Origin of the sequence: Spirillospora sp. NPDC052242 (assembly GCF_040679555.1) — a bacterium.
Taxonomy (GTDB): domain Bacteria; phylum Actinomycetota; class Actinomycetes; order Streptosporangiales; family Streptosporangiaceae; genus Spirillospora.
In genome coordinates this window covers 1-57,671 of sequence record NZ_JBFAUZ010000025.1, presented here as the reverse complement: position 1 = coordinate 57,671, position 57,671 = coordinate 1, and the positions used below count along the sequence as shown (strand labels likewise).

At 73.0% G+C, this 57,671-nt stretch carries 54 protein-coding genes; 45 read left to right on the top strand and 9 right to left on the bottom strand.

The features are described 5' to 3' along the window. The first annotated feature begins 93 nt into the window (after positions 1-93). The 16 genes from AB0L25_RS21355 to AB0L25_RS21280 all read left to right on the top strand — a co-directional run bounded on the left by AB0L25_RS21355 (position 94) and on the right by AB0L25_RS21280 (position 16,817). The gene (locus AB0L25_RS21355; protein ID WP_500174373.1) at positions 94-1,011 is read left to right on the top strand and encodes a phosphatidylinositol mannoside acyltransferase; all 918 of its coding nucleotides are present in this window, start codon (positions 94-96) and stop codon (positions 1,009-1,011) included. Continuing rightward, positions 1,008-2,171 (top strand): glycosyltransferase family 4 protein, encoded by a 1,164-nt coding sequence (locus AB0L25_RS21350; protein ID WP_500174372.1) that lies wholly within the window; start codon positions 1,008-1,010, stop codon positions 2,169-2,171. Before AB0L25_RS21355 ends, AB0L25_RS21350 begins: the two co-directional genes overlap by 4 nt. 11 nt (positions 2,172-2,182) lie before the next feature. After that, positions 2,183-2,722, top strand: a complete 540-nt coding sequence (locus tag AB0L25_RS21345) for a hypothetical protein (protein WP_500174371.1) — start codon at positions 2,183-2,185, stop codon at positions 2,720-2,722. A gap of 108 nt (positions 2,723-2,830) precedes the next feature. After that, a complete protein-coding gene (locus AB0L25_RS21340; RefSeq protein ID WP_500174370.1) occupies positions 2,831-3,874 on the top strand; it encodes a DUF3048 domain-containing protein in 1,044 nt (347 codons plus the stop codon). Between the two features lie 184 nt (positions 3,875-4,058). Further along, positions 4,059-4,976, top strand: coding sequence for a pyridoxal 5'-phosphate synthase lyase subunit PdxS (gene pdxS, locus AB0L25_RS21335; protein ID WP_500174369.1), 918 nt, complete (start codon positions 4,059-4,061; stop codon positions 4,974-4,976). Between the two features lie 162 nt (positions 4,977-5,138). Beyond that, a complete protein-coding gene (locus AB0L25_RS21330) occupies positions 5,139-5,801 on the top strand; it encodes a DUF6928 family protein (protein WP_500174368.1) in 663 nt (220 codons plus the stop codon). Between the two features lie 111 nt (positions 5,802-5,912). Further along, positions 5,913-6,533 (top strand): pyridoxal 5'-phosphate synthase glutaminase subunit PdxT, encoded by a 621-nt coding sequence (gene pdxT, locus AB0L25_RS21325; protein WP_500174367.1) that lies wholly within the window; start codon positions 5,913-5,915, stop codon positions 6,531-6,533. Between the two features lies 1 nt (position 6,534). Continuing rightward, entirely contained in the window at positions 6,535-7,287 is a 753-nt protein-coding gene (locus AB0L25_RS21320) for a YebC/PmpR family DNA-binding transcriptional regulator (protein WP_500174366.1), read from the top strand. Positions 7,288-7,488: 201 nt separating this feature from the next. Beyond that, positions 7,489-8,064 carry a crossover junction endodeoxyribonuclease RuvC gene (gene ruvC / locus AB0L25_RS21315; protein ID WP_500174365.1) on the top strand — a complete coding sequence of 192 codons (576 nt, stop codon included), beginning with the start codon at positions 7,489-7,491 and terminating at the stop codon, positions 8,062-8,064. Further along, entirely contained in the window at positions 8,061-8,666 is a 606-nt protein-coding gene (ruvA, locus tag AB0L25_RS21310) for a Holliday junction branch migration protein RuvA (protein WP_500174364.1), read from the top strand. The genes ruvC and ruvA overlap by 4 nt, the downstream gene beginning before the upstream one ends. Then, positions 8,663-9,727, top strand: a complete 1,065-nt coding sequence (gene ruvB / locus AB0L25_RS21305) for a Holliday junction branch migration DNA helicase RuvB (RefSeq protein WP_500174363.1) — start codon at positions 8,663-8,665, stop codon at positions 9,725-9,727. Before ruvA ends, ruvB begins: the two co-directional genes overlap by 4 nt. A 178-nt stretch (positions 9,728-9,905) precedes the next feature. Beyond that, a complete protein-coding gene (yajC, locus tag AB0L25_RS21300; protein ID WP_500174362.1) occupies positions 9,906-10,379 on the top strand; it encodes a preprotein translocase subunit YajC in 474 nt (157 codons plus the stop codon). 43 nt (positions 10,380-10,422) lie between these two features. After that, positions 10,423-12,291: a protein translocase subunit SecD gene (secD, locus tag AB0L25_RS21295; RefSeq protein WP_500174361.1), complete on the top strand. Its 1,869-nt coding sequence runs from the start codon at positions 10,423-10,425 to the stop codon at positions 12,289-12,291. A gap of 3 nt (positions 12,292-12,294) precedes the next feature. Further along, positions 12,295-13,488, top strand: coding sequence for a protein translocase subunit SecF (secF, locus tag AB0L25_RS21290; RefSeq protein WP_500174360.1), 1,194 nt, complete (start codon positions 12,295-12,297; stop codon positions 13,486-13,488). Between the two features lie 74 nt (positions 13,489-13,562). After that, positions 13,563-14,090 carry an adenine phosphoribosyltransferase gene (locus tag AB0L25_RS21285; RefSeq protein ID WP_192761937.1) on the top strand — a complete coding sequence of 176 codons (528 nt, stop codon included), beginning with the start codon at positions 13,563-13,565 and terminating at the stop codon, positions 14,088-14,090. A 552-nt stretch (positions 14,091-14,642) separates the two neighbouring features. Next, the gene (locus AB0L25_RS21280) at positions 14,643-16,817 is read left to right on the top strand and encodes a RelA/SpoT family protein (RefSeq protein WP_500174439.1); all 2,175 of its coding nucleotides are present in this window, start codon (positions 14,643-14,645) and stop codon (positions 16,815-16,817) included. A gap of 54 nt (positions 16,818-16,871) precedes the next feature. Here AB0L25_RS21280 and aspS read toward each other — a convergent pair whose 3' ends face one another. From aspS to AB0L25_RS21265, 3 genes are read right to left on the bottom strand one after another with little or no spacing between them, the layout of a single operon-like run. Continuing rightward, positions 16,872-18,632, bottom strand: coding sequence for an aspartate--tRNA ligase (aspS, locus tag AB0L25_RS21275; protein ID WP_500174359.1), 1,761 nt, complete (start codon positions 18,630-18,632; stop codon positions 16,872-16,874). Then, positions 18,629-19,897: a histidine--tRNA ligase gene (gene hisS / locus AB0L25_RS21270; protein ID WP_500174358.1), complete on the bottom strand. Its 1,269-nt coding sequence runs from the start codon at positions 19,895-19,897 to the stop codon at positions 18,629-18,631. The genes aspS and hisS overlap by 4 nt, the downstream gene beginning before the upstream one ends. Positions 19,898-19,911: 14 nt before the next feature. Continuing rightward, entirely contained in the window at positions 19,912-20,607 is a 696-nt protein-coding gene (locus AB0L25_RS21265; protein ID WP_500174357.1) for an MBL fold metallo-hydrolase, read from the bottom strand. A gap of 221 nt (positions 20,608-20,828) precedes the next feature. Between AB0L25_RS21265 and AB0L25_RS21260 the strand changes: the two genes are divergently transcribed. After that, positions 20,829-21,599 carry a peptidylprolyl isomerase gene (locus AB0L25_RS21260; RefSeq protein WP_500174356.1) on the top strand — a complete coding sequence of 257 codons (771 nt, stop codon included), beginning with the start codon at positions 20,829-20,831 and terminating at the stop codon, positions 21,597-21,599. Between the two features lie 83 nt (positions 21,600-21,682). Further along, positions 21,683-22,918 carry a DUF349 domain-containing protein gene (locus AB0L25_RS21255; protein ID WP_500174355.1) on the top strand — a complete coding sequence of 412 codons (1,236 nt, stop codon included), beginning with the start codon at positions 21,683-21,685 and terminating at the stop codon, positions 22,916-22,918. An 80-nt stretch (positions 22,919-22,998) separates the two neighbouring features. Here AB0L25_RS21255 and AB0L25_RS21250 read toward each other — a convergent pair whose 3' ends face one another. From AB0L25_RS21250 to AB0L25_RS21240, 3 genes are all read right to left on the bottom strand, one after another. Continuing rightward, entirely contained in the window at positions 22,999-23,757 is a 759-nt protein-coding gene (locus tag AB0L25_RS21250; RefSeq protein ID WP_500174354.1) for a DUF305 domain-containing protein, read from the bottom strand. Beyond that, a complete protein-coding gene (locus AB0L25_RS21245) occupies positions 23,754-24,425 on the bottom strand; it encodes a thioredoxin-like domain-containing protein (protein WP_500174353.1) in 672 nt (223 codons plus the stop codon). The genes AB0L25_RS21250 and AB0L25_RS21245 overlap by 4 nt, the downstream gene beginning before the upstream one ends. A gap of 105 nt (positions 24,426-24,530) precedes the next feature. Further along, a complete protein-coding gene (locus tag AB0L25_RS21240) occupies positions 24,531-25,064 on the bottom strand; it encodes a hypothetical protein (RefSeq protein WP_500174352.1) in 534 nt (177 codons plus the stop codon). A gap of 284 nt (positions 25,065-25,348) precedes the next feature. On the opposite strand from AB0L25_RS21240, the gene AB0L25_RS21235 reads away from it, so the two are divergent. From AB0L25_RS21235 to AB0L25_RS21155, 17 genes are all read left to right on the top strand, one after another. Continuing rightward, the gene (locus AB0L25_RS21235; protein ID WP_500174438.1) at positions 25,349-26,677 is read left to right on the top strand and encodes a replication-associated recombination protein A; all 1,329 of its coding nucleotides are present in this window, start codon (positions 25,349-25,351) and stop codon (positions 26,675-26,677) included. Between the two features lie 190 nt (positions 26,678-26,867). Further along, the gene (locus AB0L25_RS21230; RefSeq protein WP_026404181.1) at positions 26,868-27,299 is read left to right on the top strand and encodes a DUF948 domain-containing protein; all 432 of its coding nucleotides are present in this window, start codon (positions 26,868-26,870) and stop codon (positions 27,297-27,299) included. Continuing rightward, on the top strand, positions 27,296-27,616 hold the full coding sequence (locus AB0L25_RS21225; RefSeq protein ID WP_500174351.1) for a hypothetical protein: 321 nt from the start codon (positions 27,296-27,298) through the stop codon (positions 27,614-27,616). The genes AB0L25_RS21230 and AB0L25_RS21225 overlap by 4 nt, the downstream gene beginning before the upstream one ends. 1 nt (position 27,617) lies before the next feature. After that, positions 27,618-30,287, top strand: coding sequence for an alanine--tRNA ligase (gene alaS / locus AB0L25_RS21220; RefSeq protein ID WP_500174350.1), 2,670 nt, complete (start codon positions 27,618-27,620; stop codon positions 30,285-30,287). A gap of 73 nt (positions 30,288-30,360) precedes the next feature. Further along, on the top strand, positions 30,361-30,819 hold the full coding sequence (gene ruvX, locus AB0L25_RS21215; RefSeq protein WP_500174349.1) for a Holliday junction resolvase RuvX: 459 nt from the start codon (positions 30,361-30,363) through the stop codon (positions 30,817-30,819). Next, complete coding sequence (gene mltG, locus AB0L25_RS21210) at positions 30,816-31,970, top strand: endolytic transglycosylase MltG (protein ID WP_500174348.1); 1,155 nt, start codon at positions 30,816-30,818, stop codon at positions 31,968-31,970. The genes ruvX and mltG overlap by 4 nt, the downstream gene beginning before the upstream one ends. A 73-nt stretch (positions 31,971-32,043) precedes the next feature. Beyond that, entirely contained in the window at positions 32,044-32,898 is an 855-nt protein-coding gene (locus tag AB0L25_RS21205; RefSeq protein ID WP_500174347.1) for a shikimate dehydrogenase, read from the top strand. 471 nt (positions 32,899-33,369) lie between these two features. After that, entirely contained in the window at positions 33,370-33,918 is a 549-nt protein-coding gene (infC, locus tag AB0L25_RS21200) for a translation initiation factor IF-3 (RefSeq protein WP_199747850.1), read from the top strand. A gap of 299 nt (positions 33,919-34,217) precedes the next feature. Next, complete coding sequence (gene rpmI, locus AB0L25_RS21195; protein WP_026404187.1) at positions 34,218-34,412, top strand: 50S ribosomal protein L35; 195 nt, start codon at positions 34,218-34,220, stop codon at positions 34,410-34,412. A 70-nt stretch (positions 34,413-34,482) separates the two neighbouring features. After that, positions 34,483-34,857, top strand: coding sequence for a 50S ribosomal protein L20 (gene rplT / locus AB0L25_RS21190; RefSeq protein WP_026404188.1), 375 nt, complete (start codon positions 34,483-34,485; stop codon positions 34,855-34,857). A 34-nt stretch (positions 34,858-34,891) separates the two neighbouring features. Beyond that, positions 34,892-35,707 (top strand): TrmH family RNA methyltransferase, encoded by an 816-nt coding sequence (locus tag AB0L25_RS21185; protein WP_500174346.1) that lies wholly within the window; start codon positions 34,892-34,894, stop codon positions 35,705-35,707. Positions 35,708-35,946: 239 nt separating this feature from the next. Continuing rightward, complete coding sequence (locus AB0L25_RS21180; RefSeq protein WP_500174345.1) at positions 35,947-36,390, top strand: STAS domain-containing protein; 444 nt, start codon at positions 35,947-35,949, stop codon at positions 36,388-36,390. Between the two features lie 212 nt (positions 36,391-36,602). Further along, positions 36,603-37,679 (top strand): sensor histidine kinase, encoded by a 1,077-nt coding sequence (locus AB0L25_RS21175; protein WP_500174344.1) that lies wholly within the window; start codon positions 36,603-36,605, stop codon positions 37,677-37,679. A 143-nt stretch (positions 37,680-37,822) separates the two neighbouring features. After that, a complete protein-coding gene (gene pheS / locus AB0L25_RS21170; RefSeq protein ID WP_500174343.1) occupies positions 37,823-38,932 on the top strand; it encodes a phenylalanine--tRNA ligase subunit alpha in 1,110 nt (369 codons plus the stop codon). Beyond that, positions 38,932-41,412 (top strand): phenylalanine--tRNA ligase subunit beta, encoded by a 2,481-nt coding sequence (pheT, locus tag AB0L25_RS21165; protein WP_500174342.1) that lies wholly within the window; start codon positions 38,932-38,934, stop codon positions 41,410-41,412. Before pheS ends, pheT begins: the two co-directional genes overlap by 1 nt. Before the next feature lie 363 nt (positions 41,413-41,775). Further along, positions 41,776-43,395: an ABC-F family ATP-binding cassette domain-containing protein gene (locus AB0L25_RS21160; RefSeq protein ID WP_500174341.1), complete on the top strand. Its 1,620-nt coding sequence runs from the start codon at positions 41,776-41,778 to the stop codon at positions 43,393-43,395. Between the two features lie 73 nt (positions 43,396-43,468). Then, positions 43,469-44,203 carry a DUF7873 family protein gene (locus AB0L25_RS21155; protein ID WP_500174340.1) on the top strand — a complete coding sequence of 245 codons (735 nt, stop codon included), beginning with the start codon at positions 43,469-43,471 and terminating at the stop codon, positions 44,201-44,203. Positions 44,204-44,628: 425 nt separating this feature from the next. Here AB0L25_RS21155 and AB0L25_RS21150 read toward each other — a convergent pair whose 3' ends face one another. The 3 genes from AB0L25_RS21150 to AB0L25_RS21140 are packed head-to-tail and all read right to left on the bottom strand — an operon-like array spanning position 44,629 to position 46,972. Next, positions 44,629-45,468, bottom strand: a complete 840-nt coding sequence (locus tag AB0L25_RS21150) for an ABC transporter permease (RefSeq protein ID WP_500174339.1) — start codon at positions 45,466-45,468, stop codon at positions 44,629-44,631. Beyond that, complete coding sequence (locus AB0L25_RS21145) at positions 45,465-46,487, bottom strand: ABC transporter ATP-binding protein (protein ID WP_500174338.1); 1,023 nt, start codon at positions 46,485-46,487, stop codon at positions 45,465-45,467. The genes AB0L25_RS21150 and AB0L25_RS21145 overlap by 4 nt, the downstream gene beginning before the upstream one ends. Continuing rightward, positions 46,484-46,972, bottom strand: a complete 489-nt coding sequence (locus tag AB0L25_RS21140; RefSeq protein WP_500174337.1) for a MarR family winged helix-turn-helix transcriptional regulator — start codon at positions 46,970-46,972, stop codon at positions 46,484-46,486. The genes AB0L25_RS21145 and AB0L25_RS21140 overlap by 4 nt, the downstream gene beginning before the upstream one ends. A gap of 167 nt (positions 46,973-47,139) precedes the next feature. Here AB0L25_RS21140 and argC point away from each other — a divergent pair, with 167 nt between their 5' ends. The 10 genes from argC (at position 47,140) to tyrS (ending at position 57,024) form a co-directional block, all read left to right on the top strand. After that, positions 47,140-48,168, top strand: coding sequence for an N-acetyl-gamma-glutamyl-phosphate reductase (argC, locus tag AB0L25_RS21135; RefSeq protein WP_500174336.1), 1,029 nt, complete (start codon positions 47,140-47,142; stop codon positions 48,166-48,168). Continuing rightward, positions 48,165-49,322, top strand: a complete 1,158-nt coding sequence (gene argJ / locus AB0L25_RS21130) for a bifunctional glutamate N-acetyltransferase/amino-acid acetyltransferase ArgJ (RefSeq protein ID WP_500174335.1) — start codon at positions 48,165-48,167, stop codon at positions 49,320-49,322. Before argC ends, argJ begins: the two co-directional genes overlap by 4 nt. 23 nt (positions 49,323-49,345) lie before the next feature. After that, on the top strand, positions 49,346-50,263 hold the full coding sequence (gene argB / locus AB0L25_RS21125; RefSeq protein ID WP_500174437.1) for an acetylglutamate kinase: 918 nt from the start codon (positions 49,346-49,348) through the stop codon (positions 50,261-50,263). Beyond that, positions 50,260-51,510, top strand: coding sequence for an acetylornithine transaminase (locus AB0L25_RS21120; RefSeq protein WP_500174334.1), 1,251 nt, complete (start codon positions 50,260-50,262; stop codon positions 51,508-51,510). The genes argB and AB0L25_RS21120 overlap by 4 nt, the downstream gene beginning before the upstream one ends. A gap of 3 nt (positions 51,511-51,513) precedes the next feature. Further along, a complete protein-coding gene (argF, locus tag AB0L25_RS21115) occupies positions 51,514-52,431 on the top strand; it encodes an ornithine carbamoyltransferase (protein ID WP_500174333.1) in 918 nt (305 codons plus the stop codon). 8 nt (positions 52,432-52,439) lie between these two features. Next, positions 52,440-52,943, top strand: a complete 504-nt coding sequence (locus tag AB0L25_RS21110; protein WP_500174436.1) for an arginine repressor — start codon at positions 52,440-52,442, stop codon at positions 52,941-52,943. 170 nt (positions 52,944-53,113) lie between these two features. Beyond that, entirely contained in the window at positions 53,114-54,532 is a 1,419-nt protein-coding gene (argH, locus tag AB0L25_RS21105) for an argininosuccinate lyase (RefSeq protein ID WP_500174332.1), read from the top strand. Between the two features lie 110 nt (positions 54,533-54,642). Next, the gene (locus AB0L25_RS21100) at positions 54,643-55,275 is read left to right on the top strand and encodes a DNA-3-methyladenine glycosylase (RefSeq protein WP_500174331.1); all 633 of its coding nucleotides are present in this window, start codon (positions 54,643-54,645) and stop codon (positions 55,273-55,275) included. Then, entirely contained in the window at positions 55,272-55,676 is a 405-nt protein-coding gene (locus AB0L25_RS21095; RefSeq protein ID WP_500174330.1) for a hypothetical protein, read from the top strand. Before AB0L25_RS21100 ends, AB0L25_RS21095 begins: the two co-directional genes overlap by 4 nt. Before the next feature lie 70 nt (positions 55,677-55,746). Continuing rightward, entirely contained in the window at positions 55,747-57,024 is a 1,278-nt protein-coding gene (tyrS, locus tag AB0L25_RS21090; protein ID WP_500174329.1) for a tyrosine--tRNA ligase, read from the top strand. The last annotated feature ends 647 nt before the right edge of the window (positions 57,025-57,671 follow it).

Below are 57,671 nucleotides of genomic sequence, written 5' to 3'. Positions count from 1 at the left end.
GACCGCCGCCGACCGGCCGGACGACGCCCCCCGGCGCGGCGGCGACGGCCCCGGCGCGCGGGCCGCCGCGAACGCCGGCGCGGAGCGGCGACGATGAAGGTCCCGTACCGCGACGAGGCGGCGGACGCCGCCTACGCGATCGGCTGGACGGTCGTCCGCAAGATGCCCGAGCGGGCGGCGCGGCTGGCGTTCACCGCCATCGCCGACCGCACCTGGCACCGGTACGGCGCCGGGGTGCGGCAGCTCGAGCGGAACCTGTGCCGCGTCCTCGGCAAGGACGCCGTCGACGACGAGGTCCGCGTCCTCAGCAAGAAGGTCATGCGGTCCTACTTCCGCTACTGGCTGGAGGTCTTCCGGCTCCCCGAGTACGACCGGGAGCGGATCGTCGGGAAGATGCGCGTCACCGGCGAGAAGAAGATCTTCGCGAACCTCGAGGCGGGACGGGGCGTGATCCTCGCCCTCCCGCACATGGGCAACTACGAGCACGCCGGCGCCTGGCTCGTCCACCAGGGGCACCCCTTCACGACCGTCGCCGAACGGCTCAGGCCCGAGTCGCTGTTCGACCGGTTCGTCGAGTTCCGGGAGGGGCTCGGCATGGAGGTCCTCGCGCACAAGGGCGCCTCCGCCTACGGCCGGATGGCGCGGCGGCTGCGCGAAGGACGCCCGGTCTGCCTCGTCGTCGACCGCGACCTCACCGACAGCGGCGTGGACGTCGAGTTCTTCGGCGCGACCGCCCGCATGCCCGCCGTGTCCGCCGCCCTCGCGATCCAGACCGGCGCCGCGCTGATCCCCGTCACGCTGTGGTACGAAGGGGAGTACTGGGCGGCGCGCGTGCACGAGGAGATCCCCGTGCCCGCCGAGGGCGCCAGACAGGAGAAGATCCGCGCCATGACCCAGGAGCTCGCGGGCGTCTTCGAGGAGGGCATCGCCGCCCACCCCGAAGACTGGCACATGCTGCAGAAGGTGTGGCTGGACGACCTGCCGGGGAGCCCGGCGGAGGCACCCCGATGAGGGTCGGCATCGTCTGCCCCTACACCTGGAACGTCCCGGGCGGCGTCCAGCGGCACATCGCCGACCTCGCCGAGGCGCTGATCGCCCTCGGCCACACCGTCTCGGTGATCACCCCGGCCGACGACGACGCCGACCTGCCCCCGTACGCGGTCCCGGCCGGGCGCGCCGTCCCCGTCCCCTACAACGGCTCGGTCGCGCGGCTGGCGTTCGGGTTCCTGTCGTCCGGCCGCGTCCGGCGGTGGATCCACGACGGCGGCTTCGACGTCCTGCACGTGCACGAACCGGCCGCCCCCTCGCTCGGGCTGCTGGCCTGCTGGGCGGCGGACGGCCCGATCGTCGGCACGTTCCACGCGTCCTACGAGAAGTCCCGCGTGGTGTCGGTCACCGCCCCGATCCTGCAGAGCGCACTGGAGAAGATCACCGGGCGGATCGCGGTGTCGGAGGCGGCCCGCACCACGCTCGTCGAGCACCTCGGCGGCGACGCCGTCCTCATCCCCAACGGGGTCGCCACCGAGCGGTACGCGATGGCCGACCCGCTGCCCGGCTGGCCCGGCCGCGCCGACGGCTCCGGGGACGGCTCCGGCGAGCAGGCGATCGGCTTCCTCGGCCGCATGGACGAGCCCCGCAAGGGCCTGCCGGTGCTGCTGCGCGCCTTCGAGATCCTCGGCCGCGCCCGCCCCCGCCTGCGGCTGCTGATCGCCGGGCCGGGCGACGCCGACGACGTCCTGTCCCGCGTCTCCCCGGAACTGCGCGACCGGGTCGTCCTGCTCGGCATGGTCAGCGAGGAGGACAAGGTCCGCGCCTACCACTCGGTGGACGTCTTCGTCGCGCCGAACACCGGCGGGGAGAGCTTCGGGATCGTCCTCGCCGAGGCGATGGCGGCGGGCGCCCCCATCCTCGCCAGCGACATCGAGGCGTTCGACCGGGTGCTGCGCGGCGGCCGCGCCGGGGCGCTGTTCCCCACCGGCGACCACGAGGCCCTCGCCGCGGCGGCCGCCGACCTGCTCGACGATCCGGCCCGCCGCAAGCAGCTGTCCGCGGAGGCCCGCGCCGCCGTCCGCGACTACGACTGGTCGGCCGTCGCCCGCGACGTGCTGAGGGTGTACGAGACCGTCTCCCTCGGCCACGCCGGCGTCGTCGAGTCCGGGCCCGGGGCCTAGGGGAGCGTCGGATGCCCGACTGGATCATCGACGTCCTGTTCTGGATCGCCGTCGCGTTCCTGCTCGCCGTGTACGTGTCCTGGCGCGCGACCCGCCTCGACCGGCTGCACGTCCGCGTCGAGACGGCCCGCGCCGCGCTCGACGCCGCGCTCGTCCGGCGGGCGGCCGCCGCCCTCGAGCTCGCGGCGTCCCGGCTGCTGGACCCCGCGACCAGCCTGGTCCTCGCCACCGCCGCGCACGAGGCCCGCACCGCCGACGCCGAGCACCGCGAGTTCGCCGAGAGCGACCTGTCGCGGGCGCTGCGCGCCGTCGTCGACCAGCCCGGCTTCGTCGACGCCCTCACCGGCCGCGGCGACGGGGACGGCAGGGCGGTGCTGGAGGAACTGTCCTCCTCCGCCGCGAAGGTCGCCTACGCCCGCCGCTTCTACAACGACGCGGTCTCGCAGGCCCGCATCGCGCGCCGCAAGCTCCTGATCCGGGCGCTGCGGCTCGCCGGGCGGGCCCCGCTGCCCGGCTTCTTCGAGATCGACGACGACCCGCCCGGCATCTGACCGGGGACGCACCGGCCGGACGACCGGACGTCCGGACGCGCCGCCCGGACGGGGCACGGCGCGCGCTTCGCTACCCTCTGGCGCAGATCTCGCGAAGGAGGGGTCAGCGTGCGCACTTCCCGAGGCGGCACCGCCGCCGGCCGGACGGCCGCGGGGATCGGGGCGCTCGTCGCGGCCGCCGCGCTCGCCGCGTGCTCCGGCGGGGACGGGGGCCGGCGGGCCGAACCGCCGAGCGCGCCGGGCGGCCGGGACGGCGCCGGGACGTCCGCGAGCCCCGGCCTGCCGTACCACCCGTTCGACGGCGGCACCGACGGCCCGCGCGGCCCGGTCCTCGCCGTGAAGATCGCGAACACCGAGGCGGCGCTGCCGCAGTCCGGCGTCCGGGACGCCGACATCGTCTACGTCGGGCAGGTCGAGGGCGGCGAGACCCGGCTGATGACGGTGTATTCGTCGAAGCTGCCCGAACGCGTCGGGCCCGTCCGCAGCGCCCGGATCTCCGACCTGTCGATCCTGGCGCAGTTCGGGCGGCCCGCGTTCGCCTTCTCCGGCGTCCAGAGCAAGATGAAGAAGGACGTCCGGCAGGCGCCCTCCTACGACGTCTCCCAGGAGAACGGCGGATCCGCCTACTTCCGGGCGGGACCGAAACCGATTCCGTACAACCTCTACGCCGACCCGCGCGACCTGCTGAAACTCGCTCCCGAGGCCACCGGTCCGCGCGACATCGGCTTCCGCTTCGGGCCGGCCCCGGCAGGCGGCGAGCCGACGAAGTCGTTCACCGCGCAGTGGCCCTCGGCGACCATGGGCTTCACCTGGTCGGCCGAGGAGAAGCGCTGGCTCGCGAGCTTCGACGGCCGTCCCGACGTCGCCGCCGAGGGCGGCAGGCTCGGCGGCGCCACGATCGTCGTCCAGTACGCGAAGACGACGCGCTCGAAGTTCCACGACTCCCTCGGCCACTACACGCCGCTGATCCGGACGACCGGTACCGGTCGCGCGCTCGTCCTGCGCGACGGCAAGGGGTACGACGCCCGCTGGTCACGGCCGTCCGAAGGGCAGGGGACGACCTTCACCACCGCGGACGGGAAGCCGATGACGTTCGCGCCCGGCCAGGTCTGGGTCGTGCTGGTCAACGAGGGCGGCCCCGTCATCCCCTGAGGACGCGCCCGTTCGCCGGGGCCGCGCCGCTCGACGGAAGGCCCGGAAACGCGCGTCCGGCCACGGATCCGACGACCTGTAAACCGGACGTCCCTCGCGTTGACGGTCTGCCGGGTCCAGAGGCGGCACAAGCAGGCAATATCATGGAAAGCGACTAGTCGTTCGCTCACGTGAGGATTTGCCCGTGTCCACTTCCAGCCCCGCTTCCCAGAACACCGCGCCGGAGACCGGGACCGCCCGGGTCAAGCGCGGCATGGCGGAGATGCTCAAGGGCGGCGTGATCATGGACGTCGTCACGCCCGAGCAGGCGAAGATCGCCGAAGACGCCGGCGCCGTCGCCGTGATGGCCCTCGAGCGGGTCCCCGCCGACATCCGCGCCGAGGGCGGCATCTCCCGGATGAGCGACCCGGACATGATCGACGGGATCATCAGCGCCGTGTCGATCCCGGTCATGGCCAAGGCCCGCATCGGCCACTTCGTCGAGGCGCAGGTGCTGCAGGCGCTCGGCGTCGACTACATCGACGAGTCCGAGGTGCTCACCCCCGCCGACTACGAGAACCACATCGACAAGTTCGCGTTCACCGTCCCGTTCGTGTGCGGCGCGACCAACCTCGGCGAGGCGCTGCGCCGCATCACCGAGGGCGCCGCGATGATCCGCTCCAAGGGCGAGGCGGGCACCGGCGACGTCTCCAACGCCACCACCCACATGCGCCAGATCCGGCAGCAGATCCGCAGGCTGCAGACCCTGCCCGAGGACGAGCTGTACGTGGCGGCCAAGGAGCTGCAGGCGCCCTACGAGCTGGTCAAGGAGGTCGCGCAGGCCGGGAAGCTGCCCGTCGTGCTGTTCACCGCCGGGGGCATCGCCACGCCCGCCGACGCCGCCATGATGATGCAGCTCGGCGCCGAGGGCGTCTTCGTCGGGTCCGGGATCTTCAAGTCCGGCAACCCCGCCCAGCGCGCCGAGGCGATCGTGAAGGCCACCACCTTCCACGACGACCCCGAGGTCATCGCCAAGGTCTCCCGCGGCCTCGGCGACGCGATGGTCGGCATCAACGTCGCGTCCCTCGGCGAGGACCAGAAGTTCGCCGGCCGCGGCTGGTGACCCGCTGACCCGCTGACCGGCCCGGAGGCGATCGCCGCACGGCGATCGCCTCCGGCCCCTCCACAGCGCGTCATTCCGGGGTTACGCTTGCGGCGCGGCCGGTGCGGGACCGGGCGCACGGCGCGATCCCGCGGGCGGTGCCCGGCCGCGGGAGGGGAGAGCATGGCTTGGTCGGTCGCGCTGGCCTGTGCGAGCGCCGGGGAACCCGCCGACGTCTTCCGCCCCGGCCTGGAACCCGATCCGGACGCCGCCGCGCGCATCGCCCGCGGCCTGCACCCGGCGGGCGCCCTCACCGCGACCGGCGACACCGTCCTCGACTTCGCCCTCTGGCCCTACGAGGACGAACTGTTCGTCGGGGCCTTCGGCGCCGCCCGCGCCGAGCGGGCGCTGCTGGTGTGCGACCGCCGGCTGTTCCGCCTCGACGACGATGCCCGCCGCGTCGCCGACGCCACCGCCGCCGCGCTGCCCGGCGCCCGCTGCGGCGTGCTCGTCCTGCACAGCGTCGTCCGCGGCTGCTGGTTCCGCTGGTACGAGGACGCCGAGCTGCGCCGGGACGTCTTCCTCACCGCCGACGACGGCGTCATCGTCGACCAGGGCGCCCGGCTCCCCGCCGAGCGCCCGTTCTGGCACGCCCTCGACGCCGGCGCCCCGGACGTCCCGCTGCCGTTCGACCCCGAGGAGTTCGGGCTCGCGCTCGCCGCCGCCCACATGTTCGGCCGCGGCATCGCCGACCGCGGCAAGGACGGCTTCCTGCCCCTGGAACTGCCCCTGCGCCGCTTCAAGCTCGGCGCCCGCGACCGCGCCGGAACCGGCGACGCCCGGTGACGCGGAGGGCCCGCGCCGGGAAGACGCGCGCCTGACCGGGGCGTTGGACAAAGCGTCCAGACGACGGAACGTCTAGGGTTGGTCCGTCCGCATCCCCCGGAAGGTTCATTTGTGACTGCCGTACCGACCATCGGCGTCCTGGCCCTGCAGGGCGACGTGCGCGAGCACGCACGCGCCCTCGAACAGGCCGGGGCCCGAACCCTGAACGTGCGCCGCGCCGCGGAGCTGGAGCGGGTCGACGGACTCGTCCTGCCCGGCGGGGAGTCCACCGCCATCTGGCGGCTGGCCCGCGCGTTCGACCTGCTGGAGCCGCTCCGCAAGCGGATCGAGGCGGGCATGCCCGCCTACGGCTCCTGCGCCGGCATGATCATGCTGGCCGACCGCATCCGCGACGGCGCGGCCGGCCAGGAGACCATCGGCGGGATCGACATGACCGTGCGGCGCAACGCCTTCGGCCGGCAGGTCGACTCGTTCGAGTCCGACGTGCCGCTGGCCGGGATGGGCGACACGCCGTACCACGCCGTATTCATCCGCGCCCCCTGGGTGGAGTCCACCGGCGACGCCGTCGAGATCATCGGCCGCGCCGAGGGCGGTCCGAACGCCGGTAGGATCGTCGCCGTCCGCCAGGGCCGGCTGATGGCCACCGCGTTCCACCCGGAGCTGACGGGCGACTTCCGCGTGCACCACTACTTCGCCGATCTGGTGCGCCGGGCGATGGTTGAGGAGGATTGAGATGTCCGGCCATTCCAAATGGGCGACGACCAAGCACAAGAAGGCGGCCCTCGACGCCAAGCGGGGCAAGCTCTTCGCGAAGCTGATCAAGAACATCGAGGTGGCGGCCCGCACGGGCGGCGGCGACCCCGACGCCAACCCCACCCTGTACGACGCCATCTACAAGGCGAAGAAGAACTCGGTCCCCAACGACAACATCGAGCGCGCGCGCAAGCGCGGCGCCGGTGAGGAGGCCGGGGGCGCCGACTGGCAGAACATCACCTACGAGGGCTACGCGCCCGGCGGCGTCGCGGTGCTCATCGAGTGCCTCACCGACAACCGCAACCGCGCCGCCTCCGAGGTCCGCGTCGCGCTGACCCGCAACGGCGGCTCCCTCGCCGACCCGGGCTCGGTGTCGTACATGTTCAACCGCAAGGGCGTCGTGATCGTCCCGAAGAACGGCACCAGCGAGGACGACGTGATGATGGCCGTCCTCGACGCCGGCGCCGAGGAGGTCAACGAGCTCGACGAGGAGAACTTCGAGGTCGTCAGCGAGGCCGGTGACCTCGTCGCCGTCCGCACCGCCCTCCAGGAGGCCGGGATCGACTACGAGTCGGCGGAGAGCAAGTTCCTGCCGAGCGTCACGGTCCCCCTCGACGAGGAGAACGCGAAGAAGGTCTTCCGCCTGCTCGACGCCCTCGAGGACAGCGACGACGTCCAGGACGTCTACGCGAACTTCGACGTCCCCGACGACGTCCTCGCCGCCTTGGACTAGTTCCGAGGAGCGGCGCCCGCAGCCTGATCGCGGTGCTCCCGGACGCCGCCGCGCACCCGACCGCGCGGCGGCGTTCGCGCGTCCCCTCGGGAGCGGCCCCGCGGGCGTGCCCGTCCGGTGACACACGCGGGCGGGCGCTGCGCGATGTCGGCGCGGATTGGTAGCGTTGGCGGCCCGAACAGATGATCGAGAGGGGCGGCCGTGCGGGTGATGGGGGTGGACCCCGGGCTCACCCGGTGCGGGGTCGGCGTCGTCGACGGCGCCCCGGGCAGGCCGCTCCGGCTGGTGCACGTGTCGGTCGTCCGCACCGGCCCCGACGAGGACCACGCTTTGCGGCTGCTCGGCGTCGAGCGGGGCATCGAGGCCCTCATGGACGAGCTGCGCCCCGAGGCCGTCGCCGTGGAGCGGGTGTTCTCGCAGCACAACGTGCGGACCGTCATGGGCACCGCGCAGGCCGCCGGCATCGCGATGCTCGCCGCCGCGCGCCGCGGCCTGCCGGTCGCCCTGCACACCCCCAGCGAGGCCAAGGCGGCCGTCACCGGCAACGGCCGCGCCGACAAGGCGCAGGTGACGAAGATGGTGACGCGGCTGCTCGCGCTCGACGCGGCGCCGAAGCCCGCCGACGCGGCCGACGCGCTCGCCCTCGCCATCTGCCACGTGTGGCGCGGCGGGGCGGCGCGGCAGCCCGCGCACGCGTACCGGTCGCGGATCGAGGAGGCGGCCCGGGCCGAACGCGAACGGCTCGCCGCCCGCAGAACAGGAGGGACCGTCCAGTGATCGCCTTCGTCAGCGGCGAGGTGGCCGCCGCCGGACCCGACGGCGCGGTGATCGACGTGCACGGCGTCGGCTTCGCGGTGCAGTGCACCCCCGCCACGCTGGCCGGGCTGCGCGTCGGCGACAAGGCCCGGGTGCCCACGTCGCTGGTCGTCCGGGAGGACTCCCTGACCCTCTTCGGGTTCGCCGACGACGACGAGCGGGCGGTGTTCGAGCTGCTGCAGACCGCGAGCGGCGTCGGTCCCCGGCTCGCGCTGGCGATGCTGGCGGTGCACACCCCGAACGCGCTCCGCCGGGCCGTCGCCGCCGAGGACCTCACCGCCCTCACCAAGGTGCCCGGCATCGGGAAGAAGGGCGCGCAGCGCATCGTGCTCGAACTGAAGGACCGCCTCGGCGGCCCGGTCGGCGACGGCGCCGACGACGTCCGGGCGCCCGTCCGGGCCGAACCGTGGCGGGAGCAGGTGCAGATGGGCCTGATCAACCTCGGCTGGTCGGCCAAGGACGCCGACGCGGCCGTGGACGCGGTCGCCGCCGACCTCGACGGCGCGGAGACGCCGCCCGTCGCGACCCTGCTGAAGTCGGCCCTGAAGAAGCTGAGCAAGTGAGCGAGGACGAGCGGCTCGTCTCGGCGGCCGCCGACGGGTCCGAGGAGCAGGTCATCGAGGCCGCGCTGCGGCCGAAGAAGCTCGGCGACTTCGTCGGGCAGGAACGGGTCCGCGAGCAGCTCGCGCTGGTGCTGCACGGCGCGCTCGGGCGCGGCCGGACGCCCGACCACGTGCTGCTGTCCGGCGGGCCCGGCCTCGGCAAGACCACCCTCGCGATGATCATCGCGGCGGAGCTGGGGCAGCCGCTGCGGATCTCCTCCGGCCCCGCCATCGAGCGGGCCGGCGACCTGGCGGCCGTCCTGTCGACGCTGGCGGAGGGCGAGGTCCTGTTCATCGACGAGATCCACCGGCTGGCGCGGCCCGCCGAGGAGATGCTCTACATGGCGATGGAGGACTTCCGCGTCGACGTCGTGGTCGGCAAGGGGCCCGGCGCGACCGCGATCCCCCTCGACATCGCCCCGTTCACCCTGGTGGGGGCCACGACCCGCGCCGGGATGCTGCCGGGCCCCCTGCGCGACCGGTTCGGGTTCACCGCCCACATGGACTTCTACGAGCCCGCCGAACTGGAGATCATCGTCCGGCGCTCGGCGGGCCTGTTGGGCGTGGAGATCACCGATGAGGCCGCCGCGGAGGTCGCCGGGCGCGCCCGCGGCACGCCCCGCATCGCGAACCGGCTGCTGCGCCGCGTCCGCGACTACGCCGAGGTGCGCGGCGACGGCACCGTCACCCGGGAATCGGCGCGGACGGCGCTGTCGTTGTACGAGGTGGACGAACGAGGTCTCGACCGGCTCGACCGCGCCGTGCTCGGATCCCTGCTGCGCAAGTTCGGCGGCGGCCCCGTGGGGTTGTCGACGCTGGCCGTCGCGGTGGGGGAGGAGCCGGAGACGGTCGAGGTGGTCGCGGAGCCGTTCCTGGTGAGGCAGGGTCTGCTGGCCCGGACGCCGCGCGGCCGGGTAGCGACCGGCGCCGCGTGGGCGCATCTCGGGCTGACCCCGCCGCCGACGGCGCCGCTGGCCGGGACCCTGTTCGACCTGGACGACGACGCCGATCGGCCGCAATAGTGATCATCGGGTAACGGGTTGGGAACTTCCCGGCAGCACCGATCGTCACGTCGTTGCCGGGGCCTGGCGTAATCTCTAGACTCCGGGACCTGGTTCACCGTCTTCCAGCCGACGGTTCCAATGATGTGGACGATCCGGTCACGGGCTGGGCAATCGACACCGGAAGGATGCCCCAGTAATGGGCGGCGACATGATCATCGCGGCGGAGTCGGGCGGCAGCGGGGCTTTCAACCTCCTGCTCCTGCTGGCCATTCCGCTGGTCTTCTACTTTCTCCTCATCCGGCCGCAGAACAAGCGGCGCAAGGAGCAGCTGCAGATGGAGAGCAATCTGCAGCCGGGCACGCGCGTGATGACGACCAGCGGCATGCGCGCCACCGTGCTGTCGGTGGACGACGACGGCGTGCTGCTGGAGATCGCGCCCGGCGTCGAGGTGAGCTTCGTCAAGCAGGCCGTCATGCGGGTCCTCCAGGACGACGACGCCAAGGGCGCCGGCGCCGAGGAGCTCGAACTGGACGAGGACGACGACGCCGACGACGCCGAGCGCGACGGCGACGCGGTCGACCTCACCAAGGACGACGCCGACGACGCCGGCACCGACGACGAGGCCGAGGCGAAGGCCGGTGCGAAGGCCGGGCGGAAGTCCTCCGACTGACGCCCCCTCCAGCACCGAATCGAGACGGGAAGTAAGACGACAAGTGGCTCCCCCTAGAAACGTCCCCAAGCCGGGACGCACCCTCCTCGCGCTCTTCGCGATCCTGGTGATCCTGGCAGGAACGGCGGTTCTGCAGGGGGCCACGACCCCCAAGCTCGGGCTCGACCTCGCGGGCGGGACGACCGTGACGCTGTCGGCGAAGACGCCGAACGGCGAGACCCCGCCCACCGAGCAGATGGACCAGGCCGTCAAGATCATGACCCAGCGGGTCAACGGCCTGGGCGTCTCGGACGCCGAGGTGCAGAAGCAGGGCGGCGACAACATCGTCGTCAACGTCCCGGGGGCGGGCCAGAACCGCGTCGTCAACATGATCGGCACGACCGCGAAACTGCAGTTCCGGCAGGTGTTCGCGGCCGCGGACGGACGTCCGGCGACGGGGGCCTCCCCGTCGCCGTCGCCGTCCGCGAGCGGAGGCGAACGCGCCGACCGAGGAAACGGGGATCGCGGCGACCAGGACGGGGAGGCGAGCCCGTCGCCCTCTGCCTCGGCGTCCGCCGGCACGCCGACGCCCTCGTCCTCGCCCTCCTCCTCCGCGGCGCCGCGCGGCCGCGCCGCGTCCGGGGCGCTGACCGCGCCCACCCCCGCGAAGACCGCCTCCCCGTCGCCGTCCGGGTCCGCCGGGACGTCCGCGTCGCCCGAACCGTCCGCGTCGCCCGAGGGCTCCGGCTCGTCCGGTGCGACGGACCCGTCGGCCCTCTACCCGGGCGTCCAGGACCAGGCCGTCGTCAAGCAGTTCGAGCAGCTCGACTGCTACAACGGCGACCGCCGCGCCCCCGGCTCCAACGATCCCAACCGGCAGTGGGTCGTCGCCTGCGACGAGGACGCCGAGAACGGCCAGGTCACCAAGTACATCCTCGGCCCCGTCCGGGTGCTCGGCGAGAACGTCGACGGCGCCGAGGCGGTCCCGCCGAACGCCCAGCAGGGGCAGCCCAGCTGGTCGGTCTCCCTCGACTTCGACGGCAAGGGCGCCGACCAGTTCGGGCAGGTCACCACCGAGGCCTACGGCGCCTACCAGCAGGACCCCACCTCCGCGCAGGCGCAGATCGCGATCGTCCTGGACGGCCAGGTCGTCTCCGCGCCCGCCATCAACCAGGGCCCGATCACCGGCGGCACCGCCAGCATCGACGGCCCGCCCGAGAGCTTCGACCAGCAGTACGCCACCGACCTCGCCAACGTGCTCAAGTACGGGGCGCTGCCGCTGGAGTTCGAGCAGAGCTCCATCGACGAGGTCTCGTCCACGCTCGGCTCCGACCAGCTCACCGGCGGCCTGATCGCCGGCGCCATCGGCCTCGTGCTCGTGGTCGTCTACTGCATGATCTACTACCGGGGCCTCGGCCTGGTCGCGGTCTCCAGCCTCGCGGTCGCCTCCGTGATCACCTACCTGGCGGTGGTGATCCTCGGCGAGAACATGGGCTTCCGGCTGTCGCTGCCGCACATCATCGGCCTGATCGTGTCGATCGGCATCACCGCCGACTCCTTCATCGTCTACTTCGAGCGGCTGCGGGACGAACTCCGCGCGGGCCGCAAGCTCCGGCCGTCCGTCGAGACGGCATGGAAGCGCGCCCGCCGCACGATCCTCGTCGCCGACGCGGTGACGTTCCTCGCCGCGCTCGTGCTGTACTTCCTCGCGGTCGGCGGCGTCGCCGGGTTCGCGTTCGCGATGGGGCTGACCACCCTCATCGACGTGATCGTGGTGTTCTTCTTCACCAAGCCGCTGGTGGCGGTGCTGTCGCGCACCAAGTTCTTCGGGCGGGGCCATCCGCTGTCCGGGGTCGACGCCAGGCGGTTGCGCCGCGACCCCGGGTCCGCGCCGGGGTCCGCCACCGCCCGTCCGACGAGCCAGGAGGCCTGAGCCATGGCGACGCGTGCGATCATCTCCCGGATCTACCGGGGCGAGGTCAGTGCCGACATCGTCGGCCGGCCGAAGCTGTGGTACTCGATCTCCGGGCTCCTGCTCGTCCTGTCCATCGCCGGCCTGGTCGTGCAGGGCCTGAACTTCGGCGTGGAGTTCAAGGGCGGTTCGGTCTTCACCTTCCAGGCGCCGAGCGCGTCGATCGAGCAGGTGCGCGGCGCCGTCGCCGACGGCGGCGCCCACCAGACGATCGTGCAGGAGTCCGGCGACAAGTGGCGGGTGACCACCGAGAGCATGTCGTCGGCCGAGGTCACCGAGGTCAAGCAGAGCGTCACCGAGCGGCTCGGCGTCCCGGGGGAGAAGGTCAGCACCCAGGTGGTCGGCGCCTCCTGGGGCGGTGAGATCCAGTCGAAGGCGTGGCAGGCCCTCGCCGTCTTCATGGTGCTGATCATCCTGTACCTGTCCATCGCGTTCGAGTGGCGGATGGCGGCGGCCGCGGTCGTCGCCCTCGTCCACGACCTGGTGATCACCGCGGGCGTCTACGCCTGGTCCGGGTTCGAGGTGACCCCGGCCACGCTGCTGGGCTTCCTGACGATCCTCGGGTACTCGCTGTACGACGCGGTCGTGGTGTTCGACATGATCAAGGAGGTCACCAAGCCGCTCGGCCCGACCTCCAAGATCACCTACAGCCAGGCCGCGAACACGGCGCTCGCCAGCACGCTCGTCCGGTCCCTGAACACCTCGCTGGTGGCGATCCTGCCGGTGGCGGCGATCCTGTTCATCGGGACGACGCTGTTCGGCGCGGGCACGCTGAAGGACCTGTCGCTCGCGCTGTTCGTCGGCATGATCGTCGGGACGTACTCGTCGCTGTGCGTCGCGACGCCGCTGCTGGTGCAGCTGAAGGAGCGCGAGCCCAAGTTCCGGGAGATCCGGGCGAACATCGCGCGCCGCGAGGCCAGCGCGAAGCGGAAGTCGAAGACGGTCGCCAAGGTGAAGGCGACGGCGGGCGCGCCCGGCGGCGACGGCGACGCGGACGAGGGCTCCGGCGACGACGACGTCCCGGACGGCGGCGGGGACGACGCCCCGGCGAAGCCCGCCGAGGACGTCGCGAAGCCGGTCACCGTGCGCAAGGTCGTGCAGTCGGGTCAGCGGCAGCAGCCAAGGCGCGGCACGCGCCAGCAGCGCCGCGGCAGGTGACGGCGGGCCGCGCGGGCGGCGAGCAGGGCCCTCAGGGGCGGCAGCAGGCAACGAACGTCTCAGGGGGACGAACGATGGTGGACCTCGGCAAGCTGATCGAGGAACGGATCCGCGACGTGGACGACTACCCGAAGCCGGGGGTCGTGTTCAAGGACATCACCCCGCTGCTGGCGGACCACGTCGCCTTCGCGGGCGTGGTGGACGCCATCGTCAACCACCATGGCCGCGGCACGATCGACAAGATCGTCGGGATCGAGGCGCGGGGCTTCATCCTCGCCGCCCCCGTCGCCTACCACTTCGGCGCGGGCTTCGTGCCCGTCCGCAAGAAGGGCAAACTGCCCGCGCGAACGCACGCCGCCACCTATGATCTCGAGTACGGGACGGAGACGATCGAGATCCACGCGGACGCCTTCGAGTCCGGCGACCGCGTCCTGATCGTCGACGACGTCCTGGCCACCGGCGGGACGGCGCGCGCCGCCGCCGACCTCGTACGGCGCTGCGGCGGCGAGGTGGTCGGCCTCTCCGTCCTGCTGGAGCTGTCGTTCCTGCACGGGCGCGACAAGGTCGGGAATCTCGACGTTCACTCGCTGGTTACCGTCTAACACGGAACGGGCGCCGGATACACTGGCGCAATCGAGCCCGGTGGGGACGGGCGCTCACCCGCGGGGCGGACGGCATGCGGCGCCCGCACGGACCGAGGAGGCTGAGTGCCCGGTGAGGTGGCATCGACCGGCGCGGTGAGCGAGGCCGCGGAGAAACCCGCGACCGGAGCCCGCCCCGCGACGCCGGCCGCCGGCGAGGCGGCCGCGGAGCGCGCGGTGCCCGCCGGCCCGCCCACCGAGCGCCCCGGCAACGCCCCCGCGGGCAACGCCCCCACCGGCCCCGCCTCGACCGGCGACGCCCCGCCCCGCACCCCGGAGAACGGGCCCGCGCCGGGCGCGGCCGCCGAGGGCGACGCGGCGAAGGACGCCGGCGCGGCCGGCGCCACCCCGGGCGGCACCGGGGGCGAGGCGAAGGCCCCCCGGCCGGGCCCCGCGTCCCACACCGAGGAGGACCCCGGCGACCGGGGCGCCTCCGCGACCACCACCGTCCCGCCGTCCGCCGCCCGGGTGCGCCGCAGGCTCGCACGGCTGGGCGCCCAGCGCGGAACCGCCATGAACCCGGTACTGGAACCACTGATCAAGACGGTCCGCAACACCCACCCGAAGGCGGACCTCCGGCTCATCGAACGCGCCTACGACGTCGCGGCGCACTACCACCGGCACCAGAAGCGCAAGAGCGGCGACCCCTACATCACCCATCCGCTCGCCGTCGCGACCATCCTCGCCGAGCTCGGCATGAACACCGAGACCCTCTGCGCGGCGCTGCTGCACGACACCGTCGAGGACACCCCCTACAGCCTGGACGAGCTCACCGCCGACTTCGGCGACGAGATCGCCGCGCTCGTCGACGGCGTCACCAAGCTCGACAAGGTCAAGTACGGCGAGGCCGCCGAGGCCGAGACCGTCCGCAAGATGGTCGTCGCGATGTCCCGCGACATCCGCGTCCTGGTGATCAAGCTCGGCGACCGGCTGCACAACATGCGCACCCTGCGCTACATGCCGCGGCACAAGCAGGAGAAGAAGGCCCGCGAGACCCTCGAGGTGTTCGCGCCGCTGGCGCACCGCCTCGGGATGAACACGCTGAAGTGGGAGCTGGAGGACCTCGCGTTCGCCACCCTGTACCCGAAGCGGTTCGACGAGATCGCCCGGCTGGTGTCCGAGCGCGCCCCGCGACGCGACGTCTACCTGCAGGAAGTGATCGAGAACGTCTCCACCGACCTGCGCGAGGCCCGCATCAAGGCCACCGTGACGGGACGGCCGAAGCACTACTACTCGATCTACCAGAAGATGATCGCCCGGGACGTCAGCTTCGACGACATCTACGACCTGGTCGGCATCCGGGTCCTGGTCGACAGCGTCCGCGACTGCTACGCCGCCCTCGGCTCGATCCACGCGCGATGGAACCCGGTCCCCGGCCGGTTCAAGGACTACATCGCGATGCCGAAGTTCAACATGTACCAGTCGCTGCACACCACGGTGATCGGGCCCGGCGGCAAGCCCGTCGAGCTGCAGATCCGCACGTGGGGGATGCACCGGCGCGCCGAGTACGGCGTCGCCGCGCACTGGAAGTACAAGGAGGAGACCGTCGGCGGCCGCCGCGCCGGCGACATGCAGTGGCTCCGGCAGCTCCTCGACTGGCAGAAGGAGACCGCCGACCCGGCCGAGTTCCTGGAGTCCCTCCGGTTCGACCTGTCGGTCTCCGAGGTGTTCGTCTTCACCCCGAAGGGCGACGTCATCGCGCTGCCGCAGGGCGCCACCCCGGTCGACTTCGCGTACGCGATCCACACCGAGGTCGGGCACCGCTGCATCGGCGCCCGCGTCAACGGGCGCCTCGTCCCCCTCGAGTCGACCCTCGACAACGGCGACACCGTCGAGGTGTTCACCTCCAAGTCGCAGGACGCCGGGCCCAGCCGCGACTGGCTCGGGTTCGTCAAGAGCGCCCGCGCCCGCAACAAGATCAAGCACTGGTTCTCCAAGGAGCGTCGCGACACCGCGATCGAGTCCGGCAAGGACGCCATCGCCCGCGCCATGCGCAAGCAGAACATGCCGCTGCAGCGCATGATGTCCGGGGAGGCGCTGCTCGCACTCGCCCGCGACATGCGCTACCCCGACGTGTCGTCGCTGTACGCCGCGGTCGGCGAGAGCCAGGTCTCGGCCCAGCACGTCGTGCAGCGCCTCGTGGACGCCCTCGGCGGCGTGGAGAGCGCCGAGGAGGACCTCGCCGAGATCGCGCTGCCGACCCGCCGCAAGCGGAACCGGCCCGCGGGCGACCCCGGCGTCGTCGTCGCCGACGACCCGGACGTGTGGGTGCGGCTGTCGCGCTGCTGCACGCCCGTCCCCGGGGACGAGATCGTCGGCTTCGTCACCCGCGGCCACGGCGTGTCGGTGCACCGCAGCGACTGCGCGAACGTCGAGAGCCTCCGCAGCCAGCCCGACCGGCTGATCGACGTCAAGTGGTCCCCGGGCGAGGACTCGGTCTTCCTCGTGGCGATCCAGGTCGAGGCGCTCGACCGGCCCCGGCTGCTGTCCGACGTCACCCGCGTGCTGTCCGACCAGCACGTCAACATCCTGTCGGCGTCGGTCACCACCACCCGCGACCGGGTCGCCGTCAGCCGCTTCACCTTCGAGATGGGCGACCCGAAGCACCTCGGGCACGTCCTGAAGGCCGTCCGCTCGATCGACGGCGTGTACGACGTCTACCGCGTGACGAGCGGCGCCACCCGCTGAGAAGGAAAGAGGGCGGTCGCCGTGACGGCGACCGCCCTCCGCCGTGCGTACCGGTCAGCCCTCGGCGGACTCGTCCTTGGGGATCACGTCGACGCCGGCCTCCTTGCGCTGCTGCGGCGTGATCGGCGTGGGCGCGGCGGTCAGCGGGTCGAACCCGGACGCGGCCTTCGGGAAGGCGATGACGTCGCGGATCGACTCCTGCCCGGCGAGCAGCATGACGACGCGGTCCCAGCCGAACGCGATGCCGCCGTGCGGGGGCGGGCCGAACTTGAACGCCTCCAGCAGGAAGCCGAACTTCGACTCGGCCTCCTCCTTGGACATGCCGAGGACGTCGAACACCCGCTGCTGCATCTCGGCCCGGTGGATACGGATCGAGCCGCCGCCGATCTCGTTGCCGTTCAGCACGAGGTCGTAGGCGTCGGCGAGCGCGGCGCCCGGGTCGTCCTGGAACGTGTCGGCGTACTCGGGCTTGGGCGCGGTGAACGGGTGGTGCACCGGCGTCCAGCCGATCTGCTCGCCCTTGTCGTCCTCGACCGGCTCGAACACCGGCGCGTCCACGACCCAGACGAACTCCCACGCGGACGCGTCGATCAGCTCGCAGCGGCGGCCGATCTCCAGCCGGGCGGCGCCCAGCAGCTCCTGCGTGGCGTGCCGCTTGCCCGCGCCGAAGAAGATCGCGTCGCCGGGGGACGCGCCGGTCTTAGCGGCGAGGCCGTCCTTCTCGGCGTCCGACAGGTTCTTGGCGACCGGCCCGCCGAGCGTTCCGTCGGGCTGGACGAGGACGTACGCGAGGCCGCGGGCGCCGCGGGCCTTCGCCCAGTCCTGCCAGGCGTCCAGCTCCTTGCGGGTCTGGGACGCGCCGCCGGGCATCACGACCGCGCCGACGTACGGGGCCTGGAACACCCGGAACGAGGTGTCGGCGAAGTACTCCGTCATGTCGGTCAGCTCGTTGCCGAACCGTAGGTCGGGCTTGTCCGAGCCGTACCGCGCCATGGCGTCGGCGTAGGTGATGTGGGGGATCGGCCGGGGGATCTCGTACCCGGCGATGTCCTTCCACAGCCGGGACACGAGGTCCTCGCCGACGCGCAGGACGTCGTCCTGGTCGACGAACGACATCTCGATGTCGATCTGGGTGAACTCCGGCTGCCGGTCGGCGCGGAAGTCCTCGTCGCGGTAGCAGCGGGCGATCTGGTAGTAGCGCTCCAGCCCGCCCACCATGAGCAGCTGCTTGAACAGCTGCGGCGACTGCGGCAGCGCGTACCAGTGGCCCGGCTTGAGCCGGACGGGCACGAGGAAGTCGCGGGCGCCCTCGGGCGTCGAGCGGGTCAGCGTCGGGGTCTCGACGTTGACGAAGCCGTGCTCGCGCATCACCTCGTGCGTGAGGAACGACGCCTCCGACCGGACGCGCATGGCGTGCGCCACCGCGTCCCGGCGGATGTCGAGGTAGCGGTACTTGAGCCGGATCTCCTCGTTGACGTTGACGTCGCCCTCGATGGGGAACGGCAGCGGCGCGGCCTCCGACAGCACCTCGATCGTCTCGGCGGCGACCTCGATGTCGCCGGTGGGCAGCTCGGGGTTCTCGTTGCCCTCCGGACGGATCCGGACCTCGCCGACGACCTTGACGCAGAACTCCGACCGCAGGTCGTGCGCCGCGTCCTCCTCCCGGAAGACGACCTGCGCGGTGCCGGACGCGTCCCGCAGGTCGATGAACGTGACGCCGCCGTGGTCGCGGCGGCGGGCCACCCAGCCGGCCAGCGTGACCTGCTGCCCGGCGTGCTCCCTGCGGAGCGTCCCCGCCTCGTGCGAGCGGATCATTTCGAAAGCCTCTCTTTCAACGTCGTGACGATGTCGGCGAGGGGGACGGCGTTCTGCTCGCCCGCGACCAGATCCTTGACCTGGGCGACGCCGTCCGCGATATCTCGATCGCCGAGGATCACGGCGTACCGGGCGCCGGACCGGTCCGCGTCCTTCATGGCGCCCTTCAGCTTCTTGCCGCCGAACGCCATGTCGGCGGCGACCCCGGCCCGGCGCAGCTCCGCGACCAGCGCGAACATGCGGCGCTCGGCGGCGTCGCCCAGCGGCACCCCGAACGCCTCGCAGCGCGGCCGGGCGGCGAACTCGGTGCCCTCGGCCTCCAGCGCGAGGATCGTCCGGTCCAGGCCGAGCCCGAACCCGATGCCGGGCAGCGGCGGGCCGCCGATGTCCTCCGACAGCCCGTCGTAGCGGCCGCCGCCGCCGATGCCCGACTGGGCGCCCAGCAGCGGGTGGTCGAACTCGTAGGTCGTCCGGGTGTAGTAGTCGAGGCCGCGCACCAGGGTGGGGGTGTCCTCCCACTCGATGCCGAGGTCGGCCAGCAGTTCCCGGACGGCGTCGTGGTGCGCCTTGCACGCCCCGCACAGGTGGTCGGCCATCAGCGGCGCGCCGGCGAGCTGCTCGCGGACCTGCGGGCGCTTGTCGTCCAGCACCCGCAGCGGGTTGATCTCGATGCGGGCGCGGGTCGCCTCGTCCAGGTCGAGGCCGCGCAGGAACTCCTGCAGCCGCGCCCGGTAGGCCGGACGGCACTCGCGGCAGCCGAGCGAGTTCAGCAGCAGCCGCACCCGCGTCAGGCCGAGGGAGCGGTACCAGTTCGCCGCGATCGCGATCGTCTCGGCGTCGACCCGCGGGTCCTCGCTGCCGATCGCCTCGAGGTCCAGCTGGTAGAACTGCCGGTAGCGGCCCTGCTGCGGGCGCTCGGCGCGGAACGCCGCACCGGTCGTCCACACCTTCACCGGCAGCGCGCCCTGCTTGTGCAGGCCGTTCTCCAGCACGCACCGCAGGACGGACGCGGTGAACTCGGGCCGCAGCGTCAGCGAGCGGCCGCCGCGGTCCTCGAACGTGTACATCTCCTTGGACACCACGTCGGTGGACTCGCCGACGCCGCGGCGGAACAGGTTGGTGTCCTCGAAGACGGCCAGTTCCAGATAGCCGTATCCGGCCAGCCGCGCCTGCTCGGCGAACGCCTCGCGGACCGCGTACAGCAGGTCCGCGCGCGGCGGGACGTATTCACTGACCCCTTTGGGGGCCTGAAAGCTCGAACTCATGATGTGTGAAGTTTCTAGAGTCCCTTGTGGGGCCCGTCGGCGGGCGCGGTGTCCGCGAGGAACGGATTGGTGGCGCGCTCGCGGCCGATTGTGGTCTGGGGGCCGTGGCCGGGCAGGACGGCGGTCTCGTCGGGCAGCGACAGGCACACCCGCGCCAGGCTGGCGAGGATCTGCTCGTGCGACCCGCCCGGCAGGTCGGTGCGGCCGATCGACCCGGCGAACAGCAGGTCCCCGGAGAACATGACGTCGGGGAGCTCCTGCGTGGCGGGCGTCCGGAAGGTCACCGACCCGGGCGTATGGCCCGGCGCGTGGTCCACGGTGAACCGGAGCCCGGCGAGCTCCAGCTCGGCGCCGTCGGCCAGTTCCCGCACGTCGTCCGGCTCGGTCAGCTCCAGCCCGCCGAACAGCTGCTGCCCGGGGCCGAGCGACAGCCCCTTGGCCGGATCGGTCAGCAGGTCCCGGTCGTCCGGATGGACGAACGCCGGCACGTCCTTCGCGCCGCACACCGGGGCCACCGACCACACGTGGTCGAGGTGACCGTGGGTCAGCAGCACCGCGACCGGCTTGAGCCGATGCTCGCGCAGGATCTCGTCGATGTCCGCCTCGGCGTCCTGGCCGGGGTCGATGATGACGCACTCCTCACCCGCGGCGGGCGCCACGACGTAGCAGTTCGCGGCGAACGATCCAGCGGGGAACCCGGCGACGAGCACGGACGTCCTTCCTTAGAACCATCTCGGTGGGCGTGTTCGAGGGTACCGGCGCGCCCGCGGCCACCGCGAACGAGATCCGCCGATCGCCGTGTCGCGGAGCGTGTTCCCGCGGGGCGGAAGGGTGACCTCGTTCCCCGGCGTCCGTTTTACGGCGCTTTTACGCGCCGGTACCGCTACTATGCGCTGCACGTTCACCTGATCACAGCGAAAGGGCATGGCCAGTGGCGGGGAAGGACCGCAAGAAGCAGCTCGCGCGGCAACGCTATGAGCGCCAGCAGCAGCGCCGGGCGGCAGAGGCGGCCAGGGCGCGCAGGCTGAAGGTGTTCGGCTCGGCCGCCGCGGTGGCGGTGATCGCGCTCGGCGGAGCGGGGATCTTCCTGTTCACCGGCGACGACGACCCGGCCGAGGCGAACGCCGCGCCGCCCGCGAACGGCGAGTGCGCGTACCCCGCGTCCGACGCGCCCGGCGCCCCCGAGGACCTCGGCACCCCGCCCGTGAAGCCGGCCCACACCGGCACGGTGAACGCGACCGTCAAGACGAACCAGGGCGACGTCGTCCTCCAGCTGGACGGCAAGAACGCGCCCTGCACCGTGAACTCGTTCGCGTTCCTGGCGGAGAAGAACTTCTATGACGACAGTCCTTGCCATCGGCTCACCAGCGGCGGGCTGAACGTCCTGCAGTGCGGCGACCCGACCGGCAAGGGGACGGGCGGCCCCGGCTACCGGTACGCCGACGAGAACCTCGACGGCGCGGCCTACGGCAAGGCCACCCTCGCCATGGCGAACTCGGGCCCCGACACCAACGGCAGCCAGTTCTTCATGGTCTACGGCGATTCGCAGCTCCCGCCCGACTACACCGTGTTCGGCAAGATCACCAAGGGTATGGACGTGCTGGAGAAGATCGCCGCGGGGGGCTCGGAGCCCGAGGGCGACGGCGCGCCCAAGAAGAAGGTCACGATCGAGGACGTCACGGTGGCCGCCGCGGCCGGGTGACCGGTATCAGCCGAACGGGATACTAAGGTGTGGAGGGTCCGAAGGCCGTGAGCACGTTCGGGCCCGCGATTCAGGAGGCAAGGGTGTCCAGCGCGACCGATCCATGGGGCCGGGTGGACGAGGACGGCACCGTCTATGTCAGGACGGCCGACGGCGAACGGGTCGTCGGATCCTGGCAGGCGGGCGCGCCCGAGGAGGCCCTGGCCTACTACAAGCGCAAGTACGACGCGCTCGCCACCGAGATCGGCCTGCTCGAGCAGCGCGTCCGCACGACCGACCTGCAGCCCGCCCAGGCCGAGCAGAGCATCGGCCGGCTGCGCGAGGCGGTGACCGGGGCCAACGCGGTCGGCGACCTCGACGCGCTGGCCCGCCGGCTCGACGGGCTGACCGAGCGGGTCGGGCGGCGCCGCGAGGAGGTCAAGGCGCAGCGCGAGCAGCACCGGAACGAGGCGCGCGAGCTCAAGGAGCGCATCGTCGCCGAGGCCGAGCGCATCGCCGCCGAGGAGACCCACTGGAAGAACGGCGGCGAGCGGCTCCGGCAGCTGGTCGAGGAGTGGAAGGCCGCCGACCGCATCGACCGGCCCACCGAGACCGCGCTGTGGAAGCGGCTGTCGTCCGCCCGCAACGCGTTCACCAAGCGCCGCAAGGCGTACTTCGCGACGCTGGACGAGCAGCGCGAGGACGCCCGCCGAGAGAAGGAGCGCCTGGTCGCCGAGGCCGAGGCGATGAGCGGCTCCACCGACTGGGGCGAGACCGCCGCGGCCTACCGCGACCTGATGCGCCGCTGGAAGCTCGCCGGGCGCGCCGCCCGCGATGCCGAGGAGGAGCTGTGGGCCCGCTTCAAGGGCGCGCAGGACACCTTCTTCCAGGCCCGCAGCGAGGCGTTCGCCGAGCGCGACGCCGAGTTCCGCGGGAACGCCGAGGAGAAGGAGAAGATCCTCGCCGAGGCCGAGCGGCTGCTGCCCGTCCGGGACGTCCGGCAGGCCCGGCAGGCGCTGCGGACGATCCAGGAGCGCTGGGAGGCCGCCGGGATGGTGCCGCGCGACCAGCGCGACCGTCTCGAGGGCCGGCTCCGCAAGATCGAGGAGGCCGTCCGCACCGCAGAGGAGAGCGAGTGGCGGCGCACCAACCCCGAGGCCCGCGCCCGCGCGGAGGCCACGGTCGCGCAGCTGCGCAGCTCCATCGACCAGCTCCAGGCCCGCCTGGACAAGGCCCGCGGCGCCGGCCGCGAGCGGGACGCCAAGGAGGCGGAGGAGGCGCTCGCCGCCCGCCGCGCGTGGCTGGAAGAGGCCGAGCGGACCCTCGCGGAGTTCTCCTGACCCGGCACCGCCCGTAACGCGCGCCGTCGGCCCCGCCCCGGGACGTCCCGGAGCGGGGCCGACGCGTCGGCGGGCGGCGTTCAGCCGGGGTCCCCGCTCGCGGCCGGGGACGCCCCGCGGTCGCGGAGCATCCCCTCCATCAGCTCGATCTCCGACTGCTGGCCCTGGACCATCGTCCGGGCCAGCCGCCGCACCCGCTCGTGACCGGTCAGGCCGAGGACGGCCTCGGCCATCGCCACGCCCGCGCGGTGATGGGTGATCATCAGCCGCAGGTACAGCACCTCGGCGTCCCGGCCGGACGCCCGCTCCAGCCGCGCGAGCTGCTCCGGCGTCGCCATCCCCGGCATCGGGCCGGACGGGCCGGACGCGCCGGGCGCGGGCGAGGCGGCCCCGCCGCCGTGGCCGCCGTGCCCCGACATCCAGCGCATCCGGCCGCCCGGATCCGCCTTCGGCAGCTCCCACTCGTCCAGCCAGGCCGTCATCATGCCGATCTGCTGCGACTGGGTGTTGGCGATGTCGTAGGCGAGCAGCCGCACGCCCGCGTCGTCGGTGCGGTCCCGCACGATGAACGACATCTGCACCGCCTGGGCGTGGTGGGCGCTCATGTCCCGCGCGAACCCGGCCTCGGGCCCGTCGGTGCCCGGCCGTCCCGACCGCAGCGCGGCCAGCCCGGCGAGGGCGACCGCGCCCACGAGCACGGCCACGGCGAGGACGACGCTGACCCGGCGCCCCCGCCCGCCGCCGGACGCGACCCCGGGCGGGACGTCGCCGTCGTCGTCGGCCGCGCCGGACGGGACGTCGTCCGGTGCGGCGCGGCCGTCGTCGTCTCCGGGCGTCACGGGGTGGCCTTGGCGCCCGTGCACGCGGCGCCCGGCTCGGGGGTCTGCGGGCCCTTCACGAACGCCTTGAGGAACTCGTCGAGCCGCGCGTCGCCGGCGTCCTGGAGGTCGAGTTGGCTGCCCCAGGCGGTGAGCGTGATCGGGGAGTCCTGGGCCGCGTAGGGGCTCATGAACGTGTAGCTCGTCGACTCGACCTTCTCCCGCAGCGCCTCGACCTGCTCCGCGGCGAGGCCGGGCCGGTAGGTGATCCAGACCGAGCCGTGCTCCAGGGAGTGGACGGCGTTCTCGTTGCGCAGTTCCCGGTCGTAGACGATGCCGTCGCAGTTCTGCCACATGGGATCGTGGTCGCCGCCCATCGGCGGGTCGGTCTCGTAGTCGACGCTGGCCTGGGTGTGCCCGTTGCCGAGGTCGTCCTTGGTGACCACGCCCGCGATGGACGCGCCGCCGTCCGACGACGACCTCGTCTGCAGGAAGGCGTAGGTGACGGCGACGACCGCGACCAGGCCGATCACGGTGAAGAAGGCGATGCCGCCCCAGGGCACCTCCCGCTGCGTCAGGGCGTTCTTCTTCGCGTTCGCGTTCCTGCTCCTGGCGGCGTTGCTCTTGGAGACGCCGCCCTTCGCGGGGCCGCTGTTTCTGGCGTTCTTGTTCCGGGCGCTCTTGGACATGAGAGCGGTCCTCTCGAGGGTGGTTCGGCTGATCGGGGACATGAAGCCCCGCCGTACCGCTTTCGGGGCGGGCACGGCGGCGCGGCGGCCTGAGCGGCCGGTCTCCTACAGCCGGAGCACCTGGAGCGCGGAGAGGGAGGGGGCGGCGAGCGTCGCGCCTGGGGGCGGCGCCGGGACGCGGCCGGTGCGGGCGGGCAGCCGCAGGAACGGGCGGCGGGCGGCGCCAGACAGCACGAGGGCCATCAGCGTCAGCAGCACCGCCAGGCACAGGCAGACGTCCCCGGGGGAGGGGCCGGGCCTGTCGGCGGGCGTGGGCGCCGCGTCCGCGTGCACGCCCGCCACAGGGCCGCTGAGGGCGTCTGAGGCGGGGCCGGACACGGCATCGGACGCGGGACCCGACGCGGAGCCGGACGGGTCGCCCGGTGCGGCCGCCGCGCCGCCCGGGGAGCCGCCGGGCGCCGCCGCGGCGGCCGCCGCGACCGGCGCGCTCACCGCGTGCTCGGTGCAGATCCGCATCGGCGGGGCGTGGCCGAGCCCGTACCCGGCCACCAGCCCGGCCACGACGAACAGGGCCACGAGCAGGCCGGCGAGCCCGCTCCACCTGTTCGCCCGCGCCCGGGCCGTCCTCGTCTCGGTCACTTTTCCGCTTTCTCCTCCGGGGCCTATCAACGCGCCCGCCCGCCGCCCGGTTCCCGCGGCCGCGGGCGGATCGGCGCGCCCCCCGGGAGAGATAATGTCGGAGCGTGACCAGCAGGGCGGAATCGGGCCAAGCGGAAAGCCTGTTCGACGATCCGGCGCTCACCGGCGGCGCCCGCGACGACACGGCGGGTGACGCGCGCGGCGGGCCCGCCGCGGCCGCACCCGCCGCGACGGGCGCGGCCGGCTCCGCCGGGAGGACCGACGGGCAGCCGCTCGCCGTGCGCATGCGGCCGCGCGGCCTCGACGAGGTCGTCGGGCAGGGGCACCTGCTCGGCCCCGGCACCCCGATCCGGCAGCTCGTCGACCGGGACGCCCCGATGTCGCTCGTCCTGTGGGGCCCGCCCGGCACCGGCAAGACCACGCTCGCCACGGTCGTCAGCCACGTCACCTCCCGCCGCTTCGTGGAGGTGTCGGCCGTCAGCGACGGTGTCAAGCGGGTCCGCGCCGAGATCGACCTGGCGCGCCGCGAGCTCGGCATGACCGGACGGCAGACCGTCCTGTTCGTCGACGAGGTGCACCGCTTCAACAAGGCCCAGCAGGACGCCCTCCTCCCGGCGGTCGAGAACCGGTGGGTGTCGTTCATCGGCGCGACCACCGAGAACCCCTTCTTCTCCGTGATCAGCCCGCTGCTGTCGCGGTCGCTGCTGCTCACGCTCGAACCGCTCGGCGACGACGCGCTGCGCGAGGTGGTGGGCCGGGCGATCGCCGAGGAGCGCGGCCTCGGCGGTTCCGTCCGCCTCGACCCCGCCGCCGAGGACCATCTCGTCCGCCTCGCGGGCGGCGACGCGCGCCGTGCCCTCACCTACCTGGAGGCCGCCGCCCTCGTCGTCGACCGGGGCGGCGCGCAGAGCGACGGAGAGGGGGCCGACGGCGGGGAAGCCGGCGGCGACGCCGCCGCGGACGTCCCGGTGATCGACCCCGACGTGCTCGAGCGGGCCGTCGACCGCGCGGCCGTCCGCTACGACCGCGAGGGCGACCAGCACTACGACGTCATCAGCGCGTTCATCAAGAGCATCCGCGGCTCGGACGTGGACGCCGCGCTGCACTACCTCGCCCGGATGATCGAGGCCGGGGAGGATCCCCGGTTCATCGCCCGGCGGCTGATCGTGCACGCCAGCGAGGACGTCGGGATGGCCGACCCGACCGCCCTGCAGACGGCGGTGGCGGCGGCGCAGGCCGTCGAGTTCGTCGGCCTGCCCGAGGCGCGGATCAACCTCGCGCAGGCGGTGATCCACCTCTCCCTGGCCCCCAAGTCGAACGCGGTGATCACGGCGGTGGACGGGGCGCTCTCCGACGTCCGCAAGGGCCTCGCCGGTCCGGTCCCCGCCCACCTGCGCGAGGCCCACTACAAGGGCGCCGCCAAGCTCGGGCACGGCAAGGGCTACAAGTACGCGCACGACCACCCCGGCGGCGTCGTCCGCCAGCAGTACGCGCCCGACGCGGTGCACGGCCGGGAGTACTATCGCCCGACCCGGCACGGCGCCGAGTCCCGCTTCACCGAGGTCCTCGCGCGGATCCGCTCGGTGCTGCGGGGGAACGGCGACCGCGGCTGAGAGCGTCGCGCGCAGCGGTGCTCCCGGCAACGGGCGCCCGATCCCGATAATCTTGGACGCGACGCCCCGGGCGCGGGGTCCGCGCCGCGGGGGGCCGGACCGGACGGCCCGGTAGGGTCGGTCGGCATGCCGGCCGGGGACGGCCGCAAGCCCGGCCCCGGGCCGAACACACAGCGAACGGAAAGCCCTGATGCTCACTGGTGGACAGGTTGCAGGCCTCATCGTGGCCGTGTTCTGGGCGGTGCTCGTCGCGTTCGTCGCGCTCACGCTGCTGAAGCTCGCCCGGCTCCTCGACGAGGCCGGCAAGGTCGTCCGCGACCTGGGCGAGCAGGCCGGGCCCCTGCTGGACGACATGACGCGCACGGTCAGGCGGGCCGACGAGCAGCTCGCCCGCACCGACGTGATCACCAAGCAGGCCGCGTCCGTCACCCAGAACGTCTCGGCCGTCACCACCGTCATGACGTCGGTGGTCGGCGGTCCGCTGGTGAAGGCCGCCGCGTTCTCCTACGGGGTCCGCAAGGCCATCGGCAACCGGGAGGGCGAGGGACGGCCCGCCGACTCGGGCCGGCCGCGGCTGGAGTCGGGCCGCGGGGCCCGCAAGAGCGGAAGGGGACGCAGGTGAAGCGGCTGTTCTGGCTCTCGGTCGGCGCGGGCGCCGGCGTCTACGCCACGCACCGCGTCAAGCGGCGCGTCGAGCGGTTCGCGCGCTCGCTGACCCCCGAGAGCGTCGCGGCGCGCGCGGTCGCCGGCGGGCAGGGCGCGGGCGAGCGGCTGAAGCTGTTCGCCGCGGACGTCCGCACCGAGATGCGGGCCCGCGAGGAGGAACTGCGCGAGGCCGTCCGCATGGACCAGGCCCCGCCCGAGCAGGACGACGCCCGGCCCCGCCGGGTGCTGCGCGGGCGATACACGATCATCGATGACGACAAGGATGGCCACTGATATGGAGTCGGCAGAGGTCGCACGCCGCTTCCTCAAGTTCTTCGAAGAGCGCGGGCACACGGTGGTGCCGTCGGCCAGCCTGATCGCCGAAGACCCCACGCTGCTGCTGGTCAACGCCGGCATGGTCCCGTTCAAGCCGTACTTCCTCGGCCAGCGGACGCCGCCCTCGCAGCGGATGACCAGCGCCCAGAAGTGCGTGCGGACCCCCGACATCGAAGAGGTCGGCAAGACCACCCGGCACGCCACGTTCTTCCAGATGCTGGGCAACTTCTCCATCGGGGACTACTTCAAGGAGCAGGCGATCCCGTTCGCCTGGGAGCTGCTGACGCGCCCCCGCGAGGACGGCGGGTTCGGGTTCCCCGAAGAGAAGCTGTGGGTGACCGTCTTCGAGAACGACGACGAGGCCCGCGACATCTGGCACGACAAGGTCGGCGTCCCCCTCGACCGCATCCAGCGGCGCGGCATGGAGGACAACTTCTGGTCGATGGGCGTGCCCGGCCCCTGCGGCCCCTGCTCGGAGATCTACTACGACCGTGGCCCCGAGTACGGCCGCGAGGGCGGCCCCGTCGCCGACGAGGACCGCTACCTCGAGGTGTGGAACCTCGTGTTCATGCAGTTCGAGCGGGGCCCCGGGGAGAGCAAGACCGACTTCCCGATCCTCGGCGACCTGCCCGCCAAGAACATCGACACCGGCATGGGCCTGGAGCGCATGGCGGCGATCCTGCAGGGCGTCGACAACATTTACGAGACCGACACCCTCTGGCGCGTCCTCGACCGCGCCGCCGGGCTGACCGGCGCCCGCTACGGCCGCGACCACCGCGCGGACGTGTCGCTGCGCGTCATCGCCGACCACGTCCGCAGCGGCACCATGATGGTCGCCGACGGCATCCGCCCCGGCAACGAGGGCCGCGGCTACGTGCTGCGCCGCATCCTGCGCCGCTCCATCCGCAACCTGCGGCTGCTCGGCGGCGAGGACGCCGGGCTGATGCACGAGCTGACCGCCGTCGCGATCACCGCGATGGGCGAGCAGTACCCCGAGCTGGTCCGCACCGCCGCGAACATCCACGCGGTCATCGACGCCGAGGAGGACTCCTTCCTCCAGACGCTGCGCACCGGCACCGCGATCTTCGACACCGCGGTCGCCGAGACCAAGAAGTCCGGCGGCGCCGCGCTGGCCGGCGACCAGGCGTTCAAGCTGCACGACACCTACGGCTTCCCCATCGACCTCACCCTGGAGATGGCCGCCGAGCAGGGGCTCCGGGTCGACGAGGACGGCTTCCGGCGGCTCATGCAGGAGCAGCGGGACCGCGCCAAGAAGGACGCCCGCGACAAGAAGACCGGCAACCTCGACGTGTCCGTGCTCGACTCGCTGCTGACCGGCGCGGGCGGGCGGGTCGACTTCACCGGCTACACCGACGTCGTCGGCGAGGCCCGCCTCGTCGGCCTGCTGATCAACGGGGCGGGCGCGCAGGCCGCCGGCGAGGGCACCGACGTCGAGGTCGTCCTCGACCGCACGCCCTTCTACGCCGAGGGCGGCGGCCAGCTCGCCGACCACGGCGTCATCCGGCTCGGCAACGGCGCCGTCATCGACGTCACCGACGTGCAGTCGCCGCTGCCCGGACTGATCGTGCACCGCGGCCGCGTCCGCAGCGGCGAGGCGCAGGCCGGCGACTCCGCGTTCGCCGAGATCGACGTCGAGCGGCGCCGCGCGATCTCCCGCTCGCACAGCGCGACCCACATGGTCCACGCCGGGTTCCGCCGGGCGCTCGGCGAGTCCGCCGCGCAGGCCGGGTCGGAGAACTCGCCCGGCCGCTTCCGGTTCGACTTCACCGCGACCGGCGCCGTCCCGGAGAGCGTGCTGCGCGACGTCGAGGACGAGGTCAACGAGGTCCTGGTCGGCGACCACGACGTCCGCGCCTTCCACACCTCGATCGACGAGGCCCGCGCCATGGGCGCCCTCGCCCTGTTCGGCGAGAAGTACGGCGACGAGGTCCGCGTCGTCGAGATCGGCGACTACTCCCGCGAGCTGTGCGGCGGCACCCACGTCGCCCGCTCCGGTCAGCTCGGCCTGGTCAAGGTGCTCGGCGAGTCGTCGATCGGCGCCGGCGTCCGCCGCGTCGAGGCCCTCGTCGGCATCGACGCCTTCCGCTTCCTCGCCCGCGAGAACGTCCTCGTCGCGCAGCTCGCCGAGCAGCTCAAGACCCGCAAGGAGGAGCTGCCGGAGCGCGTCGCCGGCATCGTGACCCGGCTGCGGGACGCCGAGAAGGAACTCGAGCGGCTGCGCGCCGCCCAGGTGCTGCAGATCGCCGGGTCCCTCGCCGAGGGCGCCCGCGACCTCGGCGGCATCGCGTTCGCCGCGCACCGCGCCCCCGACGGCACCGGCGCCGACGACCTGCGCAAGCTCGCCGTGGACGTGCGGGGCCGGCTCGCCGCCCGCCCGGCCGTCGTGATGATCGCGGGCGTCCCCAAGGACCGTCCCGTCGTGGTCGTCGCGGTGACCGAGGGCGCCCGCGAGCGCGGCCTGAAGGCCGGCGCGCTCGTCGGGCTCGCCGCCAAGGCGCTCGGCGGCGGCGGTGGCGGCAAGGACGACCTCGCCCAGGGCGGCGGCGCCGACCCGTCCGCCGTGGACGCCGCGATCGCCGCGGTCGAACGAGCCGTAGGGGCCGCGTGATCCCCGCAGCCGGGGGTAAAGGGCTTCCGGGGGAGCCGGATCGACGCATCCGGAACCGGACGGGAGCCGGACGGTGAGGCCGGGGGTGCGCCTCGCCGTCGACGTCGGCAGCGTCCGCGTGGGCGTGGCGCGCTGCGATCCCCGCGGCGTCCTCGCCTCCCCGCTGGAGACCGTGAGAAGCGGGAAGGGGGACGTCGACCGGCTCGTGGAGCTCACCGCCGAGCACGAGGCGATCGAGGTCGTCGTCGGGCTGCCCACCACGCTGGCGGGCCGGGAGGGCCCGGCGGCCGAGGCGGCGCGCGCGTTCGCGCGCCGCCTCGCGGGACGGCTGCCCGACGGCGCGGTGCGGCTGTACGACGAACGCCTCACGACCGTGACGGCGGAGAGCGGCCTGCGCGCGGGGGGCGTGCGCGGGAAGGCCCGCCGCAAGGTCGTCGACCAGGCGGCGGCGGCGGTGCTGCTCCAGGCGGCACTTGACGCGGAACGGTTGACTGGGCGTCCCCCAGGCGAGATCGTCCGGGGAAGCTCATGAACGATTTGGACATTTTCTCAGAACCGCAGGGCGGCCGGCAGGGCCGCCCGGCCGGACGCCGGGACCAGCGGCGCCTGCGCAAGCGGCAGAAACGGCGCCGCCGGAACGGCCGCGCGGCGGTGTTCTTCGCGCTGGCGTTCCTCGTCGCGGTCTTCGGCACCGCAGGTGTGCTCGGGGTCGCCGTGCTCGACAACCGGCTCAACCCGCCGGACTACGACGGTGAGGGCGCCGGGAGTGTCACGGTCCAGGTGACCGAGGGCGCCAGCGGCACGGCGATCGCGGCCGCGCTCGAGGACCACGGTGTCGTCAAGGACGCCCGCGCGTTCGTGAAGGTCTGGAACGCCGAGACGCGCTCGTCCAGCATCCAGCCGGGCTTCTACCAGATGCGGCAGAAGATGTCGTCGAAGGCGGCCATGGCGCTGCTGCTGGACCCCAAGTCCCGGGCGGGCAACCAGATCACCATCCCCGAGGGACGGCGCGCCTACGAGACGTACGAGCTGCTCGCGAAGAAGACGGGCATCTCCATGGAGGAGTTCGAGGCGGCCGCGAAGAACGTCGAGGCCCTCGGGCTGCCCGAGTACGCCGGCGGCAAGGTCGAGGGGTACCTCTTCCCCGGCCGCTACAACCTCGACCCGAACGGCTCGGCGGAGGACATCCTCAAGCAGATGGTGGCGCGGTTCGTCCAGTACGCGGAGTCCACGGGGCTGGAGACCAAGGCCGAGGAGGCGGGCCTGGAGCCGGCGAAGGTCATCACGCTGGCGAGCCTGGTGCAGGCCGAGGGCGGCAAGCCGTCCGACCTGCCCAAGATCTCCCGGGTGATCTACAACCGGATCGAGATCGGCATGAAGCTGCAGTTCGACACGACCCTCCTCTACGCGCTCAAGGAGCGGCGGCTGGCGGTGAGCGTGGCGGACACGAAGATCGATTCCCCGTACAACACCTACATGCACGCGGGGCTGACGCCGGGGCCGATCTCCAACCCGGGCGAGGCGGCGATCGAGGCGGCGCTGAATCCCGAGGAGGGGAAGTGGCTCTACTTCGTCGCCACCGACCCCACCAACAAGATCACCAAGTTCGCCGAGAGCTACGAGGAACACGCGGAGAACGAGCGGGAGTTCGAGGAGTGGCAGCGCCGGAACCCCGGCAACTGACCCGACCCCGGCAGAGCGCAGGGCCGCCCGGCGGGACCGCCGGGCGGCCCGATCCTTGTGAAGGAGGAAGAACGTGAGCGACTCCGATCGCACCGGCCGCCGCGCGGCCGTGCTCGGATCGCCGATCGCGCACTCGCTGTCCCCGGTCCTGCACCGGGCGGCGTACGCGGCGATGGGACTGGACGGCTCGTGGTCGTACGAGGCCGTGGAGTGCGGCGAGGCGGAGCTGGCCGGGTTCCTCGGCGGGCTCGGGCCCGAATGGGCCGGGCTGTCGCTGACGATGCCGCTCAAGCGCGTCGCGCTCGACCTCGCCGACTCGGTGAGCGACCTCGCGGCCGGGGTCGGCGGCGCCAACACGCTCGTCCTGCGGGACGGGCGCCGCCACGCCGACAACACCGACGTGCACGGCATCGTCGCCGCGCTCGCCGAGGCGGGCGTCGCCGCGCCCGGCGCGGCGCCCGCGTCCGCCCTCGTGCTGGGCGGCGGCGCCACCGCCGCGTCCGCGCTCGCCGCACTGGCCCGGCTCGGCGCCGCCGAGGCCGTCCTGGCCGTCCGCGCCCCCGAGCGCGCCGCCGGGACGGTCGCGGTGGGGGAGCGGTTCGGCCTGGCCGTCAAGGTCGTCACGCTCGACCGGGTCCGCGACCACCTCCCGGCGGAGCTGGTGGTGTCGACGCTGCCCGGCCGCGCCGCCGACGCGTTCGCCGCGCCGGTCGCCGCGTCCGGCGCGGCTCTGTTCGACGTCGTCTACGCGCCGTGGCCGACCGCGCTCGCGGCGGCCGTCGAACGCGCCGGCGGCACGGTCGTCGGCGGGTTCCCGATGCTGCTGCACCAGGCCGTCCGGCAGGTCGCGCTCATGACCGGCCGCGACGACGTCCCGGTGGAGGCGATGCGCGCCGCCGGCGAGGCCGAGCTGGCCCGCCGCGGCTGACGTCCGGAACCGGCGGACGGTCCGCGGCGGCGTGCCCACGGGAATGCGGGCGGACCTCCGGCGGTTGACGATGATGACGCCGGTGATCGGCGTACCTCACTCGACGCCCGGCTCGTCCGTCGCTCCGCCGTCGGCGCGGCGAACGCGGCGGACGGATTTCCGGTCGTGCTCACGGACGCCTCCGACGGTGGTAGTCTTGGAGGCCGACCGGCCCTGTGCGCGCGACCCGACCAGGTCGCACGTGCCGGGCGCTCAAGCGGAGGCCATCTCCCACCTGACCGGCCGAAAGGGCCGGTGGGTAACGGTCCGGCGAACGGGCGCGCAGCGTCCGCTCCGCCGTCGTCCCCGGACGGTTGTCCGTCCCGGGGAGACCGAAGGTGGCCCCGTATGCGAGTCGTGCGGGGCTTTTCTTGTGGGAAGCCTCGGGGTACGACCGGTCCCAGAACTTGAGAACGGCCCCAAGGAGGTCCCATCAGCGCCGAACCGCGTATCAACGACCGCATTCGCGTGCCCGAGGTCCGGCTCGTCGGCCCGAACGGCGAACAGGTGGGCATCGTGCCCATCGCCAAGGCCCTTGAACTCGCGCGTGAGTCGGACCTCGACCTCGTCGAGGTGGCGCCCACCGCGCGTCCGCCCGTCGCGAAGCTCATGGACTACGGCAAGTTCAAGTACGAGTCCGCGATGAAGGCCCGTGAGGCGCGGAAGAACCAGGCGCACACGGTCATCAAGGAGATCAAGCTCCGCCCGAAGATCGACCCGCACGACTACGAGACCAAGAAGGGTCACGTGGTGCGGTTCCTGAAGGCCGGGGACAAGGTGAAGGTCACGATCATGTTCCGTGGTCGTGAGCAGTCCCGCCCGGAGCTGGGGCGCCGCCTCCTGCAGCGGCTGGCCGACGACGTCGAGGAGCTCGGCTTCGTCGAGTCGCGGCCCAAGCAGGACGGCCGGAATATGATCATGGTGATCGGTCCGCACAAGAAGAAGACCGCGCGCGGGCAGGAGGAGTCCGGCACCGCCTGACGGCGACCGGGCGCCACGCCTGAACGCGGCGCGCACGGCCCGGCTCCGGCCGGGCCGCCGCCGGGGAAGTCCGGGGGCGTCTCCCCCGAGAAGAACCGGCCAGGGCCTGCCTCCACGGCGGGCCCGAACCATGGCCTCGCGTTCGCGCGGGACCGTCACGCACGTACATTGACGCCTGACCAGGCGCGTCACACGGGACGCGGGCGCGGAACGCGCCGCGCGCCGCCGTGCGGTGCGCCGATCAGGCACGCCTCCGTGCGGCCGCACGGAGGCCCGGAACGAGGGAGACGACGGCGACCATGCCGAAGACGAAGACCCACAGCGGTGCCAAGAAGCGGTTCAAGCTGACCGGCTCCGGCAAGGTGATGCGCCGCCGCGCCAACAAGAACCACCTGCTCGAGCACAAGCCGTCCAAGCGGACCCGCCGCCTCGACGGCCCGGCCGTCGTGGCCGACGCCGACGCCAAGAACATCAAGAAGCTGCTGCGCAAGTAGCACTCGACCGGCAACATCAGCGACCGGCCGGGTCCAGACGGGCCCCGGCCCCCACGAAGGAGTTCAGCACGTGGCACGCGTGAAGCGGGCGGTCAACGCCGCCAAGAAGCGTCGGGTCGTCCTTGAGCGGTCGAGCGGCTACCGCGGCCAGCGGTCGCGCCTGTACCGCAAGGCCAAGGAGCAGCAGCTCCACTCGATGACCTACGCCTTCCGGGACCGCAAGGACCGCAAGGGCCAGTTCCGCCGGCTGTGGATCCAGCGCATCAACGCCGCCGCCCGCGCCAACGGGATCACCTACAACCGGTTCATCCAGGGTCTGAAGGCCGCGGAGATCGAGGTCGACCGTCGCATGCTGGCCGAGCTGGCCGTCAACGACGCCGCCGCGTTCGCCGCGCTCGTCCAGGTGGCCAAGGACGCCCTCCCCGCCGAAGGGAAGGCCGCCTGAGCCGGCCCGCCGGCGACCAGGCGAACACAGCGATATGGCGGGCCGCGAGCTGACCTCCCTGCGATCACCACGGGTGAAGTCCGCTCGGCGGCTCGCCAAGCGCGCGTTCCGGCGTCGCGAGCGCCGGTTCCTCGCCGAGGGGCCGCAGGCGGTGCGGGAGGCGCTGCAGATCCCGGGCGGCCTCGCCGAGCTGTACACCACGGCCGAGGCCGAGACCCGGCACCACGAACTCGTCCTCGCCGCCGAACGCGCCGGAGCCCCGGTGCTGCGGGTGAGCGGCGAGGTCATGGCCGAACTCGCCCAGACGGTCACCCCCCAGGGGCTGCTCGCCGTCTGCGAGTTCGTCGACGTCCCCCTGGCCCGCGCGCTGGAGACCCGGCCCCGGCTCGTCACCGTGCTCGCGCACGTCCGCGACCCGGGCAACGCCGGCACCGTCCTGCGCACCGCCGACGCGGCCGGGTCCGACTCCGTCGTCTTCACCGACGCCTCCGTCGACCCCTACAACGGCAAGTGCGTGCGCGCCTCCGCGGGCAGCCTGTTCCACCTGCCGGTCGTCGTGGGGCCCCGCTTCGAGGACCTGATCGGCGAGTTCAAGAACGCCGGCCTCACGGTCCTGGCGGCGGACGGCGCGGGGGACCGCACCCTCGACGCCGCGATCGACGACGGCGTGCTCGCGCGGCCCACCGCCTGGGTGTTCGGCAACGAGGCGTGGGGGCTGCCCGACGAGATCCTCCGGCACGTCGACGAGGTCGTGCGCGTCCCGATCTACGGACGCGCCGAGAGCCTCAACCTGGCCACGGCCGCGGCCGTGTGCCTCTACGCGTCCGCGCGCGCACAGCGCGGAACCTGACCGGCGACTGCGTTCCGTGGCCGTGTGGCCGCATGAGGTCGCCGAACCGGCCACGGACCGCCGCTCCGCCTGGGACAATGGACGCTTCCGTGGACGCGTGGCGGGGGCCCGTCTCGTGCCGGACCTCGTCCCTAAGTAGGACGAGAAGTCGGACCGGCGAGGGAGTACGAGCGTTCCACCGGATGCCTACTGTGTTGACCAGGGCGGCGACGATGCCGTGCGGACTGGGGGCGAACGTGATGACCAAGAACGCGGCCGGACGGGCCGGCAGGCCGGGGCCGGAGATCAGGTGCACCGGCACCGCCGTCCTCCCGCCGCCTCGCGACGCGGGCGCCCCGCCGGCGCTGCCCGGCCTGGAGATCGACGTCGCCCGCGTGCACGGCGACACCGTGGTCGTCGCGGTGGCGGGCGAGATCGACCTGCACACCGCCGACACGCTGCGCGCCCGCCTCGTCGCCCTGCACGCCGCGGGCTCGCGCCGCCTCGTCGTCGACTTCGGTGGCGTCGCGTTCTGCGACGCCACCGGCCTCGGCGCGCTCGTCGCCGTGCACAACGAGATCTCCGCCGACGGCGGCCGCATCGCCCTCGCCCGGGTGCGCCCCGCACAGCGCCGCCTGCTCCGCATCACCGGCCTGCACCGCCTCTTCACGCTGCACAACGACCCCGACGAGGCGTGCGTCTGATCGGGGGCGGGCGCACGCCCGACCGGCCCGCCGGCGGGCGCGCCGACGGGCCCGCCGGAACGGCGGCGGCCTCCGGGAAGGCCACAAAAGCCTTGCCTCACGGTCTTTCTCGGGTCCCCGGGGGTGCGGGACTGCCGATAGAGTCGTATCCGACAGGCCGCGTCCCCCTCGGTGTTCTGGAGGCCGCTTTGGGCGGAGAGGAACCCCCGCGCGTGGCCGCGCGCGTGCCCGCGCCCGGCCCCGAGCGGGACCCGGCCGACGACCTGCCCGACGGGCTGGTGGTCGCCGACCGCGAGGCCCGGATCGTCACCTTCAACGCCGCCGCCGAGCGCATGACGGGGATCGCCGCGGCGGACGCGATCGGCCGCGACTTCCGCGACGTCCTGCCGCTGCACGACGCCGAGGGCCGCGACTGGTGGAAGTGCCTCGACCCGTACGGGGGCCTGTCCACCCGCACCCGGCACCCCGAGCAGACCCTGTTCCGCCCCGGCGGCGCCGAGCTGCTGGTCACGGCCGCCTACCGGCGGGACGCCGAGGGCGGGGTGGAACGATTCACCGTGTGCCTGCGCGACGCCCAGCAGCGCGCGCGGCGCGAGCGCGACCGCGCCGACCTGGTGTCGACGGTCGCGCACGAGCTGCGGTCGCCGCTGACCAGCGTGAAGGGCTTCACCGCGACGCTGCTGGCCAAGTGGCACCGGTTCAACGACGACCAGAAGCGCGTCATGCTGGAGACCGTCAACGCCGACGCCGACCGCGTGACGCGGCTCATCACCGAGCTGCTCGACGTGTCCCGCATCGAGGCGGGCCGGCTCGAGATGCGCCGTCAGGTGGTCGACCTCGCCGAGGAGGTCCGCAAGGTCATCGCCGGACGGGTCGCGGCCGGGGAGCCCGAGGACCGGTTCCGCTTCGAGGTCCGCGGCGAGCTCCCCGAGATGTGGCTCGATCCCGACAAGGTCGACCAGATTCTCGGAAACCTGGTGGAAAACGCGGTGCGGCACGGCGCCGGAACCGTCACAATCGTGGTGGAGCCGGACGCGCACAAGGAGGGGGCCGCCGTGTCGGTGCGGGACGAGGGCGAGGGCATTCCGCCCGAGGCCGTCCAGCGCGTCTTCCGGCAGTTCTGGCGCGGCCCCGGCGGCAACCGCCGCGGCGGCACCGGCCTCGGCCTCTACATCGTGAAGGGCCTCGTCGAGGCGCACGGCGGCGTGATCACCGTGCGGCGCGCGCCCGGCGGCGGCGCCGAGTTCCGATTTACCGTGCCCGCAGGGGCCCCCGACTACGCCGTCTGACGGCGTCCGGATCCGTTCGGAACCGGGCGCGCGGCGCCCCGGGGCTCCGGCGGGCCGCGCGGCACGCGCACGCTGACCGGACATCCGCCGCCCGCGCACTAGACTGCGGGCGTCCCACGCCGACCGGAGTCGATCACACAGCCATGTCTGCACCCAACAAGTCCTATGACCCCGTCGAGGTCTCCGCGCTCCAGCCGCAGGAGGTGGAGCGGGCCCGCGACGAGGCCCTCGCCGCCATCGCCGCGGCCGCCGACCTCGACGCCCTCAAGCAGGTACGCCTGGCGCACGCCGGCGACCGCTCGCCGCTGGCCCTCGCCAACCGCGAGATCGGCGCGCTGCCGCCCGCGGCCCGCGCCGACGCGGGCAAGCGCATCGGCGCCGCCCGCGGCGCCGTCGGGCAGGCGCTGAAGAAGCGCCAGGCCGAGCTCGAGGACGAACGCGACCAGCGCGTCCTGGTCGAGGAGACCGTCGACGTCACCCTGCCCTGGAACCGCGCGCCGCGCGGCGCGCGGCACCCGCTGACCACCATGCAGGAGCGGATGGCGGACGTCTTCGTCTCCATGGGCTTCGAGGTCGCCGAGGGCCCCGAGGTCGAGGCGGAGTGGTTCAACTTCGACGCCCTGAACTTCAAGCCCGACCATCCGGCCCGCACGATGCAGGACACCTTCTTCGTCGAGTCGGAGGAGACCGGGCTGGTGCTGCGCACGCACACCTCCCCGGTGCAGATCCGGTCGCTGCTGTCGCGGGACCTGCCGGTGTACGTGGTGGCGCCGGGGCGCACGTTCCGCACCGACGAGCTGGACGCCACGCACAGCCCCGTCTTCCACCAGCTGGAGGGCCTCGCCGTCGACGAGGGGCTGACGATGGCGGACCTGCGCGGCGGCATCGAGGCGTTCGTCGCGGGGATGTTCGGCGCGGGCCTGGCGACGCGGTTCCGGCCGTCGTACTTCCCGTTCACCGAGCCGTCCGCCGAGGTGGACATGCAGTGCTTCGTGTGCCGGGGCGCGTCCGCCGAGCCCGGCGGCGACCCGTGCCGCACCTGCAGCTCGGAGGGCTGGATCGAGCTCGGCGGCTGCGGCATGGTCAACCCGCGGGTGCTCACGGCCTGCGGCGTCGACCCGGACCGCTACAGCGGCTGGGCGTTCGGGCTGGGCGTCGAGCGGACGCTGATGTTCCGGCACGGCGTGGAGGACATGTACGACATGGTGGAGGGCGACGTCCGGTTCACCCTCCCGTTCGGGATGGAGATCTGATGCGGGCCCCGCTTTCCTGGGTGCGCGAGCACGTCGCGCTGCCGGCGGACGTGACCGGCCGCGACCTGGCCGAGAAGCTGATCGCGGCGGGCCTGGAGGTCGAGACGGTCGAGCGGGCCGGCGCCGACATCACCGGGCCGCTGGTCGTCGGCGAGGTCCTGGCGATCGAGGAGCTGACCGGGTTCAAGAAGCCGATCCGGTACTGCCAGGTGGACGTCGGTGACGCCAACGGCACCGGCGAGCCGCAGAACATCGTGTGCGGGGCGACGAACTTCGCCGTCGGCGACCGCATCGTGGCGATCCTGCCCGGCGGCGTGCTGCCGGGCGGGTTCGAGATCGGCGCGCGCAAGACCTACGGCAAGATGTCCGAGGGCATGATCTGCTCGGTCGCCGAACTCGGCATCGGCGACGACCACGGCGGCATCCTGGTGCTGCCGCCGGACGCGCCGGTCGGCGCGGACGCGATCGAGCTGCTCGGGCTCCGCGACGACGTCCTCGACATCGCCGTCACGCCCGACCGCGGCTACGCGCTGTCGATCCGCGGGATCGCCCGCGAGGCCGCGACCGCCTACGACGTCCCGTTCACCGACCCCGCCGACGTCGCGCTTCCGGCGGCGTCCGGCGAGGCGTACCCGGCGAGCATCGCCGACCCGTCCGCCTGCGACCGGTTCGTCCTGCGCGAGGTCCGCGGCTTCGACCCGGACGCGCGGACGCCGATGTGGATGCGGGTCCGGCTGCACCGCGCCGGGATGCGGCCGGTGTCGCTCGCCGTCGACGTCACCAACTACGTGATGCTGGAGCTCGGGCAGCCGCTGCACGCCTTCGACCGGGCCAAGCTCACCGGCCCGATCGTCGTGCGGCGCGCCGCGTCCGGCGAGGTGCTGGAGACCCTCGACCACGTCAAGCGGACGCTGGACCCCGAGGACGTCCTCATCACCGACGAGTCGGGGCCGATCTCGATGGCGGGCGCGATGGGCGGCCTGGCCACCGAGATCGACGACCGGTCGTCCGACATGGTGATCGAGGCCGCGCACTTCGACGCGATCGGCACCGCCCGGATGTGCCGCCGGCACCGGCTGCACAGCGAGGCGTCGCACCGCTTCGAGCGCGGGGTCGACCGCGAGCTGCCGCTGTACGCGTCCTACCGGGCGGCGCGGATGCTCGCCGAACTGGGCGGCGCCGAGGTCCTGCCCGGGGTGACGCACGCCGAGGCGCCCGTCGAGCGGACGACCGTCACGATGCCGGCCGGGCACCCCGCGCGCGTCGCGGGCGTCCGGTACGGGCGCGACGCGGTCGTGCGGCGGTTGGAGCAGGTCGGCTGCACCGTCGAGGGCGCGGGGGAGGAGCTCACGGTGACGCCGCCGTCGTGGCGTCCCGACCTCGTCGACCCCAACGACCTGGCCGAAGAGGTCATCCGGCTGGAGGGGTACGAGAACATCCCGGTCCGGGCGCCGCGCCCGGCCGCCGGGCAGGGCCTCACCGCCGGGCAGCGGCTGCGCCGCCGCGTCGGCCGCGCGCTCGCCGGCGCCGGCTACGTGGAGGTGCTGAACTTCCCGTTCGTCGCCGAGAAGGACTGGGACGACCTGCAGCTGCCGGCCGACGACGCCCGGCGGCGCGCGCTGCGGCTCGCCAACCCGATGTCGGAGCAGGAGCCGCTGCTGCGCACCACGCTGCTGCCGGGGCTGCTGCGGACGCTCGCGCAGAACACCGGGCGCGGCTTCGGCGACGCCGCCCTGTACGAGCTGGGCGTGGTGTTCCGGCCCGACCCGGACGCGCCGAAGGCCGCGCCGCGCCTCGCGGTGGACCGGGGCCCGACGGCCGAGGAGATCGCGTCCGTGGAGGCCGCGCTGCCCGACCAGCCGCACCGGGTCGCGGTCGCGCTGTCCGGTGAGCGCGAGGCGTCCGGCTGGTGGGGCGAGGGCCGTCCGGCGCTGTGGGCGGACGCGATCGAGGCCGCCCGCACCGTCGCCCGCGAGGTCGGCGTCGAGCTGACCGTCGCGGCCGACCGGCACGCCCCGTGGCACCCGGGCCGCTGCGCGGCGCTGTACGCCGGCGACGTGCTGGTGGGGCACGCCGGCGAGCTGCACCCGCGCGTCACCAAGGCGTACGGGCTGCCGGCGCGCAGCTGCGCGATGGAGCTGGAGCTGCGCCGCCTCGGCGAGCCGGTGCGGGTCCGCGCGCCGCACGTGTCGACCTACCCGGTCGCCGTGCAGGACGTCGCCCTGGTCGTGGACGACGCCGTCCCCGCGGCCGACGTGGAGGCGGCGCTGCGCGACGGCGCCGGGGAGCTGCTGGAGACGATCCGGCTGTTCGACGTCTACACCGGCGAGCAGGTCGGGGAGGGCCGCAAGTCGCTGGCCTACTCGTTGCGGTTCCGCGCCGCGGACCGCACGCTGACCGCCGAGGAGGCGTCGGGCGCGCGGGACGCGGCGGTCGCCGCCGCGGCCGACCGCACCGGCGCCGTCCTGCGCGGCGCCTGACGATCGCGCGCCCACGCGGCCCGGATCCGCCCCGCGGGTCCGGGCCGCGTCCGCGTCCGGAGCCGGTCCGGCGCCGCCGGGCAGACGCTCCGCCGGAAGAATTTCTTAACGCTACTTGTGTTGCGATAAGCGTTCGAGTAATCTGGCCCCGTCACATTGCCGCCCGGTTGGGGAGTCCATTGAGGATCTGAGGTCGCAGGCACCGCGCGACAAGCCGCGCCCGTCATCGGGCCGCCGGCACGCGCATGCGATCTCAGCGGACCCTCGTCCCCGGGCTTTCCTACGCCCGCAGGCGCGATGCGCGTTCTCCGCGGTGTCTCCACGTGTCAAGCACACCGAACGACACCACCGGAGGAGCGCCTCTTGTCTCACGCCATCGTCTGCACCGACCTGTCCTTCGCCTGGCCCGACGGGACGACCGTCCTGGACGGCCTCGACGTCGCGTTCGGCGCCGGACGCACCGGTCTGATCGGCGTCAACGGGGCGGGGAAGTCCACCCTGCTGAAGCTCGTCGCCGGGGAACTGCGGCCGGGCTCGGGCAGCATCACCGTCGACGGCGAGGTCGGCTACCTGCCGCAGACCCTCGTCCTCGACGGCTCCGCCACGGTCTCCGACCTGCTCGGCATCAGCGGGACGCGCGCCGCGCTGCACGCCATCGAGCGGGGCGAGGCCACCGAGGCGAACTTCGCGGCCGTCGGCGACGACGGCTGGGACGTCGAGGAGCGGGCCCGCGCCGAGCTGGACCGGCTCGGCCTCGAGCACCTCGACCTCGACCGGCCCGTCCCGACGCTGTCCGGCGGCGAGGCCATGATGGTCGGGCTCGCCGCGCTGCTGCTCGCCCGTCCCGACGTCCTGCTGCTGGACGAGCCGACCAACAACCTCGACCTGGACGCGCGGCGCCGCCTCTACGACGCGGTCGCGGCCTGGAAGGGCGTGCTGGTCGTCGTCAGCCACGACCGGGAACTGCTGGAGCTGGTCGACGATATCGCCGACCTGCGCGACGGCGGCGTCCGCTCGTTCGGCGGCAACCTGTCCGCCTACGAGGAACTGCTCGCCGTCGAGAAGGAGGCGGCCGAACGCGCCGTCCGCGCCGCCGAGACCGACCTGCGCCGGCAGAAACGCGAGCTGGAGGAGGCGCAGGTCAAGCTCGCCCGGCGCAAGCGGTACGGCGACAAGATGAACGAGAACAAGCGCGAACCGAAGATCGTGATGGGGGAGCGCAAGCGGCAGGCGCAGGTCGCGGCCGGCAAGCACCGCATCATGCACGAGGAGCGGCTCGCCGACGCCCGGACCCGGCTCGACGACGCGGAGAGCGCCGTCCGCGACGACGACGAGATCCGCGTCGAGCTGCCCGCGACGCGCGTCCCGGCGGGGCGCACCGTCGTGACCGTCACCGGGCTGTCCGCGCCGGAGCCCGAGCCCGCGACGCTCACCGAGCTGATCGTCCGGGGCCCGGAGCGGATCGGCCTCGTCGGCCCGAACGGCTCGGGCAAGACGACCTTCCTGCGCGCGCTGGTCGGCGAGTCGGCCCCCGACGGGACGATCGTCAAGATCGGCGTCGACGGCGTGCGGTACCTGCCGCAGCGCCTGGACGTCCTGGACGAGGCCCTCAGCGTGATCGACAACGTCCGGGCGCACGCCCCGTCGGCGTCCGTCACCGAGATCCGGTCGGGGCTGGCGCGCTTCCTGTTCCGGGGCGCGCGGGCCGAGCGGCCCGCGGGGACCCTGTCGGGCGGCGAGCGCTTCCGCGCGGTGCTGGCGTCGCTGCTGCTCGCCGAGCCGCCCCCGCAGCTCCTGCTGCTGGACGAGCCGACGAACAACCTCGACATGGCCAGCGCCCGCCAGCTCGCCCAGGCGCTCGCGGCGTACCGGGGCGCGCTCGTCGTGGTCAGCCACGACCTGCCGTTCCTGCGCACGCTGGGCCTCACCCGCTGGCTGCGGATGGACCGCGCGACCGGCCTGACGGAGGTGGAACCGGAGTGATCCGAAAAATGCGGTGATACCGCGATTCGCCCGCTGCTACGGTCCTTGCTGTCCATCGAGGGGAGCGAACGAGATGCCGACGAGGCTCAACCAGATCATCGCGGTCGAGAAGGGCGTGAAGAGCAAGTCCGTCCAGGACCTCGCGGCCGCGCAGCAGGCGGTCCAGAAGGCTCCGCTGCTGTCCGGCATCTCGCGGACCTACCAGCCCAAGGACGAGGAGGGGGAGCAGTTCCCCGCGGAGTCCACCCGGGTGCAGGTCAAGGTCGACGACGTCCTGCGCGACGTGACGGGGTCGCTGACGCGCCTGTTCGACGTCACCGCCACCAAGGACTGGGCGAACTGCGACGCCCGCGCCGACGTGGCCGTGGACGGCACGACGATCCTGCGGGACGTGCCGGTGTCCTACCTGCTCTTCCTGGAGAAGCAGCTGAAGGAGCTGCACGGCTTCGTCCGGCGGCTGCCGGTGCTGGACGCCGCCGAGACGTGGGTGTTCGACCCGTCCACCGACGTGTGGCGGACCGAGCCGGTCCGCACCGTGAAGACGAAGAAGGTCCCGCGCAACCACGTCAAGGCGGAGGCGACCGAGAACCACCCGGCGCAGGTCGAGGTGTACTACGAGGACGTCACGATCGGCCACTGGACGACCGTGAAGTTCTCCGGGGCGCTCCCGGCCAGGCGGGTCAACGAGCTGCTCGGCCGGATCGAGCGGCTGCAGGACGCCGTCAAGTTCGCGCGCGAGGAGGCGAACGGCGCCGACGTGACGGACCGGCGCGTCGGGGAGGCGGTGTTCGGCTACCTCTTCGGCTGACCGCGCCGGGACCGGCCGACAACTGAAAAGGATCCTCCCGCCGGCGTGCGGGAGGTGCGCGAGGAGCGCAAGCTGAAGCTGAAGCCGAAGCTGACAAGGGTGTGCGAAATGCGGGTTCGAGTCCCGCCCCCGGCACTCGCGCCGGGGTGGCCCAACCGGTAGAGGCAGCCGCCCGTCAACCTCAGATTCTCGCTCCAGACTCAGCATTCACCGCCGATCGCCGGATCGCGCGGACGTGGACGGGTCCCTTGAGATGCCGGTTCGATTCCGGCTCGCTCCGCTCGTGGGGCGATGGCGTAAAGGTAACGCGCAAGGGCCGCATCAGACTGATCCACGTCCTTTGACAGACCGGCGTGCGAATTGGGCGGTAACCACAGGGGCCCGGGGGATGGCAAAACCCCCGGGCCCCGCCTACGCTCCGGCGCCTACGTCAGCACGCGCTTGGTGAACGTGCGGGTCGCGGCCCACGTCAGGACGACCGTCCCGCCGACGATCGCGAGCAGGAACGCCCACGCGGGCATGTGCGGGATGTCGGGCGTCAGCGTGCTGCGCAGGCCCTCGCTGACGTACACGAGCGGGTTGAGCAGGCTGAGGTACTGCAGCCACGGGATGCTCTCCAGCGCCGACCACGGGTAGTAGACGCAGCCGAGCATGGTCATCGGCAGCAGGATCAGCGAGAACATCATCTGGACCTTCTGCGGGTTCATGAGCGTGCCGAGCAGCAGCCCGCCGGAGGCGGCCAGCAGCGACCCGGCGACCATGACCAGGATCAGGACGGGCCAGTTGTCCACGTTCACCTGCGGCGCCTCGCCCTCGGCGTGGATGAACAGCACCGCGGGGAACACCAGCAGCCCGCCGATGAGCCCCTGCAGCGCCGCCGCGAGGATCTTCTGGATCGCCAGCAGCGGGATCGTGACCGGCGCCAGCGCCCGGTCGGTGATCGACTTCTGCCAGTTCAGCTCCATCATCAGCGGGAAGGTCACCGCCATCATCGCCTGCATGATGATGGACGAGCCGACCAGGCCCGGCACCAGGATGGTGGAGAACGTGGCGCCGCCCGCGCCGGCCATCGCGCCGCCGCCGAGCTTGGGCAGCACGTAGGCGAACACGAAGACGAACATGACGGGCTGCATCAGCACCCGGACGAACGTCGAGATCAGGTTCTTGCGCATCACCCGCACTTCGCGCGCCATCATCGCGGCGAACGTGCGCGGGACCGTCGCCCGCGCCGGGGGCGGCGGCGTCAGCACCGGGACGCTGCTCATTCCCTGTACTCCCTTCCGGTCAGGGTGAGGAAGACGGTCTCCAGGCTGGGGCGCAGCTGGCTGGCGTCGGTGACGCCGACGCCGGACTTCGCGCCGAGCGCGACGAGCTCGCCGAGGACGCCGTCCGGTTCGGCGGCGAACACCCGCACCTGCCCGTCGCCGACCTCGACCTTGGTGATGCCGTCGCGGTCGCCCAGCGCCTCGACGTCGCGGGGCACCGCGTCGTCGTAGGAGACGGTGATGACGGTGTCGGCGCCCGCGCTGTTCTTCAGCTCGTCGACCGTGCCGCTCGCGAGGACCTTGCCGTGGTCGACGACCGCGACCCGGTCGCAGAGCGCCTCGGCCTCCTCCATGTAGTGGGTCGTGAGGACGATCGTCTGCCCGCCCTCCTGCAGGCCGCGCAGCACGTCCCACAGGTTCGCGCGGGTCTGCGGGTCGAGCCCGGCGGTCGGCTCGTCCAGGAACAGCACCTCGGGCCCGTGCATCAGCGCGCGGCAGATCATCACGCGCTTGGCCTGCCCGCCCGACATCTCGAACGGGTTGCCCTTGCGGTGCTCGCCGAGCCCGAACAGCTCGATCAGCTCGTCGGCGCGGCGGCGGGCGTCCTTGGTGCTCAGCCCGAAGAACCGGCCGCGGAACTCGAGGTTCTCGGCGGCGGTCAGGTCGCTGTCGAGGGTGTTGTTCTGCGACACCACGCCGATGCGCCGCTTGATCTCGACGGTGTCCTTCACGACGTCCAGGCCGCACACCGACGCGCTGCCGCCGGTCGGGACGACGAGCGTGGTGAGCATGCCGATGGTCGTGGACTTGCCCGCGCCGTTCGGCCCGAGCAGGCCGAAGAACTCGCCGCGCGGGACGTCCAGGTCGATGCCGCGGACGGCGGGCACCTCGGGCCGCGGCCCGGAGGCGGGGTAGGTCTTGCGCAGGTCGACGGCGCGGACGGCCGCGCCGTGGGCCGCGCCGCCGTCCGGCGGGCGCGCGCCGCCGGGGGACCGTTCGTTGTCGGGGAACGCGGTCAACAGCGGTCTCCTTCGGAGAAGTCGGTGAAGCGTTCGAGCAGGGTGAGCAGGTAGCGGCGCACGGCGGGCTCGTCGGCGTCGTCGGCGACGTCGTACAGCGCCCACAGGTCCCGCGACATGGCGTGCCCCGTCTCGGCGACGAGCGCGCGGCCGGCGTCGGTGACGTGCAGCCGGACGGCGCGGCGGTCGCGTTCGTCGCGGCGGCGCTCCAGCAGCCCGTTGCGCTCCAGGGTGTCGGCGACCGACGTCGCGGTGGCGGCCGACTGCATGAGCCGCCGGGCGACCTCCCCGGGGCGCAGGCCGTCCTCGCCCACCAGGATGCGCAGCATGAAGAACCCGGCGGGGCTGACGCCGTGCTTCTCGACGAGCCGCCACATGACCGGGCCCGCCAGTTTCGAGGCGGCGGCGAACAGCCGGCCGACGGGCCATTCCTCGGGCGGGCCGAGGTCGGCGAGGTCGCCGAAGCCGAGAGTCTCCCTGTCCATGCGCTCGATTGTGAGGCCGCTGAAATTAAGTTGTCAAATCATTAGAGGGCTAAGTATCTTCGCTGTGGCGTCGGTCTCATCGCCGCGCCGCACCGCGGTCCGGCTTTGAATATTCATCCATTGCCATGCATACTCTTGCTTGTCGCTTCCGAAGGGCAGAGTGGAACATGGGAATCCGGACGGCGGTCGCCGGCGCCAGCGGTTACGCTGGCGGCGAGCTGCTGCGCATCCTCGACGGACACGCCGAATTCGAGATCGGCGCGCTGACGGCGGGCTCCAACGCGGGCACCGAACTGGGCGCGCACCAGCCCCACCTGCGATCCCTGGCCGGGCGCGTCCTGGCCGAGACCACCCCGGACGTCCTCGCCGGGCACGACGTCGTCTTCCTCGCGCTGCCGCACGGGCGGTCCGCCGAACTCGCCGAACGCCTCGGCGACGACGTCCTCGTCGTCGACTGCGGCGCCGACTTCCGCCTCACCGACCCGGCCGCCTGGGAGAGGTTCTACGGGACGCCGCACTCCGGCACCTGGCCCTACGGCCTCCCCGAACTCCCCGGCGCCCGCGACGCGCTGCGCGCCACCCGGCGCATCGCCGTCCCCGGCTGCTACCCGACGGCCGTCACCCTCGCGCTGCTCCCGGCGTTCACCGCCGGGATCGCCGAACCCGACGTCGTCGTGGTCGCGGCGTCCGGCACGTCCGGCGCGGGACGGTCCCTCAAGCCGCACCTGCTGGGCAGCGAGGTCATGGGGTCGATGAGCCCCTACGGGGTCGGCGGCACCCACCGCCACACCCCCGAGATCGTGCAGAACCTCAGCGCGGCCGCCGGCGAGCGCGTGACCGTGTCGTTCACGCCGACGCTCGCGCCGATGAGCCGCGGCATCCTCGCCACCTGCACCGCCAAGGCCCGTCCCGGCCTCACCGCCGAGGCACTGCGGGACGCCTACGCGACGGCCTACGCGGGGGAGCCGTTCGTCGGCCTGCTCCCCGAGGGACGCTGGCCCGCCACCTCCATGACCCTCGGCGCGAACACCGCGCTCGTCCAGGTCGCCCTGGACGAGGACGCGGGCCGCATCGTCGCCGTCGCCGCCATCGACAACCTCACCAAGGGCACCGCGGGAGGCGCCGTGCAGAGCGCCAACCTCGCCCTCGGCCTCCCGGAAGAACTCGGGCTGACCACGATCGGAGTGTCCCCGTGAGCGTCACCGCACCCCAGGGTTTCCGCGCCGCCGGCGTCGTCGCCGGGCTCAAGGACAGCGGCAACCGCGACCTCGCCCTGGTCGTCAACGACGGCCCGTCCCGCGCCGCCGCCGGCGTCTTCACCCGCAACCGCGTGAAGGCCGCCCCGGTGCTGTGGTCCGAGCAGGTCCTCAAGGGCGGCCGCGTCCACGCGGTCGTGCTGAACTCCGGCGGCGCCAACGCCTGCACCGGCCCCGCCGGGTTCCAGGACACCCACGCCACCGCCGAGCGGGTCGCCGCGGCCCTCGGCGACTCCGCCGGCGAGGTCGCGGTCTGCTCCACCGGCCTCATCGGCGAGCGGCTCCCCATGGACGCGCTGCTGCCCGGCGTGGACGCCGCCGCCGCCGAACTGTCGCGCGGCGACGGCGGGCTCGCCGCGGCCGACGCGATCCGCACCACCGACACCGTCGCCAAGATCTCCTTCCGGCAGGGCGCCGGCGGCTACATGATCGGCGCGATGGCCAAGGGCGCGGGCATGCTCGCCCCGTCCCTCGCCACCATGCTCTGCGTGATCACCACCGACGCCGACCTGCCCGCCGAGACCCTCGACCGGGCGCTGCGCGCCGCCACCGGCGCCACCCTCGACCGGCTCGACGCCGACGGCTGCATGTCCACCAACGACACCGTCCTGCTGCTGGCGTCCGGCGCCGCCGGGACCGTCCCCGCCGAGGACGAGTTCACCGCGCTGCTCACCGAGGTCTGCGCCGACCTCACCCGGCAGCTCCTCGTGGACGCCGAGGGCGCCTCCAAGGCCATCGCGATCGAGGTCGTCGGCGCCGCGACCGAGGACGACGCGGTCGTCGTCGGCCGCTCCATCGCCCGCAACAACCTGCTCAAGTGCGCCATCCACGGAGAGGACCCCAACTGGGGCCGGGTCCTGTCGGCCGTCGGCACCACCGACGCCGTCTTCGAACCCGACCAGCTCAACGTCGCGATCAACGGCGTGTGGGTGTGCCGGGGCGGCTCCTTCGGCGACGACCGCGACAAGGTCGACCTGCGCCCCCGGGACGTGACGATCACCGTCGACCTCGCCGCGGGCCCGCACAGCGCCACCGTCTGGACGACCGACCTCACGGCCGACTACGTCCACGAGAACTCGGCGTACTCGACATGAGCGCGATCACCCCGGGCGCCCAGATGCGCCAGAACCGGGCCGGCGTCATGGCGAAGGCCGAGACGCTCATCAAGGCGCTGCCGTGGCTCGAGCGGTTCCACGGACGCACCGTCGTGATCAAGTACGGCGGGCACGCCATGACCGACGAGGCGCTGCGGCACTCCTTCGCCGAGGACGTCGTGTTCCTGCGCTACGCGGGCCTCAAGCCCGTGATCGTGCACGGCGGCGGCCCGCAGATCAACGCCGCCCTCGACCGCAACGGCATCGAGTCGTCCTTCACCGCGGGCCTGCGCGTCACCACCCCGGAGGCCATGGAGGTCGTCCGGATGGTCCTCACCGGCCAGGTGCAGCGGGACGTCGTCGGGCTGATCAACCGGCACGGCCCGTTCGCGATCGGCATGTCGGGGGAGGACGCGAACCTGCTCACCGCCGAGCGCAAGCGCGCCGTCGTCGACGGCGAACCGGTCGACATCGGCCAGGTCGGCGAGATCGTCGAGGTGCAGGTCGGGGCCGTCCGCGCGATGCTCGACGACGGGCGCGTCCCGGTCATCTCCAGCGTCGCGCGCGGCGACGACGGCGAGGTCTACAACGTCAACGCCGACACCGCCGCCGCCGCGATCGCCGTCGCGCTCGACGCCGCCAAGCTCGTCGTCCTCACCGACGTCGAGGGCCTCTACGCGAACTGGCCCGACAGCGACGACGTCATCGACCGGCTCACCACCGACGAGCTCGCCGACCTGCTGCCCGGCCTGTCGGCGGGCATGGTGCCGAAGATGGAGGCCTGCCTGACCGCCGTGCGCGGCGGCGTCCCGCAGGCCCACGTGCTGGACGGGCGGGTGTCGCACTCGCTCCTGCTGGAGATCTTCACCGACGAAGGGATCGGGACGATGGTGCTGCCCAGCCCCGCGGGCGTGCGGCGGACGACGGAGGGGAACGCGTGAGCGGCGACGATCTCAGGAAGCGGTTCGAGGCCGCGTTCATGCCGAACTACGGCGTCCCGCCGGTCGCGCTCGCCCGCGGCGAGGGATGCACCGTCTGGGACGCCGACGGACGCGCCTACCTCGACCTCATCGCCGGGATCGCCGTCAGCTCCCTCGGCCACGCGCACCCCGCCCTCGTCGAGGCCGTCACCGCGCAGGCCGCGACGATCGCGCACACCTCGAACCTGTTCCTGCACGAGCCCGAGGTGCTGCTGGCCGAGCGGCTGCGCGGCCTGCTGGGCGGCGACGACGGGCCGGCGGGCCGGGTCTTCCTCGCCAACAGCGGCACCGAAGCCAACGAGTGCGCCCTCAAGCTCGCGATCAAGTACGGCAAGGAGAACGGCCGCTCGTACTTCGTCGCCACCGAGAACGGCTTCCACGGCCGCACGCTCGGCGCGCTCTCCCTCACCGGCAAGGCCGCGATCCGCGAGCCGTTCGGACCGTTCGGCCGCGACGTCCGGTTCGTCCCCTACGGGGACGCCGACGCCCTCAAGGCCGCCGTCGACGGCGACTGCGCCGCGGTGTTCCTCGAACCCACCCAGGGCGAGGCCGGGGTCGTCCCCCCGCCGGACGGCTACTTCGCCGCCGCCCGCGAGATCTGCGACGCCACGGGCGCGCTGCTCGTCGCCGACGAGATCCAGTCCGCGATCGGCCGGACCGGCACCTGGTTCGCGTTCCAGCACGAGAACGCCAGGCCCGACGTCATCACCCTCGCCAAGGGCCTCGGCGGCGGCCTCCCGATCGGCGCCTGCGTCGCGTTCGGCCCGCACGGCGACCTGTTCGCCAAGGGCGACCACGGCAGCACCTTCGGCGGCAACCCGATCGGTGCCGCCGCCGCGCTCGCCGTCCTCGACACCATCGACCGCGACGGGCTGCTCGGCAACGCCACCGCCGTCGGCGACGAACTCGCCGCGGGCATCGCCGCCGTCGACCACCCGCTGCTCGCGGGCGTCCGGGGCCGCGGCCTGTGGCGCGCGATCGTCCTCACCGGCCCGCACGCCCCGGCCGTCGAGGCCGCCGCCCGCGACGCCGGGTTCCTGATCAACGCGCTGCAGCCGGACGCGCTGCGGCTCGCCCCGCCGCTGATCATCACCGCCGAGCAGGCCCGCGCGTTCACCGCCGCACTGCCCGCGATCCTCGACGCCGCCCGATCCGCCGCCCAATCCGCCGCCGACGCCGCCGGCGACTCCGCCGTGAAGGAGAATTGAGCGATGACCAGGCACTTCCTGCGCGACGACGACCTCACCCCGGCCGAGCAGGCCGAGGTCCTCGACCTGGCCGCCCGCGTCAAGGCGGACCGGTTCGGGCACCGGCCCCTGGAGGGCCCGCGGTCCGTCGCCGTGCTGTTCGACAAGCCGTCCACCCGCACCCGGCTCTCGTTCACCGCCGGCATCGCCGAACTCGGCGGCAACCCGCTCGTCATGGACGCCGGCACCAGCCAGCTCGGCCGCGGCGAGACCATCGCCGACACCGCCCGCGTCCTCGAACGGCAGGTCGCCGCCATCGTGTGGCGCACCGCCGGGCAGGAGCGCATCGAGGAGATGGCCGAGGGCACGACCGTCCCGGTCGTCAACGCCCTCACCGACGAGTTCCACCCCTGCCAGATCCTCGCCGACCTGCAGACCGTCCGCGAGCACCGCGGCGACCTCGCCGGCGCGACCCTCGCCTACTTCGGCGACGGCGCCAACAACATGGCCCACTCCTACCTCCTCGGCTGCGCCACCGCCGGCATGCACGTCCGCGTCGGCGCCCCCGCGTCCCTGCCGCCCGACCCCGCCGTCGTCAAGCGCGCCACCGAGATCGCCGCCGACACCGGCGGCTCCGTCACCGTCACCGACGACCCCGCCGCGGCCGCCGACGGCGCCGACGTCCTCGCCACCGACACCTGGGTCTCCATGGGGCAGGACGGCAAGGACACCGCGCTCTACGAGCCGTACGCCGTCACCGAGGACCTCCTCGCCCGCGCCGCCGGCGACGCGATCGTCCTGCACTGCCTGCCCGCCTACCGCGGCAAGGAGATCGCCGCGTCCGTCCTCGACGGCCCGCGCAGCCGCGTCTGGGACGAGGCCGAGAACCGCCTGCACGCCCAGAAGGCCCTGCTCGTCTGGCTGCTGGAGCGGTCCGGGTGAACACGCCGATGACCAAGGCCGCCCGGCACGCCCGGGTGATCGAGCTGCTCACCCGCCACCCCGTCCACTCCCAGGGCGAGCTGGCGAAGCTGCTCGGCGACGAGGGCGTCGAGGTCACCCAGGCCACCCTCTCGCGCGACCTCGTCGAGATCGGCGCCGTCCGGCTCCGCGGCGACGACGGCAGCCTCATCTACGCCGTCCCCGGCGAGGGCGGCCAGCGGATCCCGCGCGCCCGCACCGGCGCCGCCGAGACCTTCACCGGACGGCTGACCCGGCTCGCCGCCGAACTGCTCGTGTCCGCCGAGGCGTCCGCCAACCTCGTCATCGTGCGGACCCCGCCCGGCGCCGCCCAGTACCTCGCCTCGGCCATCGACCACGCCGAGTGGTCCACGATCCTCGGCACCGTCGCGGGCGACGACTCCATCCTCGTCATCGCCCGCGACCCGAACGGCGGCGACGACGTCGCCCAGTCGCTCCTCAAGCTGACCGAAGGCCGGGAACGACGAAGCTAGGGGCCGACGCCCCGCACCCAACGGGCCGTCCCGCCCGGCGCGCCCCGCAGCCCGTACGCTGTGGGGACGCCGTCCACCGCGGTGCCCGCGCGCGCCAGCGGCGCACGCCGGCGCGGCGCCGCGGGACGGCCGACGAACGAATCGACATGGTGGGAAGAAGAGGAAATTCCGTGACCAAGGCACCGACGCGGCTGTGGGGCGGCCGGTTCGAGGGCGGCCCGTCGGACGCGCTCGCCCGGCTCTCGGTGAGCGTCCAGTTCGACTGGCGGCTCGCCCCCTACGACCTCATGGGCTCGCGCGCACACGCCCGCGTCCTCAACCGGGCGGGACTGCTCACCGACGACGAGCTCGAGCGCATGATCGGTGCCCTGGACGACCTCGAGGAGGCGTGCCGCACCGGCGAGTTCCGTCCCGCCGTCGCCGACGAGGACGTCCACACCGCCCTCGAGCGCGGCCTGCTGGAACGGCTCGGCGCCCTCGGCGGCAAGCTCCGCGCGGGCCGCAGCCGCAACGACCAGGTCGCCACCGACCTGCGCCTCTACCTGCGCGACCACGCCCGCCAGATCGTCTCCCGGCTGGTCGAGCTGGAGACCGCGCTGATCGCCCAGGCCGAGCACAACCTCGGCGTCGCGGCCCCCGGCATGACGCACCTGCAGCACGCGCAGCCCGTCCTGTTCTCGCACCAGCTGCTCGCGCACGTCCAGCCCCTCACCCGCGACATCGACCGGCTCCGCGACTGGGACCGCCGCACCGCCGTGTCCCCGCTCGGCTCCGGTGCCCTCGCCGGGTCGTCCCTGCCGCTCGACCCGCAGGCCACCGCCGCCGAACTCGGGTTCGACGCCGCCGCGCCCAACTCCATGGACGCCGTCGCCGACCGCGACTTCGTCGCCGAGTTCCTCTTCGCCGCCGCGCTCATCGGCGTCCACCTCTCCCGCCTCGGCGAGGAGATCTGCCTCTGGGCGTCGCAGGAGTTCCGCTGGATCGAGATGGACGACACCTACGCCACCGGGTCGTCGATCATGCCGCAGAAGAAGAACCCCGACGTCGCCGAACTCGCCCGCGGCAAGGCCGGCCGCCTCATCGGCCACCTCGTCGGCCTCCTGACCACCCTCAAGGGCCTGCCGCTCACCTACAACCGCGACCTGCAGGAGGACAAGGAGGGCGCCTTCGACGCCGTCGAGACCCTCCTGCTCGTCCTGCCCGCCATGTCCGGCCTCATCGCCACCATGCGCGTCAACACCGAGCGCCTCGAGGCCACCGCCGCCGACGGCTTCGCCCTCGCCACCGACCTCGCCGAACTGCTCGTCCGGCGCGGCGTCGCCTTCCGCGACGCCCACGAGGTCGTCGGGCACCTCGTCGTCTGGTGCCAGGTGAACGACAAGAACTTCGACGACCTCACCGACGACGAACTGATCAAGGTGTCGCCGCACCTGACGCCCGACGTCCGCGAGGTCCTGAACGTCCCCGGCGCCCTCGCGTCCCGCAAGGCCCACGGCGGCACCGCCCCCGACCGCGTCCGCGAGCAGATCACCGCCCTGCGCGCCCAGGTCAACGAGCACGCGTCCTGGGCCACCGGCGCCGACGCCTGACCCGCACGAGCCCACCGGGACCGTTCGGACCGATCCCCGAGGACGGCCCGAACGGTCCCGAAACGCCCTAGGCTGCGAACCGTCGGATCCCCAACGAGCACGGTGAGGCGATGGACGCGGCGCTCCTGCCACGCGAGTTCTTCGACGGCCCGGTCGACGAGATCGCGCCCGCACTCCTCGGACACGTCCTGCGGCACCGCACACCCGACGGCGACGTCGCCGTGCGGCTGACCGAGGTCGAAGCGTACGCGGGCCCCCTCGACCCCGCCTCCCACGCCTACCGCGGACGGACGGCCCGCAACGAGGTCATGTTCGGCCCGCCCGGCCACGCCTACGTCTACTTCACCTACGGCATGCACTTCTGCATGAACCTCGTGTGCGGCCCCGAAGGGACGTCCTCCGCCGTCCTCCTCCGCGCCGGCGAGATCATCGAGGGGGAGGAGACGGCCCGCGCGCGCCGCCCCCGCTCGTCCGTCCGGGACCTCGCCCGCGGCCCCGCCCGCCTCTGCGAGGCCCTCGGCATCGCCCGCGAGCAGAACGGCCTGGACATCTGCACGCCCGGCGGCGAACTGACCGTCCACCAGGGCGAACCCGCCGACCCCGCACGCGTCCGGCAGGGCCCCCGCACCGGCGTGAACGCCGCCAAGGACGTCCCCTGGCGGTTCTGGATCGACGGCGACCCGAACGTCTCCCCGTACCGTGCCCACGTCCCGCGCAACCGGAAGGCCGCCGCGTCCGGATGATCACCCCGCCCCCGCCGCCGCGCCCCAGCCGCCGCGCCGCCATGGTCGGCTGGCTCGCGTTCGGCCTCCTGCTCGCCGTCGTCATCGTCGACGGCCCGCTCCATCGCACCGCCGAGATCGGCGAGGTCGAACGGCAGCCGTCGTCCGTCCGGTACGAGGACGGGTCCGTGCACTACGCCGCGGTCATCGAGAAGAGCAGCCTGCTGTTCGGCCGCCACCAGTCGTACGAGCTCTACACCGGCCGGGACCCGGGCCTCTCCTACGGCCACTACGTCCGCATCGACTTCGGTGGCCGGCCGGAGATCGAGTCGGCCCGCTGGGACGAAACGGGCGTTCAGGTGACCTTCGCCTCAAGGCACCGCGTGTTCGTCCCCGCCCGCCACTACCTCGGCGGCCGTTGAATATCGTTGGCGTCACAAGCCCCCACCAGGGCAGACTGCCAGGGAAGACAGACAGGAGACGAGGAAGAACGTGACCGACATCCTGGACGACCTCGCGTGGCGCGATCTGATCGCGCAGTCCACCGATCAGGACGATCTGCGGGCACTGCTCGCCGCGGGGCCGGTCACGCTCTATTGCGGGTTCGACCCGACCGCGCCGTCCCTGCACCTGGGCAACCTGATCCAGATCCTCACGCTGCGCCGCTTCCAGAAGGCGGGTCACCGGCCCATCGGCCTCGTCGGCGGCGCCACCGGCCTGATCGGCGACCCCAGCGGCAAGAGCGCCGAGCGCGTCCTCAACTCGCAGGAGACCGTCGCCGGCTGGGTCGAGCGCATCCGCGGCCAGGTGTCCCGGTTCCTCGACTTCGACGAGGGCCCCACCGGCGCGACGATGGTCAGCAACCTCGACTGGACCGGCCCCATGACGGCCATCGAGTTCCTGCGCGACGTCGGCAAGCACTTCCCGGTCAACCGGATGCTCGCCCGGGAGACGGTCAAGACCCGCCTCGAGAGCACCGGCATGAGCTACACCGAGTTCAGCTACGTCCTGCTCCAGTCGATGGACTACCTCGAGCTGTACCGGCGCTACGGCTGCCGGCTGCAGACGGGCGGCAGCGACCAGTGGGGCAACCTCACCGCCGGCGTCGACCTCATCCGCCGCGTCGAGGGAGCGTCCGCGCACGCCCTCACCACACCGCTGCTCACCAAGGCCGACGGCTCCAAGTTCGGCAAGACCGCCGGCGGCGAGACCTACTGGCTCGACCCCGACCTGACCTCGCCGTACGCGTTCTACCAGTTCTGGTTCAACGCGGACGACCGTGACGTCGAGAAGTACCTCAAGGTCTTCAGCTTCCGCTCCCGCGACGAGATCGAGGACCTCGTCAAGCAGGGCGCCGAACGCCCCGCCGCCCGCGCGCCGCAGCGCGCGCTGGCCGAGGAGATGACCACGCTCGTCCACGGCGCGGACGAGACCGCCCGCGTCGTCGCGGCGTCCCGTGCCCTGTTCGGGCAGGGGTCCCTCGACGAACTGGACGCACGCACCCTCGGCGCGGCCCTCGCCGAGGTCCCGTCTGCGAACGTCGCCAAGGGAGAGCTCCCGCCGATCGTGGACCTCCTCGTGGCGTCCGGCCTGTGCAAAAGCAAGTCGGAGGCGCGGCGCGCGGTCGCCCAGGGCGGCGCGTACCTCAACAACGCGAAGGTCGACTCGGAGGACGCCGTCCCCGCATCCACCGACCTCCTGCACGGGCGCTACCTCGTCCTGCGGCGGGGCAAGCGCAACGTCGGGGGCGTCGAGGTGACCGGGTCCTGAACGCCCAGGTGAACGCCCGTCCGGAGTCCGCTCCGGGCGGGCGTTCGTTATGACTGCCCAAAAGTTGCGAAAACAAACGTCACAGTGAGGTCACGGAGACCCGCTCTACTGCCCTGAAAACCCTGCGTGAGCTGGGCTTTCGCATGATCTCGGCTCGATTTGACGGTCCTGCCGGGGCGTCCTAATGTTCTACACGCCCCACGGGGGAGCGGGACGCCGGAGACGGCGGCCGGCCCCGGGGGGAACCTCCAGACACCGAAGCGGGTGCGATCCGTCGCGCCCGAAACGGGACACGGAGGGCCGAACCACCCAGAGGTTGACAAACCGGGCGGATCGGATACAGTAGAAGGGTTGCCCCGGAGCGAGGGCCGCGAGAGCGGGACCGAGCGCGGTGGGTGTCCGTTTCTTGAGAACTCAACAGCGTGTTAAAAGCCAGTGCCTTTAACGATTCGGCCGGCAGGCCGGATCACCCCCGAGGCCCTGCATCCTCTCTTCGGGGAGGTTGTGAGGCTGGGGATTTCTTTGAGGCAAGCATCCAATGGATGCATTGCTGGGATTGTTTCCAAGGTTTGGCTCTTCGGGTTCGCCCCCGGTGAGTCGGTGAGACCTTAATGGAGAGTTTGATCCTGGCTCAGGACGAACGCTGG

Coding starts and splice junctions, on each gene's coding strand:
- AB0L25_RS21355 (WP_500174373.1), top strand. CDS start 94: ATGAAGGTCCCGTACCGCGACGAGGCGGCGGACGCCGCCTACGCGATC.
- AB0L25_RS21350 (WP_500174372.1), top strand. CDS start 1,008: ATGAGGGTCGGCATCGTCTGCCCCTACACCTGGAACGTCCCGGGCGGC.
- AB0L25_RS21345 (WP_500174371.1), top strand. CDS start 2,183: ATGCCCGACTGGATCATCGACGTCCTGTTCTGGATCGCCGTCGCGTTC.
- AB0L25_RS21330 (WP_500174368.1), top strand. CDS start 5,139: ATGGCTTGGTCGGTCGCGCTGGCCTGTGCGAGCGCCGGGGAACCCGCC.
- AB0L25_RS21320 (WP_500174366.1), top strand. CDS start 6,535: ATGTCCGGCCATTCCAAATGGGCGACGACCAAGCACAAGAAGGCGGCC.
- yajC (WP_500174362.1), top strand. CDS start 9,906: ATGGGCGGCGACATGATCATCGCGGCGGAGTCGGGCGGCAGCGGGGCT.
- secF (WP_500174360.1), top strand. CDS start 12,295: ATGGCGACGCGTGCGATCATCTCCCGGATCTACCGGGGCGAGGTCAGT.
- AB0L25_RS21285 (WP_192761937.1), top strand. CDS start 13,563: ATGGTGGACCTCGGCAAGCTGATCGAGGAACGGATCCGCGACGTGGAC.
- AB0L25_RS21280 (WP_500174439.1), top strand. CDS start 14,643: ATGAACCCGGTACTGGAACCACTGATCAAGACGGTCCGCAACACCCAC.
- aspS (WP_500174359.1), bottom strand. CDS start 18,632: ATGATCCGCTCGCACGAGGCGGGGACGCTCCGCAGGGAGCACGCCGGG.
- hisS (WP_500174358.1), bottom strand. CDS start 19,897: ATGAGTTCGAGCTTTCAGGCCCCCAAAGGGGTCAGTGAATACGTCCCG.
- AB0L25_RS21245 (WP_500174353.1), bottom strand. CDS start 24,425: ATGTCCAAGAGCGCCCGGAACAAGAACGCCAGAAACAGCGGCCCCGCG.
- AB0L25_RS21235 (WP_500174438.1), top strand. CDS start 25,349: ATGCGGCCGCGCGGCCTCGACGAGGTCGTCGGGCAGGGGCACCTGCTC.
- AB0L25_RS21230 (WP_026404181.1), top strand. CDS start 26,868: ATGCTCACTGGTGGACAGGTTGCAGGCCTCATCGTGGCCGTGTTCTGG.
- alaS (WP_500174350.1), top strand. CDS start 27,618: ATGGAGTCGGCAGAGGTCGCACGCCGCTTCCTCAAGTTCTTCGAAGAG.
- mltG (WP_500174348.1), top strand. CDS start 30,816: ATGAACGATTTGGACATTTTCTCAGAACCGCAGGGCGGCCGGCAGGGC.
- rpmI (WP_026404187.1), top strand. CDS start 34,218: ATGCCGAAGACGAAGACCCACAGCGGTGCCAAGAAGCGGTTCAAGCTG.
- AB0L25_RS21185 (WP_500174346.1), top strand. CDS start 34,892: ATGGCGGGCCGCGAGCTGACCTCCCTGCGATCACCACGGGTGAAGTCC.
- AB0L25_RS21180 (WP_500174345.1), top strand. CDS start 35,947: ATGACCAAGAACGCGGCCGGACGGGCCGGCAGGCCGGGGCCGGAGATC.
- pheS (WP_500174343.1), top strand. CDS start 37,823: ATGTCTGCACCCAACAAGTCCTATGACCCCGTCGAGGTCTCCGCGCTC.
- pheT (WP_500174342.1), top strand. CDS start 38,932: ATGCGGGCCCCGCTTTCCTGGGTGCGCGAGCACGTCGCGCTGCCGGCG.
- AB0L25_RS21155 (WP_500174340.1), top strand. CDS start 43,469: ATGCCGACGAGGCTCAACCAGATCATCGCGGTCGAGAAGGGCGTGAAG.
- AB0L25_RS21150 (WP_500174339.1), bottom strand. CDS start 45,468: ATGAGCAGCGTCCCGGTGCTGACGCCGCCGCCCCCGGCGCGGGCGACG.
- AB0L25_RS21140 (WP_500174337.1), bottom strand. CDS start 46,972: ATGGACAGGGAGACTCTCGGCTTCGGCGACCTCGCCGACCTCGGCCCG.
- argC (WP_500174336.1), top strand. CDS start 47,140: ATGGGAATCCGGACGGCGGTCGCCGGCGCCAGCGGTTACGCTGGCGGC.
- argB (WP_500174437.1), top strand. CDS start 49,346: ATGCGCCAGAACCGGGCCGGCGTCATGGCGAAGGCCGAGACGCTCATC.
- argF (WP_500174333.1), top strand. CDS start 51,514: ATGACCAGGCACTTCCTGCGCGACGACGACCTCACCCCGGCCGAGCAG.
- AB0L25_RS21110 (WP_500174436.1), top strand. CDS start 52,440: ATGACCAAGGCCGCCCGGCACGCCCGGGTGATCGAGCTGCTCACCCGC.
- AB0L25_RS21100 (WP_500174331.1), top strand. CDS start 54,643: ATGGACGCGGCGCTCCTGCCACGCGAGTTCTTCGACGGCCCGGTCGAC.
- AB0L25_RS21095 (WP_500174330.1), top strand. CDS start 55,272: ATGATCACCCCGCCCCCGCCGCCGCGCCCCAGCCGCCGCGCCGCCATG.